The following is a 55,689-nucleotide window of genomic DNA, read 5'->3' as shown; positions in this document are numbered from 1 at the left end:
GCGAGATGGGCCTGATCCGCGTAGCCCGCCCGGGCCGCCGTCTCGGCGAGCGGCACGCCCGAGCGGGCGAGCGCGAGCGCGCGCTGAAGCCGCAGGATGCGGGCGAGCGTCTTGGGGCCGTACCCGAACGCGGTCAGCGAGCGCCGGTGCAGCTGCCGGGCGCCGAGGCCCACCGCCTCGGCCGTCGCCGCGACGCCCCGCCCGGCCGCGAGCGCGGCGGCGACGGCCCTGACCAGCCCATCCTCCGGAGGCGCCTCGGCGGCCAGGTCCAGCGCCAGGGCCTCCAGCGCGGCGGCCGGATCGGCGGCGGCGTCGATCCGCTCGGTCAGCCGGCGCACCTCGGCGGCGGGCCTCAGCACCGCCAGGTCGATCCGCTGGTCGCGCAGTTCGTGCGCCGGTACGCCGAGCAGCGCGGGAGCCGCCCCCGGCCGGAAGCGAACGCCCGCCCACCGGGCGCCCCGCCCGGCCCCGGGCCGGAACGCCCGGGTGTCCGGGCCCGCCACCATCAGCCGACCGCCGTTCCAGAGCAGATCCATGCACCCGTCCGGCAGCACCAGCCCGCCGACCCCCGCCTCCGCACCGCCCCCGACGGTCTTCGTCCACACCACCGCGCCGGGCAGCCGGGACGGCCGCTCCGCGTAGACGGCGGACTTCGAAGGCATACCCGAAGGCTACGCCCCGGGCCCGCCCCCGGCCGCAGGTGAAGCAGCGGTGGCCTCGCCGGGGCCGGCGCCCCTGCTCTTTACGCCGTAAAGACCCGCCCCCCACCGAGCCCGGGCAGCCGAAAGCCCCGGCCGCAGGTCGCGGTTCCGGGGCCTTCGGCAGCGCCGCAAGCTCAGCTCACCGGCTGGGCCGCCGGCTCGGCGTCGGCCTCCGCCGGCTCCGTGACCCCCGGGCCCGCCTTCGGCCCGCCCTTCATCAGGGCCAGCGTCAGCGCCGCAGCCGCCAGCACCGCCACGCCGCCCGCCGTGAAGGTGGTCGAGGTCGCCGTGTTGAACGCGTCGCGGGCCGCCGCCAGCATCCCGCCGTCGCCGTTGGCCGAGGCCAGGGCGAGGGCGTCGGTGATCGAGTGCCGGGCGCCGTCGGGGGCGTCGGCCGGCATCCGGCTGGTGTAGGTGCTGGAGAGGACGGTGCCGAGGACGGCGACGCCCAGGGCCGCACCGGCCTGCTGGATGGTGTCGTTGAGCGCCGAGCCGACGCCGGCGTGCTCGCCGGGGACGGCGCCCAGGAGGGCGTTGGCGGCGGCCGGCATCCCGAGCCCGGAGCCGATGCCGAGGACCAGCATCCCGAGGGCGACCTTGGTGAACCCGTCGCCGACGGACAGGGTGGCGAGCAGTCCGAAGCCGCCCGCGATGATCAGCATGCCGGTCGCGGTGAGCACCCGCGCCGACACCTTCTTGCCGAGCACCGCGCCGATGGCGTTGAAGGCGAGCGAGGCGATGGCGAGGGGGATGAAGGCGAGGCCGGTGTCGGTGGGAGTGAACTCCAGGACGAACTGCAGGTGCTGGGTGAGCACCAGCATCAGGCCGCCGTTGGCGAAGGTGAGCAGGACGAGCGAGAAGCTCGCGCCGGTGAAGACCCGGTTGCGGAACAGGTTGAGCGGGACCATCGGGGAGTCGGTGCGCACCTGGCGGACGGCGAAGCCGGCCAGCGCGGCCACGGCGACGGCGAAGGAGGCGATCGTGCCGGCGCTGGTGATGCCGTCGCGGGGCAGCACGATGATCGACCAGACCAGGGCGGTCATGCCGACCATGGAGAGCACCATGCCGGGCAGGTCGGGCTTGCGCCACGGGCCCTTGGACTCGGGCATCAGGACGAGCGCCGCGATGATCGCGACCACCGCGATCGGCACGTTGAGCAGGAAGACCGCGCCCCACCAGAAGTGCGCGATCAGCGCGCCGCCGAGCACCGGGCCGCCGACCAGGCCGAGCATGGCCACCGCGCTCCAGGCCGCGATGGCCTTCGGGCGCTCCTCGTCGTCGAAGACGGTGATCACGATGGAGAGGGTGCTCGGCATGACGAGCGCCCCGCCGACGCCCATGAGGACGCGCCCGGCGATGAGCTGGCCGGGGCTGGCGGCCTCGGCGGCGACCAGGGAGGCGGCGCCGAACAGCGCCAGTCCGATGATCATCACCTTCCGGCGGCCGAAGCGGTCGGAGAGGCTCCCGGAGGTGAGCAGGAGGCCCGCGAACACCAGGATGTAGGAGTCGATGATCCACTGGATGTCCTGGGCCCCGGCCTTGAGGTCCTCCGCGATCGGCGGGACGGACACCATGAGCACCATGTTGTCGATCACCAGCACCAGGGTGCTGAGGCAGAGCACGATCAGGATGAGCCAGCGCTGCGGTTGCCGTACCACCGCGCACCCCCTTCGAAGTCGGCGCCGCCCCTGGCGGCGCTCGGAAGTCGTCCAGGCCACACCGCCCTCCAGTACCTACCCCCGGGGTGCGGCGTGCGCCATGCCGAACACTGTACGGACAACCGAACGGTGTGCGCAAGGCAGTACACCGTTCACCTCTCCGCACGCCGTACGAATCGACCGAACACCGTACGCACAACCGCACAGCGTTCGGATCTGGGCCCTATGCTGGAGCCAGGAACCCCGAAGACCCCAGGACGCACGGACGGCCCGGGGGCTCAGCCGGAACAGGACGGAAGGAGAGCTGGATGACGGACGACTCGGAGGCGGACCGAAAGGCCCGAGGGAGCGCGGCCCCGGGAATCCCCAACCCCTGGGCCCGCCCGCAGCGCGCCCGGCGCGAGCAGCCGGTGCTCAGCCGCGGGCAGATCGTCCGGGAGGCGCTCACCCTGCTGGACGCCGACGGCATCGAGGCGCTGAGCATGCGCAAGCTCGGCGCCCGCCTCAACGCCGGAGCCACCTCCCTCTACACCCACGTCGCCAACAAGGACGAGCTGCTGGCCCTCGTCGTCGACGAGGTCTTCGGCGAGCTCCCCCTCCCGGACGCGACCGGCGCCGAGGACCCGGCCGTGTGGCGCAAGGCCGTCGAGGAGATCGCCGAGAACCTGCGCGCCTGCGTGCTGCGCCACCCGTGGATGGTCTCGGTGCTGGGCGACGTCGGCATGGTCTACTTCGGCCCCAGCTGGATGCGGCTCTCCGAGGCCATGCTGGCCCTGATGGACGAGGCCGGCTTCGAGGACGGCGACGCCAACGAGGCCATGAACGTCCTGGTCGGCTACATCATCGGCACCGCCACCGTGGAGGCCGCCTGGCTCAGCGCCCTCGCCAAGAGCGGCCGCGACGAGCACGAGTGGGTCGCCGAGATGATGCCCAACCTCATCGAGGCAACGAAGGAGTTCCCGCGCCTGCACCGGCTGTACACCACCCACGTGCCGGACGAGGTCGCGGAGGGCCGGGACTCCGGCTTCACCAGGAACGTCCGCCTGATCCTGGACGGGCTGGAATCCTCCCTCAACCGCACCTGGAAGCACTGACCGCACCGCCCGGGGAGAGGACCGGGCACGTCACCCCGTCGCCCGCACCCCGTCCAGCGACTCCCGGATGATGTCCGCGTGCCCGGTGTGCTGCGCCGTCTCCGCGATCAGGTGCAGCACCACCTGCCGCGCCGACCACCGCGCCCCCGGCTCGAACCAGGGCGCGGGCGGCAGCGGGTGCGCGAGGTCGAGGTCGGGCAGGCCGCGGAGGAGTTCGTCCGTCGCCCGCCCGACCTCCTCGTACGCCGCCAGCAGCCCCTCCAGCGTCTCGCCCTCGGCCATCCGGAACTGCCCGGCCCAGTCCTCCTCCCCGCCGCGCATCGCCTCCGCGCCGCCGGTGACGAACCGCGCCCAGCGCGCCTCGACGGACGCCACGTGCTTGATCAGCCCGCCGAGGGTCAGCTCGCTGACCGTGGTGCGCCGGGCCGCCTCCTCGTCGGTGAGGCCGTGCACGGTGCGCCGCAGCAGGAACCGCCGCCGGTCCAGCGACTCGACGAGCTCCTCGCGCTCCTGCGCCGAACCCATCGCGGGCCCCGCCCTCAGGCGTCCTCGGTCGGCGGGCGCCCGCCGACCGTCCGTCCGAGGTCGATCAGCCCGAAGGCCGCGCCCTGCGGGTCGCCGACCGCCGCGAACCGGCCGAACGGGCTGTCCATCGGCCCGAAGTAGACCTTGCCGCCGCGCGCCGTCAGCCGCCCGATCGCCGCGTCGGTGTCGTCCACCGCGAAGTACACGCTGACGTACGAGGGCGCCTCGGGCGGCAGGAAGTCGCCCACCGCGGCCATCCTGCCCAGCACGGGCCGCTCGCCCACCGTGAACATCCGGTAGTCGAAGTCCCCGCCCGCCATCTTCCGCACGCCGTACGGGAAGACGGCGGGGAAGAAGGCGTCGGCCCTGCCCGGCTCGCGCGTGATGACCTCGGCCCAGGCGTACGAGCCGGGCGCGTCCTGCTTCTCGAAGCCCTCGTGCACGCCGGCCTGCCAGACGCCGAACACCACCCCGCCCGGGTCCCGGGCGATGACGAGCGTGCCGAAGTCCCCGACCGCCATCGGCCCCATCACCACCTCGCCCCCGGCGGCGCGGATCCGCTCGGCGGTGGCGGCCGCGTCCGGCGAGGCCAGGTAGAGGCACCAGGCGGACTGCGCCTGCTCGCCGGGCATCGGCGGCACGATCGCGGCGACGGCCTTGCCGTCCGAATAGGCCTGCGTGTAGTTGCCGAACTCGGACGCGCTCTCGCCGAACGTCCAGCCCAGGACGTCCCCGTAGAACGCCTTGGCGCCCTCCAGGTCGGTGAACATCGCGTCGGCCCAGCAGGGTGTGCCCTCAGGTAGCGCGGTCATCTCTTCTGCCCTCGCGTGCGGCGGTACGCGCACGCCGGCGGGTGTGCGCGGCCCCCCGGTTGGCCAGCCTAGCCACGACGCGACGCACCCGCGCGGGATGACCCGCGCGGGTGCGCCACCGTCACCGCGGGGAGGCTCAGTGCAGCCCGGCCACCCCGCCGCCCACCGGCGGACGCAGCGAGGACGTCCCCAGCCCGGTCGGCCCCATCGGCACGGAAGGCAGCACAGGCACGGAAGGCAGCACAGGCACGGCAGGCACCCCAGGCTCAGCCGAAGCAGCGGAAGCAGCCGAAGCAGCAGCCGGAACAGCGGCCCCCGCCCCCCGCGCCGCCAGCACCCGCTCCGGCCCGAAGTGCCGCTCCAGGTCCTCCTCCCGGTACCGCCGGCACCCCTCGTGCCAGTTCAGCACCCCCGCCAGCCAGTCCTCCAGCTCCCGCACGTACCCGTCCAGCAGCCCCCGCGCCTCGGCGTCCAGCCCGAAGTCGTCGTACATCACCGGGAGTTCGTTCTTCGCCACGTGCCGGAACTGGTCGAGCCGCGAGTGCATCAGGTCGTCGACGATCCGCGCCGCCGCCGGGTAGTCGCAGTTGAAGAAGTTCTGCACCACCAGCACGGCGTTGTGCAGCTCCCCCTCGTACTCGACCTCCTTCCGGTACGAGAACACGTCGTTGATCATGCACCCGTAGTCCATCGCGGAGTTCTCCAGCGCCCGCATCGCCCCGTGCCGGTAGACCTCCGGCGGCACGGACTTCCCGTGGCCGAGCCGGCTCAGCGCCGTGGTCAGGTCGGAGCCGAAGGTGGCGCGGCGCATCTCCAGGTAGTCGACCGGGTCGGGAACCCGGTGCTGGATCTGGTTGGCGATCTCCCAGATCCAGCTGTCCGTCATAGAATCGACGGACTCCCGCAGCCGCTCCCGCGCCTCGACGGTCATCGGTGAGGCGGTGCGCTCCCAGATGTCGGCGAGGCCGCGCTCCAGCGCGTTCAGGGGCTCGGGCGCGGCGCTGCCGTCCACCGGCATGAACAGGCGCAGCCGCGCGGTGGCCTGCTTGGCACCGGCGAGGTCGCGGGTGCGGCCGAACACCATCGGGTAGTAGTCGTCGGCCCAGGTGCCCCAGGCCAACCAGGCCGAGGTGATGTCGAGTTGCTCCTCACTGGCGTCCGGGTGGATGCCGGCGGAGCACAGCGGCAGGTCGTAGTCCCGCATCGACTCGGCGTCCCAGATGCCGGGCCCGGGCAGTCCGGGCTGCTCGCCCAGCAGGCCCATCCGCCCGGCCCACTCGACCACCCGCTCCCGCGCGCCGTCCAGGTGCGGGCTGAGCCGGAGCTCGAACGGCAGCCTGAACTCGGGCAGTTGGCCGGGCCCGACCGGCCGGAAGGGCACGTGCCCGTGCGAGCGCGCCCGCCGCACCGCCGGCGCCACCCCGCCGGAGCGCCCGGCCGAGCTGTCACCCCGGGCCACGGTGGCCCCGCCGCGCAGCACGTCCAGCGCCGAGGTGCCGATCCCCCCGATCGCGTAGGCGTCCCACCAGTTGCCGCCCGCTCCGAGCCCCGGCAGCGCCCCGCCCGCGCCCGGAGCGACCCCTCCCTCCGAACCGGCCGCCGCCCCACCGCCGTTCATGTACCGGCTGGAGCGCATGTGCCACTCGTGCCCGCCCGCCTGCCAGTCCTGGAGGCCCTTGACGTACGCCAACACCCGCGCCCGGCCCTCGGGTTCGAGCCCGGTCTCGGCGAACAGCACCGGCAGCTCGGTGAAGACGGTGTTCTCGAACTGCTGCAGCCGCGAGGTGATCAGGTCGTTGACCGCCTCGGCGGCCTCCTGGGTGGTGCAGTTCAGGAAGGTCTCCAACACCAGGATGCCGTTGCTGAGTTCGCCCTCGTCCTCGACCTCCCGCTGGTACGAGAAGATGTCGTTGCGCAGGTGCACGCCGTCCGAGAAGGCGTCCATCAGCACCCGCAGCGCCCGCGACCCCGACACCTCCTTCGGCACCTCGGCCCCGGCCGCGTACTCGACCAGCTGCGCGGACCAGGGCGCGCCCCCGACCTTGCGGCGCATCTCGATGTACTCGACCGGGTTGGCGATCCGGCCGGCGTCGATGTTGGAGAGCTCCCACAGCGACTCGTTCAGCAGGTTGCGGGTGCTCTCCGCGAACCGCACCCGCCAGTCCTCGCCCATCGCCGGCACGGTGCGCCGCCACAGGTCGGCCAGCCCCGCCTCGACGGGGTTCCGCGGCTCGGGCGTCCCGGCGTCCGGGTCGGCCGGCATGAACAGCGGCAGCCGGTCCAGGTGCGCCTTGCCCGCCTCCCGGTCGTTGGTGCGCTTGTACATGTCGAGGAAGTGGTCGTCGAAGAAGAAGACCCACACGTACCAGTCGGTGACCAGCGACAGCGCCTCGGCGTCGCAGTCGGGGTGGGTGTAGGCGCAGAGCAGTCCGTAGTCGTGGGCGTCGAGGTCGGCCTGGTCCCAGATGCCCGATCCCTCCAGCATGCCCATCTCCCGTGCCCAGGCGCTGGAGTGGACCCTGGCCTCGTCCAGATGGGGATTGAGGCGTGCCGGGTGCGGCACGTAGAAGGACGGGAGTTCGAACGGCTGGGTCACGGCGGGCGGGCCTTTCTGGACGCGTCGATTGGACCAAGAATGACCCGCCGTCATCTCCCCGCATGGGCACAACCGAAACAGTCATATGAAATGACCAACTCGCCCACCAGTCCACTCGAACACCCGCCCGAGCGCCCCCTCCCCCCAAGATCGTCCGCACGACCCCCACAACCGCCCACCACCCCCGCCCACCGCCCCACCACAACCACCCGTCCAGCCCAGCGCACCCCCTCCTCCCCGCGCCCCGTACGAGCAGGTCACGCCGTCTTGACGGCCCCCGCGTCGACGAGGTGGTCGGTGCCCGTCGTACTGGCCGCCAGCGGCGAGGCCAGGTAGGCGACGAGGGCGGCGACCTCGGCGGGTTCGACCAGGCGGCCGGTGGCCATGCCGAGCATGCCCGGCAGGGCGTCGAGGAGCTGGGACTGCGAGAGACCGAACACCCCTGGTCGCCCTGCACCAGGTCACCGCCAACGTCCTGCGGGTGAAGATCGGTTGGGGCTTCGCGCTGAACGCCGTCCCGGAGGACGAGGAGACCGCCCGCATCCACGCCGACGTCCTCGCCCGCTGCGACGGGCTCTTCGCCCGCGCCCGCGAGGCCGGCGTCCTGCGCCCGGACACCGACCTCGGCTGGGCCCGCCGCGTCTACTACGCCCTGATCCACGAGGCCGCCACCGGCCCGGCCGCGACGCTCCCCGACACCCCCGGGTCCCGCGCCGCCCTCGTGGTCGACACCCTGCTCCGGGGCCTCGGCCCGGCCTGACCCGCCCCCGGCCCGTAAGCCCTCGGGCCGCGAACCCCCGACCCCCGAACCCCCGGCCCCCGAACCCTCAGGCCGCGAGCGCCAGCACCAGCGAGGCCACCACCGGCGCCATGTAGATCAGCGGGAACGGGACGTTCCCGTACGCCCGGGCCCGGAGCACCGTGAGCACCGCCCCCAGGAAGTAGAGGACGAGCCCGACCGCCGCCGCGTACCCGACGGCCGGCACCGCGAGCCCGACCAGCAGCCCCACCGCCCCGGCGGCCTTGGCGACCCCGAGCCAGACCCACCACGGGCGCGGAACGCCGTACTGGACCAACGGCCCCACCACGTACGAGGCCTTCGCGAAGACCGAGCAGGCGGAGAAGCCGACGTTCAGCGCGGCGAAGACGGTGACGACGACGTAGGCGACGGACATGGTGCTGCTCCCCATTCGACGGGCGCCGCCCCGGACCGTTCCGCGGCGGCTCGACACCCCTCTGACCCGGCGCGTCCCACCGGTGTGACAGCCCGGACGAAAACGAGGGCAAAAAATATTCCGCGCCACCCCCGTGCCGCCCCTCGCCACCCCCAACAACCGCTCCGCCAACGAACCATGCAGACCCCCCAAGGGTGGTGAACACCAAAACTCCCCGTCAAACGGGCGTGTTGATCGCGTCCGCCCCCACCCGGTCGACCAGACTGGGCGCCGATCCGACGTCAACTCCGAGGTAGGGACGCCCATGAACGTCACCGTCCGGCTCGCCCAGCAACCCGAGGCCGACGAACTGCTCGGACGCAGCGCGCTCGCCGTCCTCGTCGGCATGCTGCTGGACCAGCAGGTCCCGATGGAGTGGGCGTTCACCGGCCCGCTGACCATCGCCCAGCGCCTCGGCCACGACGACCTGGACGCGCACGAGATCGCCACCTACGGCCCGGAGGAGCTCGTCGCCCTGCTCTCCGCCAAGCCCGCCGTCCACCGCTACCCGGCCGCGATGGCCAAACGGGTCCAGCAGCTCTGCCAGTTCCTGGTCGCGCAGTACGACGGCGAGGCCGAGGCGCTCTGGAAGGACGTGCGCACGGGCAAGGAGCTGCTGAGCCGCCTCAACGCCCTTCCCGGCTTCGGCAAGCAGAAGTCGCAGATCTTCCTGGCCCTGCTCGGCAAGCAGTACGGCGTACGGCCGGAGGGCTGGCGCGAGGCCGCCGGCGCCTACGGCGAGGAGGGCGCGCACCGTTCCGTCGCGGACATCACCGGTCCCGAATCCCTCACCCTGGTCCGGGAGTTCAAGCAGGAGGTGAAGCGCGCCGCCAAGGAGGCGAAGGCCGCCGCCAAGCCCCGCACCGTCACCCGCGCATCGATCGCGGGCATCGCCGCCGCACGCTGACCGCCCGCAACCCCCGCAACCGACAAGGGCCCCGGCCGCGAACCGCGACCGGGGCCCTCCGCACGACGCCGGTCAGACCAGCGCGACGTCCCGCTCCGGAGCCTCGACGGCCTCCGCCGCGACCGCCTTGCGCCGGGGCAGCGCGAACATCAGCAGGAACACGCCCGCCAGCACCGCCGCGACCCACCACATCGCGTGCACGAACGCCCCGTTGAAGGCCTCCCCGACCGCCTGCGGCGCGACCGCGTCGTCCACCTGCCCGAAGAAGGCGACGGACACCAGCCCGAGCCCGAGCGCGTTCCCCACCTGCTGCACGGTGTTGATCAGCCCCGAGGCCGACCCGGCGTGTTCGCGCGGCACCTCCGCCAGCACCGCGTCCGTGATCGGCGCGACCACCAGCCCCATCCCGAGGCCCATCACGACCAGCGGCAGCGCCATCTGCCAGGGCGCGATGCCCGTCCCGTACCGGTGCGCCTCCGCGATGTAGAGCAGCACGCCGGCCACCATCACCAGCGCCCCCGCCTGCAGCACCTTCCGCCCGAACCGCGGCACCAGCTTCTGCACGGAGAGCCCGGCCGCGACGGAGACGGCGAAGGAGAACGGCAGGCCGGTGGTGCCGGCCTTGAGCGGGCTCCAGCCCAGGCCGATCTGCATGTACAGCGTCCAGATCAGGAAGAAGATCCCCAGCCCGATCCCGAAGGCGGTCTGCACCGCGATCCCGGCCGCGAAGGACTTCACCCGGAACAGCGACAGCTCCACCAGCGGCGAGCCGTCCCGCCGCGCCTTGACCCGCTCGTACGCCACGAACAGCGCGAACACGACCGCGCTCCCGCCCATCGACAGGTACCCCCACAGCGGCCAGCCGGCCTCGCGCCCGTGGGTGAGCGGGTAGATCAGCATCAGCAGGCCGAGGCTGGCCAGCACCATGCCCACCAGGTCCAGCCGGAGCGCCTTCTCCGCCCGGGACTCGTCGATGTAGCGGCGCCCGAGCAGGAACCCGGCGATGCCCACCGGCAGGTTGATCAGGAAGATCGGCCGCCAGGCCAGGCCGAACAGGTCCCACTCGGTCAGCAGCGCGCCGATCATCGGACCGGACACCGCGCCCAGCCCGACCACCGCGCCGAACATCCCGAACACCTTGCCGCGCTCCTCCGCCGGGAAGGTCGCGTGGATGATCGACAGCACCTGCGGCACCATCAGCGCCGCCGTCCCGCCCTGGAGCACCCGCATCGCGACCAGCATCTCCGGCCCCGAGGCCAGCCCGCACAGCGCGGAGGTCAGGGTGAAGCCTCCGATCCCGACCAGGAACACCTTCCGGCGCCCGTGGATGTCGCCCAGCCGCCCGCCCGTGATCAGGCCGACCGCGAAGGCCAGCGAGTACCCACCGGTCACCCACTGGACGGCGCTGAAGGAGGCGCCGGTGTCCTCCTGGATGCTCGGGATCGCGATGTTGACGATCGTCACGTCCACCAGGTCCATGAAGGAGGCGACCATCACGATCGCCAACGCGATCCACCTCCGCCGGTCCGCACCCGCGCTGTTCATCCCGTACTCCTCGTTCGTCGGCACGTCCCCGACGATATGCCGGAACTAGGACAGGTCCTGTCCTAGTTCACCCGGCATCATGGACGGCATGACCGACACGCCCGCCCGGCTGCTGAGCCTGCTCTCCCTCCTCCAGACCCCGCGCGAGTGGCCCGGCACCGAACTCGCCGAGCGCCTCGGCGTCAGCCCCCGCACCATCCGCCGCGACATCGACCGGCTGCGCGACCTCGGCTACCCCGTGCAGGCCACGGTGGGCGCCATCGGCGGCTACCGCCTGGTCGCCGGCACCGCGATGCCCCCGCTGCTGCTGGACGACGAGGAGGCGGTGGCCATCGCCGTCGGCCTGCGCGCCGCCGCCGGCCACGCCGTCGCCGGCCTGGAGGAGGCCTCCGTACGGGCCCTCGGCAAGCTGCTCCAGGTCCTGCCCTCACGGCTGCGCCACCGCGTCGGCACCCTCAACGCCGCCACCGTGCCGCTGCCCGGCGACGGCCCGACCGTCGACCCGGACGACCTGACGGTGATCGCCGGCGCCGTCACCAACCGGGAGCGGCTGCGCTTCGCCTACCGCTCGTACGACGGCACCGCCACCAGGCGCAACGTCGAGCCCGAGCGCCTCGTCTCCACCCGCCAGCGCTGGTACCTGGTCGGCTACGACCTCGACCGCGAGGACTGGCGGCTCTTCCGCGTCGACCGCCTCGACGAGCCCTTCCCCACCGGCGCCCGCTTCACCCCGCGCCCGCTCCCCGCCGAGGACGTCGCCACGTACGTGGCCGGCAAGCTGCGCCGCACGGTCCTGACCACGATCGTCGCCACCGTGCACGCCCCGGCCGAGGAACTGGAGCGCCGCCTCGGCCGGTTCGACGGAACCGTCGAGCCGATCGACGAACACCGCAGCCTGCTGCGCACCACCGACTCGGTCGAGTGGACGGCGATCCGGCTGCTCACCCTGGACCGCCCCTTCGAGGTGCACGAGCCCGAGCAGCTGCGCGAGCACCTGCGCGCCCTCGCCGACCGGGCCCGCAACGCCGCGGGTTAGGCGGACACCCGGTACCACGCGTCGTCGGCGCGGAACCACAGCACGCCGTCCCGCCCGTGGGCGCGCCCGTCGACCCGGCCGGCGACCTTCCGCCTCCCGGTCTCCTTCCACTTCTTGCCGACCAGCAGCTGCCGGGTCAACTCCCCACCACCGGACAGGAAGACGCCCTCACGGCCGCGCACCGCGAAACCGGCCGGCTGCCGGACCGGGCAGGGGATCGTGGAGGAGGACCCGTCCTCGGGGTCGATCCGCGTGAGGTGGCTGCCCGCGGAGCTCGGGTACCAGGCGAGCCAGGCGCACCGGCCCTCGGTCGCCCCGGCCAGGCCCTCCAGCGGATGGCCCGGCAGGTCCGCCGGGCTCCACACCACGTCGCCCTTCGCACTCACACCCCGGAGCCCGGCGACGGACATCGGGTGGTCGCCGTAGACGCCCTCGTCCCCGTAGGCCATCCAGATCCGGCCGCCGCGGTCGGTCACCAACGCCCGCGTGTCGTCGCCGAGCATCAACTCCCGTACGGGAGCGCCGTCCTGGCCGTACACGACGCCGTTGGGCAGCCAGCCGCCGCGCTTCTCCCCGGCCCGGAACCCGGCCAGCAGCACCCGCCCGCCGGGCAGCAGCGCCAGGTGGTCCGGCGACACCCCGACCCCGGCGAGCGGCACGCGCCACTCGCCCCGGGCGCCGCGCACCAGCACCTCGGCCCCGTACGGGAACCGCACCGCGGGCCAGGACCCGGCCGGCGCCGCGCACTCCCGCGGCACCAGCAGGACGGCCAACTCCCCCTCGGGGCCCACCGTCCAGACCACGGCCCTGCGGCCGGCCCGGCGGTCCTCCTCGGGCAGCCGCCAGACCTCGGCCAGGTCCTTCCCGGGGATCACCGTCAGACCCCGTACTCCGCCGTCAGCAGCGCCCGCCCCAGTGTGTGGAAGGTCAGGTTGAACCCGACCTGCGCCGGCGGGGCGTCGGCGGGGACGTCCAGCTTCTCCACGTCCAGCGCGTGCACCGCGAACACGTACCGGTGCGGGGCGCCGGGCGGCGGGGCCGCGCCGTCGTACCTGTTCCCCGGGAAGTCGTTGCGCCCGTGGAAGGAGGCCGCACCGGGCAGCGCCTCGTCCGAGGAGCCCGCGCCGCGCGGCAGTTCGACGGTGTCGGCGGGCAGGTTCAGCGCCAGCCAGTGCCACCAGCCGGAGCCGGTCGGCGCGTCCGGGTCGTAGCAGGTGACGGCGACGCTCCGGGTGCCCTCCGGCAGGCCCGACCAGGCCAGCTGCGGCGAGAGGTTGCCGCCCCCGTGGATGAACTCCCGGGCCAGCGTGCCGCCTTCGGTGATGTCCGAGCTGGTCAGCTCGAAGGACGGCACCTTCGGGAGGAACTCGTACGGCAGCGGCGGACGGACACTCATCGGGGGCCACCTCTCATCGCTCTCAACGTTTCGGCACCTGTCACTGTAATGGGGTGCACGCCCGATCCCGACGCCCCTAGAGTCGAAGGCATGGCCTCGGAAGACCGCAGCACCGCCGCGAGCACGCTCGACCCCGCCCAGATGATCGCCGACGCCCGCCGGGCGCTGTTCACCATGGTCGGCGTCCTCGCCGCGATCTGGCTGATCCAGCTGGTGAACTGGATGGACGACTACGACCTCGGCCGGCAGTTCGGCGTCCGGCCGCAGGAGCTGGGCAAGCTGCCGAACATCGTCACCGCGCCCTTCCTGCACTGGAACTGGGCGCACCTGGAGGCCAACTCCGGCCCGCTGTTCGTCTTCGGCTTCCTCGCCGCCTACCGCGGGGTGAAGAAGTTCCTCGGCCTCACCCTGCTGGTCGTCCTGACCAGCGAGCTGACGGCCTGGGTCTTCGACCCGCCGAACACCGTCGGCGCGGGCGCCAGCGGCGTGGTCTTCGGCTACTTCGGCTACGTGGTGCTGCGCGGGATCATCGACCGCAACCTGGTCGACACCCTGATCGGCGTCGTCCTCGGCGCCTCCTTCGCCTACATGGTCACCGGTGCCGTCCCCGGCGTCGCCCCGCACGGCATCAGCTGGGCCGCCCACCTCGGCGGGCTCCTCGGCGGCCTGGCCGGCGCCTGGGTCTTCCGCAACCGCGCCCCGCGCCCCGCCAGGGCCGCCGCCGCACCCAAGGCCACCAAGGCCCCCAAGACCCGAACGGCCGCCAAGCCCTCCCCCGGGTCCACCTCCACCAAGGCCCCGCAGCCCGCCACCAACCCCAACAGCCCCAACGCCGACCTGCTCAAGCAGCTCGACGACCTCGGTCTCTAGACAACAGCCGGTACGGACCACCCCACCCCGGCGGCTAGCGTGGTCGGCGCACCAGCCCCCAGCTCCGGAGCCGCGCCGTGGAGTCGTCCGTCCTCGCCTTCGCCACCGACCTGATCGACGAGGGAGCCGACACCTTCTTCGGCAACCTCACCGACCGCGCCGGGGTCGGCGGCGTCACCCTCGCCTCCGTCTACCACGAGGCCCGCGACGTCTTCCCGCACAACCCCTCCCGGGTGATCCGCTACCTGGAGCCGGGCGCCGCCTACTTCCGCCCCGACCCGGCCGCCTGGCGGGGCCGCCGGCTGTCCCCGGCGCCCTCCACCGCCATCGGCGAGCGCGACCCCTTCGCCGAGGCCGCCGAACAGGCCCGCCGCCGGGGCATGAGGCTGCACGCCTGGACGGTCTTCTGCCACAACGACCGCCTCGGCTTCGCCCACCCCGACTGCGCCCCGGCCAACGCCTTCGGCGACCGCCACCTCACCGACCTCTGCCCGGCGAACCCGGAGGTCCGCGAGTACGCGCTGACCCTGGTCACCGAACTCGCCCGCTACGGCGTGGACGCGATACGCGCCGAGTCCCTGCACTTCCACGGCCTGCGCCACGGCTACCACCACGAGCGCTACTTCGAGGAGCTCGGCCCCACCGCCGAGGCCCTCCTCGGCGTCTGCTTCTGCCCCCACTGCCGCATCGCCGCCACCCGCGCCGGCGTCCCGGCCGCCGAGGTCGCCGAGGCCGTACGGACGGAACTGCGCCACCGCCTCGCCGACGAGCACGCCGCCGCCCGACCGGCCGACCTGAGCACCCTCGCCGACGGCGCCTTCGCCGCGTACGTGGACGCCTCCGCCGCCACCGTCACCTCGCTCGCCGCCGACCTCTCCGAGCAGGCCCGCCGCCACGGCATGCGGCTGAGCTTCATGGACGGCGGCGGCCCCGGCAAGGGCTGGCTCTCCGGCATCGACCTGCCCGCCCTGGCCGAGGCCGCCGACCGGATCGAGACCCTCGGCTACGCGAAGACCCCGGAGGCCGTCCGCGAGAAGGTCGCCGCCTTCGCCCTGCACGGCGTCCGCCCCCAGGACATGGCCGTCATCCTGCGCCCGACGGCCTCCGACTGCGACGGCCCGGAGAACCTCGCCGCCAAGATCGCCACCCTGCGCGAACTGGGCGTCCCCGAGGTCGAGTTCTACCACTACGGCCTGATGCGGCTCTCCTCCCTCGACCGGATCGGCGCCGCGCTCTCCCGGTCAGCACTCTCCGGCTGAGCACTCTCCGGCTGAGCAGTCACCGCCTGAGCAGTCACCGCCGCTTCTTCGAGGTCCCGAACAGGCTCCGCGAGATCTCCTGCCCGAGCTGCTTGCCCGCCGAGCGCGCGAAGGACTTCACCGTCGGGTTGTTCAGCAGCGACCCGAACAGCCCGCCCGCCGCCGCCTGCTTCTCCTGCTTCTCCTGCCTCGGCTCGGGCGAAGACGCGGGCGAAGGCCCGGGCGAAGGCTCCGACTCCGGCACAGCCGCCCGCGCCGCCAGCTTCTCGTACGCCGACTCCCGGTCGATCGCGTCCCGGTAACGCACCGTCAGCGGCGAGGCGTCCACCGCCGCCTGCAGCGCGCCCGGCTCGATCGGCCCCATCAGCGACTGCGGCGCCCGCAGCCTCGTCGCCGCCACCGGCGTCGGTGCCCCCTTCTCGGAGAGCACCGTCACCACCGCCTCCCCGGTGCCCAGCGAGGTGAGCACCGCGCCGAGGTCGTACGAGGAGCGCGGGAAGGTCGAGACGGTGGCCTTGAGCGCCTTGGCGTCGTCGGGGGTGAAGGCCCGCAGCGCGTGCTGCACCCGGTTGCCCAGCTGGGCCAGCACGTCGGCCGGCACGTCCTTCGGGGTCTGGGTGACGAGGAAGATGCCGACGCCCTTGGAGCGGATCAGCCGCACGGTCTGGGTGATCGCCTCCAGGAAGGCCTTGGAGGCGCCCTTGAACAGCAGGTGGGCCTCGTCGAAGAAGAACACCAGCTTGGGCTTGTCGAGGTCCCCCACCTCGGGAAGCTCCTGGTAGAGGTCGGCGAGCAGCCACATCAGGAAGGTGGAGAACAGCCTCGGCCGGTCCTGCACGGCGGGCAGTTCCAGCACCGAGACCACCCCGCGCCCGTCGGCCGCCGTGCGCAGCAGGTCGGCGGTGTCGAAGGCGGGCTCGCCGAAGAACGCCCCGGCGCCCTCGTTCTCCAGCACGGTGAGCGCCCGCAGGATGACCCCGGCGGTGGCCGTGGAGAGGCCGCCGATGGTCTTCAGCTCCTCCTTGCCCTCGGGCGAGGTGAGGTGGGCGATGACGGCGGTGAGGTCCTTGAGGTCGTACAGCTCCAGCCCGCGTCGGTCGGCGTAGTGGAACACCAGGCTGAGCGAGGACTCCTGGGTCTCGTTCAGGTCGAGCACCTTGGCGAGCAGCAGCGGCCCGAACCCGGTGACGGTGGCCCGGACGGGGATGCCCGCGCCCATGCCGCCGAGCGCGTAGAACTCCGCCGGGCAGCCCTGCGGCGCCCAGCTCTGCCCGACCTCGGCGGCCCGGGAGGCCGTGCGGTCGCTCGGCGCGCCGGGCGCGGAGATGCCGGAGACGTCGCCCTTGACGTCGGCCAGGAACACCGGGACGCCCTGTGCGGAGAGCTGCTCGGCGATCAGCTGGAGCGTCTTGGTCTTGCCGGTGCCGGTGGCCCCGGCGACCAGCCCGTGCCGGTTGAGCACGGCCAGCGGGATGCGCACCTGCGCGTCGGCGTACGCGGTGCCGTCCAGCAGCACCGCGCCGAGGTCGAGCGCGGGCCCGGTGAACGCGTACCCGTCGGCGATCTCCCGGACGGTCTGCGGGGTGGGGGCGGAGGACATCGGTGCACTCTCCTGGGCGGGCGGACGGTCCTGGCGGGCGCCCGAACACCGAGACGGCCGGGCGATGTTCGCGACATTTCCCATCAAACAACCGCATTCGCCCGCCCGCAGCTCGCACCCGCGCGCGTGGCGCCGCCGCCGCTGCTGGGCCATCCGCCGTCCGAACGGTAGGCTTTCCGTGTGATCTTCAAGCGCATCGGCAATGGGCGGCCGTACCCGGATCACGGCCGGACGAGTACGCGCCAGTGGGCTGACGTCGCCCCGCGTCCGGTGCGGCTCGACCAGCTGGTGACCACCAAGGGCCAGCTCGACCTGGAAACCCTGCTGGCCGAGGACTCGACCTTCTACGGGGACCTCTTCGCCCACGTGGTGAAGTGGCACGGCGACCTCTACCTGGAGGACGGGCTGCACCGGGCCGTTCGGGCCGCGCTGCAGCAGCGCCAGGTGCTGCACGCCCGTGTCCTCGAAATGGAGTGACGGCCGCCCGCCAGGCCCCGTCCCGACTTCCGGACCGCCCGCACGCCTCCTGGCGCGGGGCGGTCCGCCCGTACCCCGGTACCCCCTTTCGGGTGCCGGGGTACTCCAGATGATGATCGTTTAGTACCTTCGCTGCCGGTCGGCACTACGCTGCTGACTACGGCCGCGACCAGGGAGTCCGCCCGCACCGGCGGACGCCCGCACCGGCCGTCCCGTCATCCCGAACCCCGCCCCGGCACGAGGGGGAGACATCCCGTGAGCATGTTGACCCCTCAAGGCCTCAAGGGGAAGCAGTACCGCGTCACCGGCAACTCCTACCCGCGCCTGGGCCGGCCCCCGAAGAGGAGCCGCAAGGTGATCGCGGCGCTGGCCGGCCTCCTGGCCCTGGCCCTGATCGGGCTCGGCGGCGTCCAGCTGTACGACATCTTCACCGGCAAGGACAAGAACTCCTCCGCCCAGGCCTGCGCGACCCCGTCGGGCAAGGCGCTGGCCGCCCCGGCGCCCTCCGCGACGCCCGGCGCCCCTGCCCCGGTCGACCCGCACGCCGTCCCGCAGCCCTCGGCCGTGACGGTGAACGTCTACAACGCCACCGCCAAGGGCGGCCTCGCGGGGCGCACCGCCGAGGAGCTCAAGAAGCGCGGGTTCCTCATCGGCAAGGTCGGCAACGCCCCGGCCGAGCTGGACAAGAAGGTGCCCGGCACCGCCCAGCTGATCGCCGGCCCGACCGGCGCCGGCGCGGCCACCCTGGTCGGCTCGCAGATCGCCGGCGCCGCCACCACGGCCGACGCCCGCACCGACGCCACCGTGGACTTCGTCATCGGGGACTCCTACAACGCCCTGCTGGACGAGACGGCGGCCGCCGCCGCGCTCAACCTGGCCACCAAGCCCTCCCCCACCCCGACGGCCGCCGGCAGCTGCTGACCGGCCCGGCCCCGGACGCACCCGAGCCCCCGACCGCACGCGGTCGGGGGCTCGTGCACGTCCTCGGGCGGCGGGGCTCAGCCCGCGGTGCCGTACAGCCGGTCGCCGGCGTCGCCGAGGCCCGGCACGATGTAGCCGTTCTCGTTGAGCCGCTCGTCCAGCGCGGCGGTGACCACGGTGACGGGCAGGCCGGCGAGGTCCCGCTCCAGCACCGCCACGCCCTCCGGCGCGGCCAGCAGCACCACGGCGGTGACGTCGGTGGCGCCGCGCTCGATCAGCATCTTGATCGCCGCGACCAGGGTGCCGCCGGTGGCCAGCATCGGGTCGAGCACGTAGACCTGGCGGCCGGAGAGGTCGTCCGGCATCCGGGTGGCGTACGTGGAGGCCTCCAGGGTCTCCTCGTTGCGCACCATGCCGAGGAAGCCGACCTCGGCGGTGGGCAGCAGCCGGGTCATGCCGTCCAGCATGCCGAGGCCGGCCCGCAGGATCGGCACCACCAGCGGGCGCGGGTAGCTGAGCCGGGTGCCGAGGGTGACCGCCACCGGGGTGGTGATCTCCACCTCGTCGGTGCGGACGTCCCTGGTGGCCTCGTACGCGAGGAGGGTCACCAGCTCGTCGGTCAGGCGACGGAAGGTCGGCGAGTCGGTGCGCTCGTCGCGCAGGGTGGAGAGCTTGTGGGCGACCAGGGGGTGGTCGACGACGTGGAGACGCATGTGTCGAGGTTAGCCCGCTCCCGGACGCCCGTACGACACGCCGTGCCAGGGCCGTCGCCTGGGCGGGTCACCGCGCCGTGACACGCCGTGACACGGCGCGGATGTCCGGACGGAACGGCCTCCTGTGGTATCAACCGGGCGGAACGGGGAATGTCTCGACCCATGACGAGCAACCCGAACCCCGGGGACGGCTCGGCGGACGAGCCCGTCGTCGGGGCGGGCCAACGCTTCGGCCCGCCCCAGGACCCTCCGGAGACCGAGGCGGAGCGCCGAAGGCGGCGGGCCCTCTTCCTGCGCGAACTCGCGGAGGCCCGCGAGCTGCGCGAGCGCGTCCAGCCCCGGCGGACCAAGGAGAGGCGGATGCGCGAGGCCATGCGGATGCGGACGTTCCGGATCTGACGCAGCCAATTCGGACGCTCCGGGCGAAGTTCGACCGCCTTCGGAGCGCCCCGGCGGCGCCGGGCGCCGCTTCCGACACGACCTGCGAAGACGCGCTGCCGAACACCCCCCGCAAGGGCGGGCTTTCTGTCACGATTCCGAGGGGACGGTCCGAACAAGCGGACCGCCTCTGGCGCGGGGGCGGCCAGGATTCACGCGTCGCCCGTACGCGCCGACAGCCGAGACCGATGATCTTGGGAGTGTCCCTGGTGGCGTACTTCGCTGCAGTGCTTGCTCGCACCGAGGACGGGTGGGATGTGAGCGAGGCCGAACTGGACAACGTCGAAACCCTGGCCGACCTGGCCGACCTGGCCCGCGCCAGTGCCCAGGACGACGACAGCGTCCTGATCTTCATCGAACAGGAGGACTCCTGGTTCGCCGTCGTCCGGGTGGACGGCGAGGAGGACCCCCGGATCTTCGTGTCGGACGGCGCCGCCGCCGCCCGCAGCTCCTACGGCTCCGTCCTCACCGACGAGCTGGTCGACCAGGCCGGCGAGAGCGAGTTCGGCGACCTGGACCACCTGCTGGACGAGGCCGAGGAGGCCGAGGAGGAGGACGACGAGGACGCGGACGCCCGCGGCGGCGTCCCGGTCGGCCCGCTCGGCGACTCCCACCTGCTCACCGAGTTCGGCCTGGCCTCCGAGGAGCTGCTCGCCCTCAGCGGCGAGGGCGCGGTCCCCGGCGACGCCCTGGAGGAGATCGCCGAGGCCCTCGGCTGCGGCGAGGTCCTGGAGGCGGTCCGTTAGCGGCCGGTGCCCCGTCCCGGCCCCGGGCCGGATGGCCGACACTGGATGCCATGCAGCCCGCCGCCACCCCGCCGACCACCCCCCTCGTCCCCCCTCTGCCCGCCCCCGTCCGCCCCGACCCGGTCCGCGACCGCTGGGCGGCGCCGATGCGCCTCGCCATCGCCGAGGCCGCCCTGGCGCCGGCCACCGGTGACGTCCCGGTCGGGGCGCTCGTCCTGGGCCCGGACGGCGACGTGATCGGCCGCGGCCACAACGAGCGCGAGGCGATCGGCGACCCGACGGCCCACGCCGAGGTGGTCGCCATCCGGCGGGCGGCGGAGAAGACCGGCGAGTGGCGGCTCAGCGGCTGCACCCTGGTCGTCACCCTGGAGCCCTGCACCATGTGCGCCGGCGCCATCGTCCTCTCCCGGATCGACCGCGTGGTCTACGGCGCCCTCGACGAGAAGGCCGGCGCGGCCGGCTCCCTCTTCGACGTGATGCGCGACCGCCGCCTCAACCACCGCCCCGAGGTCGTCCCCGGCGTCCTCGCCGAGGAGTGCGCCGACCAGCTGCGCGCCTTCTTCGACGGCCACCGCTGACACCGCCTCCGGCCACCCCGTTCCCAACGGATTTCGTGACCGTGCCACCCGTCCGGTAGAGTTCCCCTCGGTAGCGTGTCCGAGCGGCCAAAGGAGCACGCCTCGAAAGCGTGTGTGGGGGCAACTCCACCGTGGGTTCGAATCCCACCGCTACCGCCATTGAGCTGGAAGAACGAAGGGCCCCGACCGGGAACGGTCGGGGCCCTTTGTCGTTGCGGTCCCGGTCCCGGTCTCAGTTCCGGTCCCGGCTCCTGGCTCCCGAACGCGGAAAGGCTCCGTACCCCGGGCCGATGACCACCGGTGCCCGGTCCGTACGGAGCCTGGAGGGGGAGCGGTTCGGGGGGACTCACCGCTCCCCCTGGCGGAGGTCCCACAACCGGCGCCGCGTCGGGGGGAAGTCGCGGCGCCCGGTCCCACAGCGGGGATCTCCGGTCCACGTACCGGGATTCCTGCCAGATCCGCGGTACGCCATCCATCCTGCCGCCGCGGGCGGGCCCGGGCATCCGGAGAAAGGCCCCACTCGCGGGGACCTTCGTCCCGTCGGGCGAACGCGTCGCACACTTGATAGCCCGTCCGGTGGATAAGCTGCCGGGGTGCAGGGCCGCTCGGGGAGCCGATGACGGCGGCCCACCGGAAGGAAGGGACCTCGATGGCGCAGGCGAAGAAGATCGGCATCGTGCTCCTGCTCGTCTTCGTCCTCTACTCGATCATCACCTCGCCCTCGCGGTCGGCCGAGCTGGTCCAGCTGGGCTTCGAGGGGATCTCGAACGCGGCCAAGGCGGTCGGCACCTTCATGACGGGGTTGATCAAGTAGCGGGACGGCCCGCGGGCGGCCCCGGCGCACCGGCTACGGTGGGCGGGACCCTCTACAACCCCGTCCGCGAGGAGTGCCCGTCGTGATCCGGCACCTGGTCCTGTTCAAGCTCGACGAAGGCGTCGCCAAGGACGACGAGCGCGCGCTCGCCGGCGCCGAGGCGTTCGCCGGGCTCGGCCCGCTGATCCCCGAGCTGCGCGCGTGGGAGTGCGGCTGGAACACCACCGAGCGCGACATCGCGTACGACTACGCGATCAACAGCCTGGTCGAGGACCGCGACGCCCTCCAGGCGTACCTGACCCACCCGGCCCACCAGGCCGCGGCCGGCCTGTGGCGCGAATTCGCCACCTGGGTGATCGCCGACATCGAGGTCTGACCCCTCCGCACCTCCCGCTCCGTCCCCCGGACGGACCCCGGCGCCCCGTCCGACCTCCGGACGGGGCGCCTTGCTCCGTCCGGGAACGACCCTTGCCCCGCCCCGCCCCCACCCCCCGCTACGGCCGCCCGCCCCATCAACACACCTCCACCGGGTACTTGCCCGACCTGCGCCCGCCTTGTGATGCTATGACCGGTTTTGCCGGACATGGCGAGGTGGAGAACCAGCCGCGACACCCGATCCGCAGGGCCCGCCGTAGACGACTTTGGGAGGGGTGACGTGTCCGTGGACGAAGTGTTGGCTGCGATCATCAGCCCGGCCGGCGAACTCCGCCCGGACGGACTGCGCGGCCCCGGCCGCCCCACCGTGGACGTCCGGACGCTGACCCGGGTGCTGTTCGAGCGGCTCGCCGAACTGCCCCCCGGCACCCCCGAGCGGGAGCGGGTCCGGGCGGCCCTGATCGAGGTGAACATCCCGCTGGTGCGCTACGCGGCCACCCGCTTCCGCAGCCGCAGCGAGCCCATGGAGGACGTCGTCCAGGTCGGCACCATCGGCCTGATCAACGCCATCGACCGCTTCGACCCCACCCGCGGCGTCCAGTTCCCGACCTACGCGCTGCCGACCATCCTCGGCGAGATCAAGCGCTACTTCCGCGACAACGTCCGCACCATGCACGTCCCGCGCCGCCTCCAGGAGCTCTGGGTCCAGGTCAGCGGCGCCATGGAGGAGTTGACGGTGCTGCACGGCCGGACGCCCAAGGTGCCCGAGATCGCCGCCAGCCTGCGCATCCCCGAGGAGGACGTCCGGGCCTGCCTGGACGCCGGGCGCGCCTACAACGCGGCCTCCCTGGAGGCGGCCCAGGAGCACGAGGGCGGGCTCGCCCTGCTCGACCGCCTCGGCTACGAGGACTCCGCGCTGGCCGAGGTCGAGCACCGGGACATGGTCCGCCACCTGCTGGTCCAACTCCCCGAGCGGGAGCGGCGGATCGTGATGCTGCGGTTCTTCGCCAACCTGACCCAGTCGCAGATCAGCACCGAGTTGGGGATGTCGCAGATGCACGTCTCCCGGCTCCTGTCACGCATTCTGACGAGGCTTCGGACCGGAAACTCCTGGGAAGAGTGAGATTGCTGCGCGTTACCCGGGCGTGACGATTTGCGACGTTCGGGTTTGCCGTGCGCGGTGATCCGGTAAGGAGGGGATTGGGCCCGCACCGGGAACCTCCGGTCGTCGGCCCCCGTTCAACCGTCAGTCACGAGGGGGTGGGCGCATGTCCGGAGAGCTGGGCACTGCGGAGATCCACGCTGGTCAGGCCGAGGGCACCGCGATCGCCGGGAGCGGCGTGCCGCTCCAGCGGGTGCGCACCGACGAGCCGCCCGAGGCGCAGGCCCCACCCGGCGCCGCGCTGGACACCCGGACGCTCTCCCGCTCGCTGTTCCTGCGCCTGGCCGCGCTGGAGCCCGGCAGCGCCGAGCACACGTACGTCCGCGACACCCTGATCGAGCTCAACCTGCCGCTGGTCCGGTACGCCTCGGCGCGCTTCCGCAGCCGCAACGAGCCGATGGAGGACATCGTCCAGGTCGGCACCATCGGCCTGATCAAGGCGATCGACCGGTTCGACCCGGAGCGCGGGGTGGAGTTCCCCACCTTCGCGATGCCGACGGTGGTCGGCGAGATCAAGCGCTTCTTCCGGGACACCAGTTGGTCGGTGCGGGTCCCGCGACGGCTCCAGGAGCTGAGGCTCGCGCTCACCAAGGCCGGGGACGACCTCTCCCAGCGGCTGGACCGCTCCCCCACCGTCGCCGAGTTGGCGGTCTGCCTGGGCGTCAGCGAGGAGGACGTCGTCGAGGGCCTCGCGGTGGGCAACGCGTACACCGCCAGCTCGCTCGACTCCAGCCCCGGCGAGGAGGACGGCGACGGCCCGCTGGCCGACCGGCTCGGGTACGAGGACCTCGCGCTGGAGGGCGTCGAGTACCGGGAGTCGCTCAAGCCGCTGCTGGCCAAGCTGCCGCCGCGCGAGCGCCGGATCATCATGCTGAGGTTCTTCGGCAACCTCACCCAGTCGCAGATCGGCGAGGAGATCGGGATCTCCCAGATGCACGTCTCGCGGCTGCTCACCCGCACGCTGACCCAGCTCCGCGAGGGCCTCGTCAACGAGGGCTGAATCCCGTCGGCGGCGGGCGCGGGGTTACCGGATCCGTTGCATTGTGAATTCACGCTGTCACATGGCACCGGAGGGCGGGGGCTCCGGTTTTTCATTTTCAATTCATTATTTGCATCACCGGTCCTCCACCGGTCACAATCAGCGCCTTCATGGCTTTGCCATGAACGTTGGTAACAGGTTCGCTGCACTCTCGCCCAATTGGTCACTCCTGTACCCGGGCCTCGACCAGGATGGGCGCCGGGCAGCCTGCTGCCCGCGAACAGCGACAGGGGGCGGACGGCTGCGGAGCAGCCCGGCGTCCGACCCCAAGGGGAGGCACAACATGGGTCGAGCGACCCGAAGAGTCGCCGCGTGTGCGGCGGCAGTTCTGCTGGCCGGTGGGCTCCAGACCACCCTGGCCCACGCGGACACCACACCGCCGAGGATCGACCTCGCCGTCCTGGTGATCGACGACGGCGGCCCGGCGGTCGCGTCCATCGCCGCCGAGTTGAAGAGCCAGGGCACTCCGTACACGGTCGTCAAGCTCAGCGACACCGGCCGGCCGGTGATCAACGCGGCCTTCCTGAGCGACACCCTGAACGGCCTGCCCCGGGGCAAGTTCCAGGGCATTGTCATGCCCAATGAGAACCCCTTCCCGGCCGGTTCCGCCGAGATGACCGCGATCGCGACGTACGAGGCGGCATTCAATGTCCGCCAGATCGACGCGTACACGTGGGCCAACCCGGCGGTCGGTCTGAACTACGCGGCGAATCCCGGTTACGTCGGCACCCTCGACGGCACCCAGGCCTCCACCACGGCCGCCGGCACCTCCGGCCCGTTCGGGTACCTCAAGGGCAGCGTGCCCTTCGAGGACAACGACCCGAACGTCAGCGAGAGCTACGGCTACCTGGCCACCCCGCTCGCCTCCCTGCCGGCCGGAGCCTCGTTCACCCCGCTCGTCGACGCGGCGATACCCAACTCGACCAGCCGCGGTTCGCTGGTCGGCGAGTACACCCACGACGGCCGCAAGGAACTGGTCGTCACCTTCGTCTACAACCAGTACCAGCAGCAGTTCCGGCTGCTGGCGCGCGGCATGGTCGACTGGATCACCCAGGGCGTCCACCTCGGCTACGACCGCAACTACTTCGCGACGCACGTCGACGACGTCTTCCTGGCCGACGACCGCTGGAGCACCACGCTCAAGTGCACCCCGGGCGACGTCACCTGCCCGCCGGGCACCCCCGGGACGTCCAACCCGATCCGGATGACGCAGGCCGACGCGCAGTTCCTCAAGCAGTGGCAGACCACCAACAACTTCACGTTGGACATGGTCTTCAACGGCGGCGGCAGCGAGGACTGGAAGACGGACCACCAGGTCACGGTGGACCCGACCGTCAACCAGATGATCGCCGACCAGACCAGCTACCGGTGGGTCAACCACACCTACACCCACCCGTACCTGGGCTGCGTCCAGGACGTCACCGTGGTGCCGTGGCGCTGCTCCAAGGACGCCTCGGGCAACACCGTCTGGGTCGACTACAACACCATCTACTCCCAGATCAAGAACAACTTCGACTGGGCCACCCGCAACGGCCTCAACGTCGACCCGCAGGCCCTCGTCACCGGTGAGCACTCCGGTCTGCTGACCGCCCCGCAGGAGACCAGCGACAACCCGAACCTGGCCCCGGCGCTGGCCGCCAACGGGATCAAGTTCACCGGCAGCGACGCCTCCCGCGAGCCCGCCCAGCGGGCCGTCGGCTCGTCCACGCTGACCGTGCCGCGGTACCCGATGAACGTCTTCTACAACGCCGGCACGGCGGTGGAGGAGGCCGACGAGTACAACTGGATCTACACCAGCAAGGCCAACGGCGGCAGCGGGGTCTGCGAGAACAACCCCAACTCCACCTGCCTGCCGCAGCCGCTGAACACCACCACCGGCTACCAGTCGTACATCGTGCCGCTGGAGGCCCGGATCGACCTCGGCCACGTGCTGAGCAACGACCCGCGCCCGCACTTCGTGCACCAGTCGAACCTCTCCGAGGACCGCATCCTGTACCCGGTGCTGGAGAAGATCCTCGGCACCTACCGCTCGCTCTACGCCGACAACACCCCGATCGTGAACCTCGGCGAGCGGGCGATCGGCCAGGAGTTCCAGAAGCGCGGCGCCTGGAACGCGGCCGTCGCGGCCGGCCAGGTCACCGGCTACCGGATCGGGAACACCGTCACGGTCAACGCGCCGTCGGGCGTTCAGGTTCAGGCCACCATGCCGACCGGAACTGCTCAGCAGCTGGTCATCGGAACGGCCGCCTTCGGTTCCGCTTACGCCGGTACGCTCTCTGGCTGGGTGGCCCCCGGCCCCCTGCAGACCAGCGTCACCCTGCAGCTGCCCTCGGCCGCCGCTCCCGCCGCTCCGGCCAAGGTCGCCCCGAGCGTCGCCGCCAAGTCCGTCCCGGCTCCGGCCCCGGCGGACAAGAAGGTCGTCCCGCAGGGCGTCGCCACTCCCGTCCCGGTGGGCCCGAGCGACACCGCTCGCGGTGCCACCCCGTCCCTGGTGCCCGGCAGCGGAACCCCGGTGCCCGGCAAGGGCGTCGCCAAGGGCGACGACGCCCGCGACGCGCGCGGCAAGGCCTCCGGGGGGACGGCTCCGCGCGGCACCACCACCGGCCACTCCGGCAACCGGTAACCGGTAACCCGAAACACCCGATGACGGGGCCGGACCGGGCGACCGGCCCGGCCCCGCCACGGCTCCCGTTCCGGCCATCCAGGCCGGGCACACGACGCAAGAACAGGAGGGGGGACAGGACATGCGCGTCACCCTGCTCACCGAGGGGACGTACCCGCACCAGCACGGCGGCGTGAGCGTCTGGTGCGACCAGCTCGTCCAGGGCATGCCCGACGTCGACTTCGACGTCATCGCCGTCACCGGCACCGGCCAGGAGTCCCTGGCCTGGGAACTGCCCGCCAACGTACGGTCGGTCACCACCGCCCCGCTGTGGGGCCCGGCCTCCGAGGCCAGAGCGCCGCGCGGCAAGGAGATGCGGCTCTTCCTCAACGCGTACGAGCGCTTCCTGCACTCCATCCTCGACCCGGTCTACACCACCCACTTCGGCACCGAGCTGTACGGCTTCGCCGACCTCGCCCGCCGCGGGCTGCTCAGCCCGGCGCTGCGCAGCGAGCGCGCCCTGCGCACCCTGCAGCAGGTCTGGACCCGCGACTACCTGCCGACCGCCGCCTCCCGGCCCACCCTGCACGACGCGCTCAACGCCACCGACCTGCTGGAGCACGCCCTGCGGCCGCTCTCGGTCGAACCGCCCACCGGCGGCGTCGCCCACGCGGCCAGCGGCGGCCTCGCCACCCTGCCCGGGCTGATCGCCGCCCAGCAGTACGGCGTCCCGTTCCTGCTCACCGAGCACGGCATCTACCTGCGCGAGCGCTACCTCGGCTACCGCACCGGCCCGTACCGCTGGCCCGTCAAGGCGCTGCTGCTGGGCTTCTACCGGATGCTCGCCGAGGAGAGCTACCGCCAGGCCGCGCTGGTCACCCCCGGCAACCGGTACAACCGGCGCTGGGAGGAGCGCGGCGGCACGCCGTCCGCGCACATCCGCACCGTCTACAACGGGGTGGATCCGGCGGCCTTCCCGCCGGCCGGGCCCGAGCCCGAGACGCCGACCCTCAGCTGGGCCGGGCGGGTCGACCCGATCAAGGACCTGGAGACGCTGATCCGGGCCTTCGCCATCGTCCGGCGCGAGATCCCCGAGGCGCGGCTGCGGCTCTTCGGGGGCACGCCCAAGGGCGGCGAGGCGTACCGGGACGGCTGCATAGCCCTGGCCGCCGAACTCGGCGTGGCCGAGGCGGTGGCCTTCGAGGGCCGCGTCGCCGACATCACCGACGCCTACGCGGCCGGGAACGTGGTCATGCTCTCCAGCATCAGCGAGGGCTTCCCGTTCACCCTGATCGAGGCGATGTCCTGCGGCCGCGCGACCGTCTCCACCGACGTGGGCGGCGTGCGCGAGGCCGTCGGGGACACCGGCCTGGTCGTCCCGCCGCGCGAGCCCGAGCCGATGGCCGCCGCCGCGATCGAGCTGCTGCGCGACCCCGCGCGCCGCGCGCGGCTCGGCGAGGGGGCCCGGCTGCGGGTCATCGAGCAGTTCACGCTGCGCCAGAACATCGACGGCTTCCGCGGCATCTACACCGAACTCCTGGGCACCGCCCGCTGGATGCCCGGCGGCATGGTCACCGTCACCGACCAGGCCCCCGCCCCGGACTGGGAGCGCCCGCTGGCCGCCGTCCAGTCCGCTCCCAGCGAGGTGGGCGCATGAGTGAGCGAAGCGAGCTCATCATCAAGAGGTGCGTGTTCCGCGAAGCGGCCGCCGAGCGCAGCGAGGTGGGCGCATGAGTGAGCGCAGCGAGCTCATCATCAAGAGGTGCGTGTTCCGCGAAGCGGCCGCCGAGCGCAGCGAGGTGGGCGCATGAGTGAGCGCAGCGAGCTCATCATCAAGAGGTGCGTGTTCCGCGAAGCGGCCGCCGAGCGCAGCGAGGTGGGCGCATGAGCGGCCCGCTCCGGTTGGTGCAGGACGAGGGCGGCGCCGAGCGCACCATGCAGCTGCGCACCCTGCCGCGGGGGCGCCGCCGCCCGACCCTCCCCGCCGAGCCCGCTCCGGAGGAGCAACTCGGCCTCTCCGCCGACCCGTTGGACGAGCTCGCCGAGCGCCTGAACGACATCTGCGCCGACGCCGTCCACCCGTACGAGATCGCGGCCATCCTGGAGTCGGACGGCCTCTCGGACGAGCAGGCCGCCCTGCTCTACGGCCGCCCCGACGCCTTCACCGTCGCCGAGGAGCTGTTCGAGAAGGTCCAGCGCCGCTACCCCGGCCCGAGCTCCGAGTTCGCCAACCCCTGGCGGGCCGACCCCTGGCGCTGCGTCGTCCGCGGCCTGGTGTTCGCCCTGCCCGGGCTCGGCTACCTGCTCGGCGCCAACCTGTTCGCCACCACCCGGATGCGCTTCGGCCTGCCCTCCGGCATGCTCGCGCTCTCCGTCGCCACGCTCGTCAGCTGGGCCTTCAACCAGGCGCTGGCGCACCGCTCGTACCGCTGGCTGAGCCGGATGCGCCGCCGCGAGGCCGCCGCCTGCCTGGCCGTCGGCGCGCCGCTGGGCGCCGCCCTCGCGGCCTCCGCCGCGTACGTGGTCGGCGGCCCGCTGGGCTCGCTCTGCTTCGCCGCCGGGCAGTCCGCGTACCTGGCCGCCGCCACCGTGCTGCTGGTGCTGGGCCGGGAGAAGTTCCTGCTGCTCGCCCTGGCCCCGGCCTCGGTCGGCGCGGGCGTGGTGCTCGCCGCCGACGTGCCGCAGGCCGTACGGACGGTGGTGCTGCTGGCCTCGGTGGCGCTGGCGGTCGGGCTGTCCGCCCGGGAACTGCTGCGCTGCCGGCGCCAGGGCGAGAAGGACGCGCCCGCGCTGCGGCTGCCGCTCCACCAGGAGCTGCCGCACCTGCTGTTCGGCCTGGCCTGCGGCGCGCTGACGCTGATCGCCGGCCTCGGCGGGACCATCCACCAGGCCGTTCAGGCGAGCAAGCACACGGCCCACACCGCCGCCGCCCACGTCGCCGCGCACCCCGCTGCGCACGACGCGGCCCACCAGGTCGCCCACCAGGCGAAGGCCGCCCTCACCGGCCCGGCCATGATCGCCCTGACGCTCAGCCTGGGCCTCGCCGAGTGGCTCCTGTTCCGCTACCGGGCCCTGGCCGTGGCCGCGCTGCGCACCAGCCACACCAGCGGGCAGTTCGGCCGCCGCACCGGCGGCATCCTGCTCGGCTGCCTGTTCATCTACCTCACCACCGTGGCCGCGCTGGACGCCGCCGCGACCGTGCTGTGGCCCGGCGCCCCCGCGCTCGGCGTCCCGCAGCTCGGCGCGATGCTGCTCCTGGGCGGCTCGCTCTGGCTGGCGCTGCTGCTGAACGCCTTCGGGTTCAGCTGGAGCACCGCCCTCATCTGTCTGGCAGCCGCCGTCGCCGAGTGCGTCGGGCTGCTGGCCGGTGCGGACCCGATCGCCCTGCAGCTCCTGGGCTGCGGAGCGGCCGCACTCCTCCTCACCGCCATCGCCGGGCCCGCGCTCGGCCGCACCACCCAGCACCGCTGATCGACAACCGATCGACAACCGCGGCCGACCGCCCGAGGGCGGCGGACCGTCCCGCACATCGAGAAAGCGAACCCCGCATGAGCAGCAGCGTCGCGGTCACCGGAGCCGAGGGCTTCATCGGCTCCCACCTCGTCGAGACCCTGGTCGCCGACGGTCACCACGTCCGCGCGATGGTGCAGTACAACTCCTTCTCCTCCTTCGGCTGGCTGGAGACCCTCTCCCCCGAGGTCCTGGACTCCGTCGAGATCGTCCTCGGCGACGTCCGCGACCCGGGCTCCGTCAACGGCCTGGTCAAGGGCACCGAGGCCGTCTACCACCTGGCCGCCCTGATCGCGATCCCCTACTCCTACCGCGCCCCGCACTCCTACGTGGACACCAACGTCACCGGCACCCTGAACGTGCTGGAGGCCGTGCGCCACCTGGAGATCCCGCGTCTGGTGCACACCTCCACGAGCGAGACCTACGGCACCGCGCAGACCGTGCCGATCACCGAGGACCACCCGATCAACACCCAGTCCCCGTACGCCGCCTCCAAGGCCGGCGGGGACCGGCTGGCCGACAGCTACCACGCCAGCTTCGAGACCCCGGTCGTCACCCTGCGCCCGTTCAACACCTTCGGCCCGCGCCAGTCGATGCGCGCCGTCATCCCGACCGTGATCGCCCAGGTCGCCGCCGGCCAGACCGAGATCACCCTCGGCGACCTGCGCCCGACCCGCGACTTCACGTTCGTCAAGGACACCGCCAACGCCTTCCGCACGGTGGGCACCGCGCCCGCCGAGTCGGTGGTCGGCCGCACCTTCAACGCCGGCACCGGCGGCGAGATCTCCGTCGGGGACCTCGTCACCCTGGTCGGCAAGCTCATGGGCGTGGACCTGGTCGTCAAGGAGGACGAGCAGCGCATCCGCCCGACCAACTCCGAGGTCATGCGGCTCGTCGCCGACGCGACCCGGCTGCGCGAGGCCACCGGCTGGGCGCCGAACTTCAGCCTGGAGCAGGGCCTCGAGGAGACCATCGAGTTCTTCCGCGACCCGGCGAACCTGGCGCGCTACAAGACCGACATCTACAACGTCTGACGCGTCGTAGCGATCATGCCCGTCCTGGTATCCGAGGAACGCGTCCAGCACATCCTTTCCGTGGGGGAAACACCATGCACGCAGTGATCCTGGCCGGTGGCAAGGGCGTTCGCCTGCGCCCGTACACCACCGCGCTCCCCAAGCCCCTCGTCCCGATCGGCGACCAGCACGCGATCCTGGAGATCGTGATGCGCCAGCTCGCCGCCTCGGGCTTCAAGACCGTGACCCTGGCCATCGGCCACCTGGGCCACATCATCCGCGCGTACGTCGGCAACGGCTCCCAGTGGGGCCTGCGGGTCGGCTACGCCGTGGAGGACAGCCCGCTCGGCACCATGGGCCCGCTGCTCACCATGCAGGACCGCCTGCCCGAGCACTTCCTGGTCATGAACGGCGACATCCTCACCGACCTGGACTTCGCCGAGGTGCTCCGCCACCACGAGTCGTCCGGCGCCCCGCTGACCATCGCCACCTACGCCCGCCAGGTCCGGATCGACTTCGGCGTCCTCACCACCGACGCCGGCACGATCACCGGGTTCCAGGAGAAGCCCAGCATCGACTACCGCGTCTCGATGGGCGTGTACGGCGTCTCGCGCGCGGCCCTGGCCACGTACACCCCCGGCCTGCCGCTGGGCTTCGACGAGCTGGTGCTCGACCTGCTGGCCGCCGACACCCCGCCGGCCTCCTACGACTTCGACGGCTACTGGCTCGACATCGGCCGCCCGGACGACTACGACCGGGCCAACGCCGAGTTCTCGACCATCCGCCCGGTCCTGATGCCCTTCGAGTCGGCCGACGCCCCGACCGTCGCGGAGCTGCCGATCCCGGCCGCCCGCACCGCCCCGGACGACGCCCCCCAGGCGGCCGCCGCGGGCACCTCGGGCATCTCGGGCATCTCGGGCTCCGAGAGCGACGGACGGGCCGCGTGAAGATCCTGCTCCTCGGCGGCGACGGCTTCCTGGGCCGTCACGCCACCGCCGTCCTGCGGTCCCTGCCCGGTGCCACCGTGCTGACCGCGGGCCGGCGGCCCACCCACGACCTCCGGCTGGACCTGGCCACCGCCCAGGCGGGCCCGCTCGGCGAGGAACTCGCCGCGCTGGCCCCCGACGCCGTGGTCAACTTCGCCGGCGCGGTGGCCGGCAGCGCGGTCAAGCTCGCCGAGGTGAACGCCCGCGGCCCTGCGGTGCTCTGCGAGGCGCTCGCCCTGGGCGCTCCCGAGTCCCGTCTGGTGCACATCGGTTCGGCCGGAGAGTACGGCGTCTGCGCCGAGGGCGAGTCGCTGGCCGAGGAGGCCGACGCCCGTCCGGTCGGCGTCTACGGCGCCACCAAGCTGGCCGGCTCCCTCGCGGTGGCCGGCTCCGCCCTGGACGCCGTGGTGCTGCGGGTCTTCAACCCGGTCGGCCCGGGGGCCCCGGCGGGCTCCCTGCCCGGCCGGCTGGCCGCCGAGCTGCGCCGGGCGGCCCCCGAGGGCGCCGACGGCGTCGTGACGGTCGGGGACCTCTCCGCCTACCGCGACTTCGTCGACGCCCGGGACATCGCCGAAGCGGTCGGCCTGGCCGTCGCCGCCGAGGGCCCGCTCCCCCGGGTGCTCAACCTCGCCTCCGGGCGGGCGCGGCAGGTCCGGGCGATCGCGGACGGCCTGGTCGCCGCCGCCGGCTTCACCGGCCGGATCGACGAGACCGGCGCCGGCTCCGAGCGCTCGGCCGGCGTCTCCTGGCAGCAGGCCGACGTCTCGGCCGCCGCCCGGGCCCTCGGCTGGCACCCGACCACGGAACTCGCGGACACCCTGCGGGACCTGTGGCTCGACACCGCCGAGCCCGCCGGCACCCCGGCGGTGGCATGACGCCCGCCGCCTCCCAGGACGGCCGCCTGCTGGTGCCGCTGTACGTCCACCCCGCGGTGGACCCGGCGGCCTGGCAGGCGGTCGCCGCCGCCGACCCCTCCCGGATCGCCGCGGTGGTGCTCAACCTCGCGGACGGCCCCGGCGAGACCCCGGACGGCGTCTTCTCCGAGGCCGTCGAGCAACTCCGCGCCGCCGGGCTCCCGTTGGTCGGGTACACGGACACCGACTACGGCCGCAGGCCCCACGCGGCGGTGGTCGCGGACATCCTCACGTATCGTCAGCGCCATGGCATCTCCGGCGCCTACCTCGACCAGGTCGCGGCCCACCCCGGCGCGCTGGCGCACTACCGCCGCCTCGCGACGGCGGCCAGGGCCGCCGGCTGCCACACCGTGGTGTTCGGCCACGGCGACCACCCGGATCCGGGCTACGCCGACGTCGGCCTGGCCGACCTGCTGGTCACCTTCGAGGGCGACTGGACGGCGTACCGCTCGATGACCCTGCCGCTGTGGACGGGCCGTCACGCCGCCGCCCGCTTCTGCCACTTGGTCTACGACGTCCCGGCCGACGACGCCCAGGATGCCACCGCACTGATCGCCGCCCGCCGCGCCGGCGTCGGCTGCGCCGTACCCGGCGCCGGGGAGAACCCCTGGTGCACCCTGCCGTACGGCCTGACCGCCGCCGAACTGACCTGACCCGACTCGGAGTTCGACAACCGTGAACCGCCGCCTCCGGCTGATCCCCGCCGCCATAGCGCTCGCCACCGCCACCGCGCTGCTCGCCACCTCCTGCAGCAGCTCGGGCTCGGACGACGACAAGGACTCGGCCGACGCCCCGCCGAGCAACCCGCCCGCGGCCACCGCCCCGAGCACCTCCGGCACCACCGCCCCGGGCACCCCCGCCGGCACCACCCCGCCGGCCACCCCGGCCACCCCGGGCGCCACGACCGCCCCCGGCACCACCCCGCCACCGGCCACCGGCACCCGCTGGCAGCCCACCCCCGGCCTCGCCTGGCAGTGGCAGCTCGGCAGCGGCCCCGTCGACCAGTCCGTGGACGTACCGGTCTACGACATCGACGGCTTCGAGAACGACGCCACGGTGGTCGCCGCCCTGCACGCCAAGGGCCGCAAGGTGATCTGCTACATCAACGCCGGTTCCTGGGAGGACTTCCGCCCCGACTCCGCCGCCTTCGCCAAGACCCTCCAGGGCTCGGACACCGGCTGGAAGGGCGAGAAGTGGTTCGACATCCGCAAGCTCGACCAGCTGAAGCCGCTGATGGGCGCCCGGTTCGACATGTGCAAGAACAAGGGCTTCGACGCCATCGAGCCGGACACCATCGAGGCCTACAACCAGAACAGCGGCTTCCCGCTGACCCCGGACGACCAGCTCGCGTACAACCGCATGCTCGCCAAGCTCGCGCACGACCGCGGCCTGGCCATCGGCCTCAAGAACGACCTCGACCAGATCCCGGCGCTGCTGGGGGACTTCGACTTCGCGGTCAACGAGGAGTGCTCGCAGTTCGACGAGTGCGACCGCGTCTCGCCGTTCATCAAGGCCAACAAGGCGGTCTTCCACGTCGAGTACAAGCTCGACACCAACCAGTTCTGCGCCAAGACCAAGTCCCTGGGCTTCAGTTCGATGCAGAAGCAGCTCGATCTGAACTCCTGGCGCAAGCCCTGCTGAACCTCCGCACTCCCACCGCGCGGGTGACCCTCGTCCGGGTCACCCGCGCGAGGGTCACTTGACCGCCAGCCAGACGACGGCGCCCAGAACCACCAGGGCCACGACGGCGATCAGCGCGATCTTGCCGTTGCGGTTGCCGCCGCTGCGGCCGTAGGTGGAGACGGAACCCGGAGCCTGGGGTGCCGGAGTCTCGTCGACGAACGCCCGGAACATCTGAGTGCTGCCGGCGGGGTCGTAGTCGTTGTCAGCCATGGCACGGACTCTAACGAATCCGCCCACCTCAGGCACACCCCGGACCCCTCCCCGCCCGCCGGGGCGCCGCGCCGTGCGGCGGCGGCGCGACGGCGGTGCGACGAGCGCGTGAAGTCCGCGCGACGGACGGAATGCGCCGCCCCTCGATCGGGTTGACTTCGGTCATGACCGCAGCCTTCCGCCGGGTGAGCCTCGGCGCCTCAGACCTGTCCGTCTCCCCGCTGTCCCTCGGCGGCAACGTCTTCGGCTGGACGGCCGACGAGCAGCAGTCCTTCGCCGTGCTCGACGCCTACACGGCCGCCGGCGGCAACTTCGTCGACACGGCGGACGTCTACTCGGCGTGGGCCCCGGGCAACACCGGCGGCGAGTCCGAGACCGTCATCGGCGAGTGGCTGCGCCGCCGGGGCCGTCGCGACGACGTGGTGATCGCCACCAAGGTCGGCATGCACCCCGAGGCCAAGGGTCTGGGCGCCGCCACCATCAAGGCCTCCGCCGAGGGTTCGCTGCGCCGCCTCGGCGTCGACCACATCGACCTGTACTACACCCACCGCGACGACGAGACCCCGGTCGAGGAGTTCGTCACCGCGCTGGACGAGCTGGTCCGCGCGGGCAAGGTCCGCGCTGTCGCCGCCTCCAACATCTCCGCCGAGCGCCTCGCCGAAGCCCTGGCCTTCTCCGAGCGCGAGGGCCTGGCCGCGTACGTGGCCGTCCAGCCGCACTACAACCTGGTCTCGCGCGCCACCTTCGAGGGCCCGCTGGCCGAGGTCGTCGCCCGGCACGGCCTGGCGACCGTCCCGTACTACGCGCTCGCCTCCGGCTTCCTGACCGGCAAGTACCGCCCGGGCGGCCCGGACGTCACCAGCGCCCGCGCCGAGGGCGCAGCCCGCTACCTGGCCGAGCCGCGCGGCCCCAAGGTGCTGGAGGCCCTGGACTCCGTGGCCGCCGACCACGACGTCGAGCTCGCCACCGTCGCCCTGGCCTGGCTCACCGCCCGCCCGACCGTCGCCGCCCCGATCGCCAGCGCCCGCACCGTCGAGCAGCTCCCCCCGCTGCTGGCCGCCGCCGCCCTGGAGCTCACCCCGGCCCAGACCGCCCTGCTGGACGAGGCCTCGGCCTAGAACGCGCCCGGGCCCCGGCGGGAGCTGTTCCCGCCGGGGCCCGGTCCGTGTCGTACGGGGCTACGGCCGCCCGAAGTGGGTCGGGTAGTAGCCCGAGTTGAGCGTCGATATCCGGACGGTCTTTCCCGGCCGCGGCGCCTCGACGAACTTGCCGCCGCCCAGGTAGATCCCCACGTGGTGGATCCCCGAGGCCCGGCCGCTGTCCGACCAGAACACCAGGTCGCCCCGGCGCAGTTGGCCCGCGCTGATCGGCGTGGTGGCCGCGTACTGGTCGTCGGCCACCCGCGGCAGGCCTATCCCGCTGCGCCGGTAGGCCTGCTGGACCAGCCCCGAGCAGTCGTAGCCGGACGGTCCGTCACCGCCCCAGACGTACGGCTTGCCCAGCTGGGCGAGCGCGTAGCTGATCGCCGCCTCGGTGTTCCCCGAGGAGCTCGCACCGCCGTCGGACGGCTGGGAGGGGGTCTGCGGCGCGGAGTCCCCGCCGCCGGACTGCCCGGTGCGGTTCAGGTAGACGTCGTAGTGGCTCGTCCAGCGCCACTCCCCGGCGCCGTTCTTGAACCAGTACTTCGACCCGTCCCAGCCCTGCCGGGTCCCCCAGGAGGAGGCCGACCCGTTGGACGCCGACTGGCCGCCGGAGGCGCTCGACCCGCCGGAGCCGCCGGAGCGGGAGGCGTACACGCTGCTGTGGCTCGTCCAACGCCACTCGCCCGCGCCGTTCTTGAACCAGTACTTCGACCCGTCCCAGCCCTGCGTCCCGGGCGCGGCGTGCGCGGCCCCGGCACCGGCCGTCAGGCCGACCACCCCGGCGCCCGCCAGGACGGTGGTCGCCAGACAGGTCCCCCGCACGGCGCGGTGTATTCGGCTGCCACCGGCCGGCGCCCCGGATCCGGCGGTCCGCGGACGGGCCGCGCAGTTCGGGCAGCCGCAGCCCGCGATCGCGGGGATGCTGCCGAGGCTCTCCTCGAAGCCGATCAGCCCCGCGTCCACCGCCTGCTCGACGTCGGGTTCGGCGTACGCGCCGGTGGCTATCCTCATGCGGGTCGTCCTTCCTTCCTCCCGGCCCGAGCGGCCGGAGGCGGTACCGAAGCGGCCACTCCGGCCGGGGCGACGAAGGCGACCAGCAGCTGTTCCATCAGCGCGCTGCGGGCGGCCTCGTCCAGTTCGTGGGCGGTGGCCCGCTCCAGCCGGCGCACGGCCAGCGCGGCGGCCTCCACCGCGTCGTCGACCAGCACCGTGCGCAGCCCGGCGTCCAGGTCGGCGAGCCGGCGGCGGCGCATCGACTCGGCGACCTCGGGCGCGTAGTCCAGCGCCAGCGGCTGCACCGAGTACACCTCCAGGCCGGCCGGGGCGGCCTCGGCGGCCAGGGCCCGGGTCATCTCGTCGGCGAACCACTGCCCGTCGCGCAGGGCGGGCCCGGGGGCCGCGTTGCTGTCGCAGGGCAGGGTGGAGGCCGTCCGGGTCAGCACCGCCTGGACCTGCTCGCGCAGGTAGCCCTCGTGGTCCTCGATCGCCAGCAGCGCCCGCGCGGTGTCCTTGACCCGCCAGACGATCAGCAGCCGGACGACGATCGGGGTGCCGGTGCGGTCGACCACCTTCACCGGCTCGCTGCGCCAGTGGCGCAGCCGCACGTCCACCCGGCGGCGGCGCAGCAGCGGGTTGACCCAGACCAGGCCGGTGCGGCGGACCGTCCCCCGGTAGCGGCCCCAGCGGGTCAGCACCCGGGTCTCGCCACCGGCGTTGGCCAGCAGGCCGGCCAGCACGAACACCACCAGCAGGCCCGCCCCGGCGGTCGCGGCGATCGAGGCGGCGTCCACCTCGGCGCGCCCGCTCTCCTTCGCGGCGGTGCCGCGCAGATCGGGCAGGACGTCCCAGTGCGGGAGCACCCCGGTGCGCAGCAGCACGTAGACCACGCCGGCCAGGCCGAGCAGCACCAGGAACAGGGCGATCCAGCCGGGCACGGCCCGGGCGCCGTGCTCGCGCAGCGCCTGGTCGGCACGCGGGGGGCGGCGGGAGGTGGCAGCCGACCGGGCGCCGGCCGGGACGGCCTCGGGCAGCTCGACGGTCTCCGGCGCCACCGACTCCAGGGGGTCGCGCAGGTCGGCGGGCCCAGCCGGGGAGGGGCTCGGCACCATGGCCAGCGGCGCGGTCGCCGGGCCCGTGTCGACCGGTCCGGCGGGCTTGGCGGTCTTGGTCATCCGGACGGCCGTGGCCTTGACGAGGGGGCTGGAGCCCGAGGCGGAACGTTCCGGCAGAGCGGGCGGAAGCGTCTTGGGCAGGTGGTCGGGTCGCTGCGAAGAATCGCGGGTGACGTCCATGCACGGGTCCTCAGGGTCGGTGTGTCGCGCAACGGGCGGCCCGGATCTGACGGGCAGTGCCAGAGTCAGGCTAAGTTCATACGTCATCAAATGCGACATTTGAGCTGAGGTGTGTCGACATTTGCTGACGAATCGTCCAAAGCTGACCTGACGCGCAGGCACATGAACGGATGGTCGGGACGGTGGGAACGGATCAGGCGCAGGTCAGCGCCTTCTGGCACCGGGGCCCCGGGAGATCACCCGGCGAGTGATCAGCCCGATCCCGGCGAGCACCAGCAGGATTCCGGCGAGCAGACCCCGCCGGCCCGGCTCCTCGGGCGGCGCGGCCACGGCCCGCCCCTCGACGGGCGGCGCCGCCTGCGGCCTCGGCGATCCGCCCTCGGTCTCCTCCTCCACGGCGGCCACGGCCGACGACGGCGCGTCACCCGGCGTGGGCAGGGCCCGCGCGCTCGGGCTCGCACTCGGGCTCGCACTCGTACTCGCCGACGCCGATGGCGAGGCCGCGACCTGCGCGGATGCGATCGGGGCCGGGCTCGGAGTCGGAGTCACCACCGCAGCGACCGGGAGCACGGGGACGGAGATCGGCAACACCCCCGGCGCCACCGGCCGCAGGGACGGCCCCGCGGCCTCGGGCGACGCGGAGGCGCTCGAACTCGCCACCGCCGAGGGCGAGGGAGCCGCACTCGGAACGGGCACCGGCACGGCCGGTACGGGGATCGGCATCACCCCTGGCAGCAGAGGCACCGTCGCGGGCACCTCCGGCGTCGCCGAAGCCGAGGCGCTCAGGCTCGGGCCCGCACTCGACGCGACCGCCGCCGAGGCGGACACCGTCGGACTCGGACTCGGGCTCGGGCTCGGGCTCGGCGAGGCCGGCCCCGTCACCGCCGCCGGACTCGACGCCGAGGCAGCCGGCGAAGCCACCGCACTCGCCGACGCCGAACCCGACGCCGAACCCGAAGCCGTAGCTGCCGCCGTAGCCGTAGCCGTCCCCGCAGCCGACGGGCTCGGCGAAGCCGAAGCCGAAGCCGAGGCCGTAGCCGCCCCACCCCCCGCCGCGACGCGCACCGCCACCGGCTCCCCCGAGGTCGCGTTCCCCGCCCGGTCCGTCACCGTGACGACGAGCCACTGCGCCCCGTCCGCCAGGTCCCGGTTCGCGGTGCAGCTCCAACTGCCGTCCAGCGCCGCCGTGGCCCCGCACAGCACCGTCCTCTCCCCCGCGTCCGCACTGCCCGTCCGGGCCGTGACCTGCACGTTCACCCCGGGCTCCGCACGCCCGGCGAGCTTCGGGCGGCTGCTGCGGAGGGTCTCCCCCGAGGCCGGGGAGGTGAGGACGGGCCTGTCCGGCGGAACGGTGTCGACGACCAGGCTGACCGTCTTCCCCGGCGTCCGGTTCCCCGCCGCGTCGACGGCGACCGGGGTGAGCTGGTGCTGCCCGTCCGGCAGGTTCTCGACCGGAAGGCAGGCCCACTGCCCGTCCGCCCGGACCCCGGTGGTGCACACGTCGCTGTCGGAGTAGCGGTCCGAGACGGAGACGGCGCTGCCGGGCTCGCCGGTGCCGGTGAGCAGCAGCCCCGGGTCGTTGGTGTACTCGGGCAGGGTGAGCACGGGCGCGCTCGGCGGCGCCGTCTTGACGCTGACGCGGACGGGCTCGCCGCGCAGCACCACGCCGCCGACCGTGGTCTCGACCGGGGTGAGGCTGTGCACGCCGCCGCTCAGCGCCGCGTCGGGGCGGCAGGTCCAGTCGCCGCCGCGCCCGACCCGGGCCCGGCAGAGCGCCGCGTCGCCGTCCCGGACCTCGACGGTGGCGCCGGGGATGGCCGCCTCGCCGCGGATCTGCGGGCGGGTGTCGGCGAGCACGTCGCCGTCGACGGGGTCGGCGATCTCGGGCCGCGCGGCGCCCACCGTCAGCCTGACCTTCTGGTCGGAGACCTGCCCGGAGTCGGCGAAGCCTCCGGAGCCGACGAGTTGGCCGGTGTCCCGGGCGATCCGCAGCCGGGCCCAGGTGTCGCCGCTGGCGGCGCCGGACGGGACGGTCCACTCCAGGGTCGCGGTGTCGGCGCCGGCGGGGACCTCGACCTGCACCCGCTCGGCCGGGTCGAAGCGGCCCTTGTGGCCGAAGTCGATCCATCCGGCCAGGGTCGCGGGCTGGTCCCCGACGGCGACGGGCACGGTGAGCCGGTAGTAGCGGCCGATGGCGGCCTCGGCGGGGAAGCTGATCGAGGGGTCGGCGCCCTGGTACTCGCCGCGGCCGGGCTGGAGCCTGGGCGGCGGCGGGCTGACGGCGGGCCGGTCGAACGGGCTGCGCCGGGCGGCCCCGTGGTCGACCTGGACCATCGGCTCGTCGCCGGACGCGGCACCGGCCGTGGCCGCCGGGCGGGCGCTGCGGCCGGAGCCGGTGGCGTCCCGCCCGAGGAAGAGGTCGGAGACGACGTGCGAGGCGTTGCCGTAGTCCTGCGGGGCGGTGCCCAGGTCCTCGTCGACGGTGACGGTGTAGGCCTGGTGCAGGACGGGCGCGGCGGTGGTGCTCCCCGACCGGGCGGTGCCGCGCTGCTCGACGCGGAACTCCGCGCTGCGGATCGTCCCGGCGAGTTCGACGCTGCCCTCGGCGGCGGAGCCGTCCGCGCCGTCGGCGGCGCCGTCCGCACCGGACGGGGCCAGGCCGGCCGCGCCGACCGTCCAGCCGGACCAGGGGGTGCGGCCCACCAGGACGGGGGCGGCGGGCGAGCCGCCGGTGAGGGTGAGGCGGGCGGCGGTGGAGGTGGCGCCGGTCTTCCCGGTGGCGAGCGCGGCGAGCCCGCTCAGGTGCAGCCGGGGATTGCGGACGGGCCGGGAGAAGGTCAGCCGGAGCGTTCCGACCTGGTGCCAGGAACCGTCGGCGGACGCCTGTCCGTCGGCGACGGCGAATACCTGCGCGGGATCTCCGGGACGCATTCCGTCGGCGTACGGCGTGACCGAACGCCCCCCTCCGGCGCGGTCGGCCAATTCCCCGGAGGAGGCGGTGATCCCGGTGCCCGGGGCGCCGGCGAATTCCAGCTGGACGGAAAGGCCGGAGGGCAGCACGGCCCGGTGCTCGCCGGACCACGCGTCGGGGGACTGTTCGGCCCCCGCGAGCGGGGCGTTCCAGCCGGTCAGCAGCCCCGCCGTGAGGACGGCCAGGGCGGCGGCTGTGCGGGGGGACGGTCGGCTCATCCGGCTCTCCTTCACGGTCGGCTGCCGGGGCGACGGGCAGTCTGGGCACAAGATCGGACAAAACGGAATCACGATCCTGGGCCGGTCATACCGCGACACCTGCTGTTTCGGCCGGGTCCCACCCGTTTGGCAGGCATCGGGACGGCGAGACGGGATGTACCCGAAACGGATGCATTTCATCCATTAGGCGGCAATCGATCCTGCGCACGGCGCACGGAAATCCCCTGCGGGAAAGGGGAATTCAGAACAATCCGCCGGAACCCAGCCTCCGGTATCCATCCATCCACCGGGAATGCCAGTTCGACCGCCCGAGCGGGGCCCGCAACGCGAGAAGCCCCCGGCCTGTGGCCGGGGGCTTCTCGATGGTGCGCTCAGCAGGATTCGAACCTGCAACCTCTTGATCCGTAGTCAAGTGCTCTATCCGTTGAGCTATGAGCGCAAGGAACGGGCGAACCCGATCTTGCGGAAGGTGTGGTGCGCTCAGCAGGATTCGAACCTGCAACCTCTTGATCCGTAGTCAAGTGCTCTATCCGTTGAGCTATGAGCGCTCGCCCCGGTGAACGTTGCCCCCGGGGCGGTGCGAGGACAACATTACATGACCTGCGACGTGGGACGAAATCGATTGCTCCGGCCCCGGGACGCGACGGCCGGAGGGCCGTCCGGCGACCGGCTCCCGACATGCGAAGAGCCCCGCCGACGTGATCGTCGACGGGGCTCCCGTGCTGCGGAGGCTGAGGGATTTGAACCCTCGATGGGCTTTAAGACCCAAACCGCATTAGCAGTGCGGCGCCATAGACCGGACTAGGCGAAGCCTCCCCACAAGGAGCACGCCCGCTCGCGCGGACCCGTTCCGTGTGTCAGTGATGATGCCACAACCGTGGGGCCCGGCACCAACCACCGCCCACGTTACTAGGCGGGTCGTCCCCGCCGCAAAGAAGAATGAGATACTGCCGTCTCCGGAGGAGCTGCCCCGAGCCGAGGAGACCTGTCGACGTGAGCAGCAGGCCGATCCGAGGCGCTGCTCGCCTCGCCGCCATACTCGACGCCCTGCCCGACGCGTTGCTGCTGGTGAACAGCAACGGCACCGTCGTGGACGCCAACAGCGCGGCCGTCCAGGCGCTGCAGGCGCCGGGCACCTCACTGGTCGGCATGGGCGTGCTGGGCCTGCTGCCCGAGTTCGACCCGAGCCGCATCCCCGGCTCGATGCGCCCGGCGACCCGCGAGGACGACCCCCTGGACCGCCCGGTCCGGATGACCGCCCACCGCACCGACGGCACCACCTTCCCCGTCGAGGTCTCCGGCAACGACTTCGCCGACGACGGCGGCCGCGGCTCCGCGCTCTCGCCCTCGGGCTCGTACGACCCCTACCGCGAGGGCTCCCGCTCCCCCTCCTCCTCCGACCTGCTCCTGCTGCTGGTCCGCGACCTCTCCGGCCGGGTCGGCGTCGAGGCCGAGCTGCGGCGCCAGCACAAGCAGACCGAGATGATCCTGCGGGCCGCCGCCGAGGGCGTGCTGGGCGTGGACCTCGAAGGGCGCTGCGTGCTGGTCAACCCGGCCGCCGCGCACATCCTGGAGTACCGGGCCAGCGAGCTGGGCGGGCGCGAGCTGCACCCGCTGATCCAGCACTCCCGGCCGGACGGCACCCCGCTGGCGCTGGAGGAGTCCGCGCTGCTGGACACCCTGACCTCCGGGCGCAAGCACCGGGTGCGCGGCACCGTGCTGTGGCGCAAGGACGGCCGGCCCGTCACCGTCGACCTCACCACCGCCCCCGTCCGGGACGGCGACCAGCTGGTCGGCGCGGTGATGACCTTCACCGACCGCAGCCGCGAACTCGCCCTCGTCGCCCGCAACGAGCACCTCACCGCCGTCCTGGAGAGCGAACTCGGTGGCGCACTCAGCGCGTTGAACCAGAGACTGGAGACGCTCGCCGCCGACCCGGCCGGGCAGCTGTGGCCCGAGGCCAACTGGACGCTGCGCCGCCTCGCCGACGAGTGCCGCCGTTTCGGGAAGCTGATCGACGACGTGCTGGAGCACCAGCGCGCCGAGGCCGGCGCCGCCCCGGCCGAGGGCAGGGACGGCAAGGACCTCAAGGACACCAAGGACACGGACGCCCGGGACGTCAGCGGCTCCAAGGGCGGCCGCAAGCCCGCCGAGGAGCACGTCCCGGTCGGCCTGGACGAGGTCGTCCGTCGGGCCGTCGAGGAGGCCGGGGAGCTGACCGGCCCGGGCCGGGTGCGGTTCTCGGTGCACGCCGCCGCCGTCGAGGTGATCGCCGACGAGCGCCGACTGGCCCAGGCGCTGGCGCACCTGGTCGCCGACGTCAGCGGCGTCGGCCTCCTGCTGGACCCCCCGGCCCCCGCCTCCCCCGGCCTCGCCGTGCCCGGGCTGACCGGCGCGCCCGCGCCGCGTCCGGCTCCCGAGCCGCCGACCGTCGTCCTGGCCGCCGCCCAGCGCGGCGACGTCGCCCGGGTGGAGATCCGCGGGCCCGGCCGCGGCGGCAGCGCCGTCCACCTGCCGATAGCCCGCGCGGTCGTCGAGCGCCACGGCGGCGTCCTCCAGCCGCACGAACTGCCCGGCAGGGCCGGCACCACGTACGTCGTCGAGCTGCCGCTGGACCCGGCCGCCGCCAAGGCCGCCGCCGAGCGCGCCGCCTCCGAGGGCCGCTCGGACCGGCCCAAGGAGGGCGACAGCGCCGTCCTGCCCGAACTGCCCGGCATCCCGCAGCTGCCCAGCAGCGAGGACCCGGCCGAGCCCGCCGCCGAGGCCGAGCGCCCGGCGCGCGAGACCCCCGAGCCGGAGCGCGCGGGCACCGAGGAGCCCCCCGCCGAGCGGCGCGGCCGCCGTGGCCGCCCGGCCGCTGCCGAGGACCAGCCCTCCGCCCCCGCCGAGCGCGACGCCACCGGACAGTGGGTCAGCAACGGCGCCGCCCCCGCGTACGGGCGCCAGGGCCTGACCGGCCCGGACGGCACCCTGACCGACCCCTGGGGCAAGGACGACGGCCGCTCCGGCCCCGCCTACGCCGTGCCCGTCGAGAACGGCCGCCCCGCCGCGCCCCGGACGAACGGCCGCGAGCCGCTCGCGCTCGGCCCCGGCACGGCCGTGGCCGAGGCCCCCGCGCCGCCCGCCGACCCGGCCGGGGACGCCGAGGCCAAGCCCCGGCGCCGCCGCGGACTGCCCTCCACCGAGGACTCCTCGGGCGCCCTCGCCCTGCCCGGGCTGCCCGACACCCCGGTCTACCCCGGCCTGGAGCACGCCCTGCCCGCCGGCCCGGCCCCCGCGCCGGTGGAGCCCGCCGCCGTGCCCACCGGCCGTCGGCGCCGCCTCGCCGTGCCGCCCGGCCCCGGCCAGGAGCCGTCGACGGCGCTGGAGCCGGCCCGCCCCGCCCTGCCCGCCGCCGAGGAGCCCGCCGCTCCCCGCCCGGTCGGCAGCGGACTGGCCGAGCTGGCCCCGCCGCGCCCGGCCGGCCCGCAGGCGCTGCCCGCCGCGCCCGCGCACCCGCCCGTCCCCGTCGAGGCCCGGACGGCCCCGCGGCCGATGGCCGAGCTGCCCGCCGCCCCCGAGCGCGGCGGCGCGGACCAGCCGCAGGCCGGGGCGGACGGCGAGCGCCGGCTGCTGGTGTGGCCCGAGCCCGACCCGAACACCCGCCAGGCGCTCCAGGCGCGCGGCTACCGGCCGGTGATCGTCCGCTCCCGCGAGGAGGTGGACGCCCAGGTCGGCGCCGAGCCGGCCGCGCTGTTCGTCGACCCGCTGACCGGCCCGATCACCCGCACCGCGCTGCAGTCGCTGCGCACGGCGGCGCTCAACCGGCGCATCCCGGTGCTGGTCACCGCCGGCCTCGGCCAGGCCACCCGCGACGCCGCGTACGGCGCGGACCCGGCCGTGCTGCTGCGCGCCCTGGCCCCGCGCGACGGCGAGCACCACGCTCCCCGGGTGCTGCTGGTCGAGGGCGACCCGGACATCGCCGCCGCGATGATCGCCAGCCTGGAGCGGCGCGGCATGCACGTCGAGCACGCGACGGACGAGAACGACGCGGTGGCCCGCGCCAGCAGCGTGCAGCCCAACCTGGTGGTGATGGACCTGCTGCAGATCCGCCGCCGCCGGGTCGGCCTGCTGGACTGGCTGCGCGCCAACGACCGGCTGCACCGCACCCCGCTGGTGGTCTACACCTCGGTCGACCTCGACCCGCGCGAGCTGCCCCGGCTGCGCACCGGCGAGACGGTGCTCTTCCTGGCCGAGCGCTCGACCAGCGAGGACGTGCAGTCGCGGATCGTCGACCTGCTCGGGCGGATCGGCGCGATGGGCGAGGCGGGCGTCGCCGCCGCGGGCTGAGAAGCGCCGAGGCCCCCGGTTCCACGTGGAACCGGGGGCCTCCTCGTCCCTGCGGGGCGGCTACTCCTTGCCGAGCACCGTCACGTCCAGCTCCTGGGCCGCGTAGCTCGCGCGGATCACCTTCTTGTCGAACTTGCCGACCGAGGTCTTCGGCACCGACTCGACGATCGACCAGCGCTCCGGCAGCTGCCAGGAGGCGATCCGCTCGGCCAGGAAGGCGCGCAGCTCCCTGAGCCCGGCCGTCGCGCCCGGGCGCAGCACCACGGTGGCCAGCGGGCGCTCGCCCCACTTCTCGTCCGGGACGGCGACCACGGCGGCCTCGGCCACCTCGGGGTGGGCCATCAGGGCGTTCTCCAGTTCGACGGAGGAGATCCACTCCCCGCCGGACTTGATGACGTCCTTGGCCCGGTCGGTGAGGGTCAGGTAGCCGTCGGCCGTGATGGTGCCGACGTCCCCGGTGCGCAGCCAGCCGTCCTCGGAGAACTTGTCCTCCGGCCGGAGCGGATCCTGCCCGGCGCCGCCGTAGTAGGCCCCGGCTATCCAGGGGCCGCGCACCTCCAACTCGCCGGCGGCGACGCCGTCGTGGGGCATCCGCTCGCCGTTCGGGCCGATCAGCCGGGCCTCGACGGAGGCGGGGAAGATGCCCTGGGTGATCCGGTAGGGCCACTCCTGCTCGGGGGTCAGGCCGCCCGGGGGCTGGGCGAAGGAGCCGAGCGGGGAGGTCTCGGTCATGCCCCAGGCGTGCAGGACCCGTATGCCGTGGCGCTCCTCGAAGCCCTTCATCAGCGAGGGCGGGCAGGCGCTGCCGCCGATGACCACCATGCGCAGGCTGGAGGTGTCGTAGTCGCCCGCGTCCAGCTCGTCCAGCAGCCCGCTCCAGATGGTGGGGACGGCGGCGCTGACGGTCGGCCGGACGGCGGCGATCATCTCGGCCATCGGCTTGGGCTGGAGGAAGCGGTCCGGCATGAGCAGGTTGGCGCCGGACATGAAGGCGGCGTGCGGGATGCCCCAGGCGTTCACGTGGAACATCGGCACCACCGGGAGCGCGGTGTCGCGCGGGGTGAAGGCGAAGTTGTCGCCGGTGTTGACCTGGAGGCAGTGCAGGTAGACCGAGCGGTGGCTGTAGAGCACGCCCTTGGGCTCGCCGGTGGTGCCGGAGGTGTAGCAGAGGGCGGCGGCCTGCCGTTCGTCGATGTCGGTGCGCCACGGGAACGCGTCGGGCCGGCCGGCCAGCAGTTCCTCGTAGTCGTGCACGGTGCCGGGGAACGCGGCCAGCACCGAACGGTCGCCGGGGCCGTTGACCACGATGTGCCTGAGCGTCGGCGCGAGGTCGCCGAGGACGGCGGCGAGCAGCGGCAGGACGCTGCCGTCGACGATGATCACGCGGTCGGCGGCGTGGTTGACGATGAAGGAGAGCTGCTGGGAGGGCAGCCGCAGGTTGAGCGTGTGCAGCACCGCGCCCATCGACGGGACGGCGAGGTACGCCTCCAGGTGCTCGGCGTTGTTCCACATCAGGGTGGCCACCCGGTCGTCGTCGACGACGCCGAGCTCGTCGCGCAGCGCGTACGCAAGCCGGGCGGCCCGGGCCCCCACCTCGGCGTACGTGCGGACGACCGGCCCGGTGCCGTTCCAGGTGGTGACGGTCGAGCGGGCGTGGATCGTGGACCCGTGCTCCAGGATTCGGGCGACGGTGAGCGGGACGTCCTGCATCGTGCTGAACACGGGTCCTCCTTGACCTGGCGGCACTGGCGGCTGCTCCTGCGGACACACCTACCGGGCGGTAATGCGCGCCGACGTGCCCGATTGTGCCGCTCCGCCCGTCCCGTGTCAGCCCTGCGGCCCCGTTGAACGGATCACGGATTCGTCCCGCTTTCGCCCGCCCGTCCGGGGGCGCGGCGCCGGTCAGTCGGCCGTGGGGCCGTCGACGTGGTTGCGGTCGATGGTGAGGGTCGCCCCGGCGTACGTCTCCTCGACGTTTCCACGGTACTGGTGGACGCGCTGGTGGAAGACCCAGAGGTCGGGGTCGAGGCGGCCGGAGCCGTCGGTGTCGGCGCGGTCGTCCCAGCGGGCGTACCAGAGGGAGTCGGGCAGGGGGGAGCTGCCGGCGCGGGCGGCGGCGGAGAGGTCGGCGATGCCGGAGTCGAGACTGGAGTAGAAGCCCGAGCGGTAGCCCGCGGAGTGCAGGGCCTGGGTCCAGCCGAGGGTGAACTCCACGACGGCCTGGCCGCAGGCCGGATCGCGCATCGGGTAGGACTCGATGTCCAGGTAGACCGGGCTGCCCCCGTCGAAGCCGAGCGCGCGCATCGCGTGGACGGCCTCGCCCGCCTCGTCCCGGCCCTGCCGGGCGGCCTTGGCCGGGTCGATCCGCTTGGGCTTGTGCGTCGGGTCGGCGCAGGGCGCCTGGAGGCCGACGTGCACGGGGAGGAAGCGCCAGCCCATGGCGCGGGCCTGGCGGACCCAGTCGGCGGTGAGCCGGGGCTGGGCGCAGCCGCGCTGGGCGCCGCTGACGTAGACGCCGAGCGCCCCGTACGGGGAGGCGCCGCGCCAGGCCCGCAGGGTGTCGAGGGCGGGGGCGGTGCAGGCGTCGAAGGCGGCGCCGGACCAGCCCTCGCGGGCCTTGGGCGGCCCGGCCCGGTCGGGCAGGTTGACCGCGCGGATGCGGGGGACGACGGCGGCGGCCGGGGCGGAGGCCGCGGCGCTCTCGCCCGTCCCGTCGGTGGCCAGCAGGAGCACGAGGGAGGCGGCGAGCAGGGCCGCGGGGCGGAGATAGCGCACCGGCCATTGATACTGACGGACCATCGGACGATCGACGCAGCCACGCCGCGGGGCCCCGGGCGGACCACCCATTCGGGCGCACCCGTCCGCTTCCGTCCCGATTCCGGTAACGAGCTTGCCCGTTCGTCACTCCTTACGGCAAACTCATTACCATGCCCACCTCCCGCCCCAGCGAAACCATCGCCCCGACGCCGGCCGCCGCCGTCGCCGAGGCGCTTGCCATGCCGCCCGCCCCCAAGGGCGAGCCCGCCGGCGAGCGGGGCAGCTGGCGACGAGGCGGGGAGCCCGGCACCGCGGCCCCACCGGACGCGCGCCCCGGCCGACCCACCGGCCGGAGGTTCGGCAAGGCCCTGCGGCGCCCGGAGAGGATCCCGGCGCCGCTTCTCTGTCTGACCGCGATGTTCCTCGTGCAGACCGGCATCGCGCTGTCCAAGCCGCTGTTCGGCCCGCTCGGCGTCAGCGGCACGACCTTCCTTCGGCTCGGCTTCGCCGCCGTCGTCCTGCTCGCCGTCACCCGGCCGAAGCTGCGCGGCAAGCGCCCGCGCGACCTCGCCGCGGCCACCCTGCTCGGCATGGCCTCCGCCGGGATGACCCTGCTCTTCGCGGGCGCGATCGACCGGCTGCCCATGGGCACCGCCGCGACCATCGAGTTCCTCGGCCCGCTGGCCGTCGCCCTGTTCTTCGCCCGGCGGGCCAGCCACCTGCTCTGGGCGCTGCTCGCCGCGGCCGGGGTCGCGCTGCTGACCCTGCTCGGCGAGGGCGAGGGCGGCGGCGGGCTCGACCCGGTCGGCCTGCTCTTCGCCTTCGGCGCGGCGGCCTGCTACGCCGCGTACATCCTGTTCACCGACAAGGTCGGCGCCGTCTTCGAGGGCTTCCAGGGGCTCGCGGTGTCGATGACCGCCGGAGCGCTGACGCTCGCGCCCTTCGGGTTCGGGCAGGCCTGGGACGGGCTGACCGCGCCCGGCGCCTCGCCGCTGGTGCTGCTCGCCTCCGTCGCCGGGGTGTCGCTGCTGCTGCCGGTCATCCCGTACGCGCTGGAGATGACGGCGCTGCGGCGGATGCCGCAGCGGGTGTTCAGCGTGCTCGTCAGTCTGGAGCCGGCGGTCAGCGCGCTGGTCGGGCTGGTGGTGCTCGGGCAGTTGCTCGGAGCGCCGCAGCTGGCGGGGATCGGGTGCGTGGTGGTGGCCAGCGTGGGGGCCACGCTGACCGGGCGGCGGTAGCTCGGGCCGTCCCTACGGCCAGAGCAGGGCGCGCGTCCACTCCGGGGTGCGGACCGGGCCGGTGCGGGTGTAGCGCAGCCGGACGTGGCGGCGGTGGGCCTCGCCCTGCCAGAACTCCACCTCGTGCGCCCACAGGGTGTAGACGGCGTGCCCGGGCGCGACCACGTCCGGGGTCGCCTCCAGTGCGCGGTAGGCGGCGGCCAGCGCCTCGTCGTACTCGTCGAGGGCCGCCATCTCCTCGCTCTGCCGCCCGACCAGCGAGGCGGCCCGGGCGGCGGGCGAGCGGGTGGCGAACTCGGCGGCGGCGACCAGGTCGGCCGCGCGCTCGACGCTGCCGCGCACCCGCACCTGGCGGCCCAGCTGCGGCCAGTAGACGGACAGCGCGGCGGCCGGGTGGTGGGCGAGCTGGCGGCCCTTGGGGCTGTCGGCGGTGATGGAGAAGTTCCAGCCGGTGCCGGCCGCGTCCACGTCGCGCAGCACCAGCACCCGGGCGTCGGGCATGCCGTCCGCGTCGACGGTGGAGAGGGTGAAGGCCTGCGGGTCGAGCACCCCGGCGTCCAGGGCGGTGGCGAGCCACTCGACGAACAGCCGGCCGGGCTCGGCGGGGGCCGCCTCGATGTCGAAGGACGGCAGCGGGCGGGCCATCGGCGGACGGCCGAGCAGCAGCTCGGGGACGGAGCGCGGGCCGGACGGGCGCTCGGACTGCTGGGAGTGCTGGGGCTGCTGGGCCCGCTCGCCCGACGCGGGCCGGGCCCCGCCGGGGCCGGTCAGGCCCTCCTCTTCCGCCGCCATCGCGCGCCCTTCCCTCCGGTTGCCGCGGTCGCCTCCCCCGGCCGGGCCGACTGCCGGCCCGGGCGCGTGGTGCGCTGTTGGAGCGCAACCGTACCGCCGTGGGCCGACGGCCCCGGGCGCGGGCCCTCGATGGCCGCTCCCCCGCTGGTGGGCGGCGGTTTCCGGTCGCTCGGGCGGCCCCGCGTCCGGGCCCGGACGCACTCGTGGGCGGTGCCGATGGCGGCACCGCCCACGAGGCCGGTTTTCGCGGCGACCCTTTCCGCTCGGCCGGTCATGCGCTCGTCGTCGTCCGTCGCGTCCATCGACTCCGTTCGTCGATGCCGTCCGTCCGACGCGTTCCGCGCCCGGGCGGTCGTGCCACCCGGAGACTGCTTCGAGCCCCTCCGCGGATGCTCAGCCCACCCGCGGTCTCCCACCTCCGGCGCCCCCGCCGTCGGTGGTGCCCTCGGCGGTCAGCGGAAGATCGGCGCGAAGATGACGTTGATGTTCTTGTTGCCCTGGCCGGCCAGGACGTTGCCCGAGTTGTCCTTCACCGCGACGGTGTTGTTCTGGTTCGACGCGCCGGCGCCGGTGGCCGTCTGCTGGGTGGAGACGTAGTTGCCGTCCAGCCCGCCGAAGACGTTGCCGGTGCCGACGTTGGACACCACGCCGGCGTTGGAACCGGCCGCGGCGCCCGCGCTGTTGTCGGCGGCGGCGGCACCGGCGCCCGCCAGCAGCAGGCCGGCCGCGAGGGGCGCGGCGAGCAGGAGCCCGGTCATCCGACGGGTGTGGATACGAGCCATGGGAAGCCTCCAAGAAGCTGCTTCATCGTGATTTCGTGATTTCGCGATTGTCGTGCAATTCCGAGCGTGATGTGCGGGGGTTCGCCGGCCAGACGAACACCTGCGGCTGCGACGCCGAGGGACAGACTTCCGCAACAAATCGACAAAGCACTAGCCACGGGGGCAGTTTTCGCCCGTTCGCGTGATATCCACCCCAGCGGTGAATAACGGCGACAGAACCGGACAGCGCGCCGACACACCGCCTACGAGCTGGGACTTCGCCCGAACGGCGGCCCCTTCGGGACCTCCCGGCGAGGGCGCCTCCGGGGTCGAGCGCACCGACGAGCGCACAACAGGGGCGCGGCTCGTCCGTAAATGCGCCCCCGAAAAGTTCGCTCACCCTTCCATGTCGACTTTCCGGCCATTCTTGGACGATCGGAAAATTAGGCGGAAGGAAAATCAGACCATCTTGCCCGGGTTCAGAATTCCCAGCGGGTCGAAGACCGCCTTCACCTGCCGCTGCAGGTCCAGCCCCACCGGGCCCAGCTCCCGCGCCAGCCAGTCCCGCTTGAGCAGCCCCACCCCGTGCTCCCCGGTGATCGTCCCGCCCAGCTCCAGGCCGAGCGCCATGATCTCGTCGAAGGAGAGCTGGGCCCGCGCCGTCTGCTCCTCGTCCGAGGCGTCGAAGATCACGATCGGGTGGGTGTTGCCGTCCCCGGCGTGGCTGACCACGCCGATGGTCAGCCCGTGCCGCTCGGCGATCGCCCCGACCCCGTTCAGCATCTCGGCCAGCCGCGAGCGCGGCACGGCCACGTCGTCGATCATCGTCGTCCCGAGCCGGTCCAGCGCGGGCAGCGCCAGGCGTCGGGCCTCCAGCAGCAGGTCCGACTCCGCCTGGTCCTCGGCCGGCACCACCTCCGTCGCCCCGGCCTCCCGGCACAGCCCCGCCGTCCGCGCCAGCTCCGCCACCCGGTCCGGCCCGTCGAAGGCCACCAGCAGCAGCGCCCGCGTCGACTCCGGCAGGCCCATCCGCCCCAGCTCGTTGACGGCCCGCACGGTGGTCGCGTCCATCAGCTCCATCAACGACGGGGTCAGGCCCCGCGCCATCACCTCGCACACCGCCGCGCCCGCGGCGTCCGCGCTCGGGAACTCCGCCGCCAGCGCCAACTGCGGGGCGGGCGCGGGCCGCAGCGCCAGCACCGCGCGGACGACGACGCCCAGGGTGCCCTCCGAACCGACGAACAGCCGGGTCAGGTCGTACCCGGCCACGCCCTTGGCCGTGCGGCGGCCGGTGGACAGCAGGCGGCCGTCCGCCAGCACCACGTCCAGGCCGAGCACGTACTCGCTGGTCACCCCGTACTTCACGCAGCAGAGCCCGCCCGCGCCCGTACCGATGTTGCCGCCGATCGTGCAGGACTCCCAGCTCGACGGGTCCGGCGGGTACGCCAGGCCCGACTTCGCGGCGGCCCGCGAGAGTTCGGCGTTCACCACGCCCGGCTCGACCACGGCGATCCGGTTCACCGGGTCCAGCTCCAGGATCCGGTTCATCTTCACCATCGACAGCACCACGCACCCGTCGACGGCGTTCGCCGCCCCCGAGAGCCCCGTGCGGGCGCCCTGCGGCACCACCGGCACCCGCAGCTCCGTCGCCGTCCGCAGCACGTGCTGGACCTGCTCCACCGTCTCCGGGAACACCACCACCGCGGGCTCCCCGGCCGCACAGAACCCGGCCATGTCCCGCCGGTACGCGGCCGTCACGTCCGGATCCACCACCACGGCCCCACCCGGCAGCCCGAGCCCCAGCCGCTCCACCAGCTCACCCATCGCCGCCTCCGCTCCACCGCCCACCCCTACACCCCGGCACTCTGCCCCCACCCCCAACCCCGGGCAAGTGCACGTGCCGGGCACCGCGGCGAGCGCGCACGGCGGCGGCGCCCCGCCCCTGGGCAACCGGTCGGCTCCGCCCGACGGACGCGGGCGGAGCCGACGCAACGAGCACGACGGCGACCCCACACCCAACAAGGCCGGACCCGCCCCCACCCCACCCCGGTCCTGCCCCGGGGCCGGGGTGGGGTGGGGTGGGACCAGGGCCGAGGCGGGGCCGAGGTCGGACTGGGTGAGGCCGGGCCGCCACCGCCGCCGAAGGCGGGCGAGGCGGGGCGGGGCGAGGCAGTGCGGAGCCGCGGGAGCAGAGGGGCGCGGGCAGCCGTCCCCCGGCGACGGGCGGAGCCGGACGGGCATCGAAGCCGCGCCGCCCCGCAGCAGCTCGGCGGGCACGGCGGTGCTCCCGCCCGGCGCCCCGAGGCCGATTCCCCGGGCTGCCTTTCGCCTGCTCCACCGCGCCCCACCCGGCGCCATCCGGGCCATGTCACCCCCGCATCAGCACAGTTGACCCTCGCAGCGAGCCCGCCGCCGCAAGAGCCGCAGCCGAGGTGGCCAAGGCGCAGACGAGCGTGGGCACTTGGGGCCCGCAAGCATCCGCGAGGGCCCCCAGTACCGGATTGGCGAGAATCAGCGCCGTGCTCTGCACCAGCGTCAACAGCCCCTGCACGCGCGAGAGATGGGAATCCGCAGCACTGCCGAGGACAAGGGGCCCGAGGTGCGAGGCGAAGAGCCCCGACCCGAGCCCGATCAGCACGGCCGCCCCCGTAGCCGTCGCCGCACCCGGCGCGAGGGCCAGCAGGGCCGTCCCGGCCGAGGCGACAGCGAGGCCCGCCGTCGCCCCGAGTCCGGGGCGGGACAGCCCGCCGCGCCAGGCGACCAGGCCCGCCACCGCCAGCATCCCCGCCGCCTGGGCGCCGCCGAGGAGGCCGGCCGTGCCCGCGCTCCACCCCCGGGTGCGGGCCAGCAGCGGGCCGAGCAGCGAGACCACGGGCAGCAGCCCCCCGGCCGCCGCCCCGGTGAGCAGCAGCGCCGCCCGCAGCAGCCGGTCCCGCAGGGCGAGGCGGAGGGCGCCGGCCGCCGCCCGCAGCAGCCCGGTCGGGGCGCCCGCGGCGGGCCGCCCGCCCGCCGCCGGCCGTACGCGCAGCACGACCAGCAGGACGACCCCGAAGCTCGCCGCGTCCGCCAGGGCAGTACCGGCGAGTCCGCCGGAGGCGACCAGCAGCCCGCCGAGCGGCGCCCCGAGCAGCACCGATACCTGGCCGCCCGCCTGCCTCAACGCCAGTGCCCTGGGCAGGAGTTCGGCCGGTACGAGCCGCCGCGGCATCGAGCCGCTCGCCGGGAGGTGGAACGCGTCGACCGCCCCGATCACGGCCCCCGAGGCGACGAGCAGCCACAGCGGCGTGCCGAGGCGGACGGCCGCGACCGCGAGGAGCAGCGTGGCGGCCAGCATCACCGCGTCCCCGGCGAGCAGCACCGGCCGGGCGCCGTACCGGTCCGCCACCGCCCCGCCGAACAGCACCAGCAGCGTCCGCGGCACGGTGATCGCCGTCAGCACCAGGCCGGCCGCCCCTCCCCCGTACCCGGAGGCGGCCCAGCCGAGGGCGAAGTACAGCGCGGCGTCGCCCAGCAGCCCGGTCTGGACCCCGGCGAGCCAGAGCAGGTACGGGCGGGGCAGGGAGGGAACGGTGGTCACGCCGGGCGACGCTAGGGCCCTCGACCCGGTCGAGGGCAAGCACGCCGCCCGGCGCCACCCGCCGGAAGCCGCCCGTCAGAAGCGGCCCGTCAGGCGCGGACCACCGGCTCCTGCAGCTCGACGACCCACTTGGACGTGTCCTCCGGCGTCTCCAGGTACCGCTCCCGCGCGTACCCCGCCGAGCGGTAGCCGGCCGCCTCGATGAAGCGGGCCAGCGCC

General features: G+C 73.8%; 48 protein-coding genes, 4 tRNA genes and 1 pseudogene (2 of these 53 cut by a window edge). 27 read left to right on the top strand and 26 right to left on the bottom strand.

What is annotated here, in order from left to right; translation table 11 throughout:
* Both ACIRRS_RS13840 and ACIRRS_RS13835 read right to left on the bottom strand, forming a co-directional pair.
* Nucleotides 1-662, bottom strand: partial view of a helix-turn-helix domain-containing protein gene (locus ACIRRS_RS13840; protein ID WP_402969480.1) — the 5' portion only. The gene continues 55 nt to the left of window position 1, outside the view; the window shows 662 of its 717 coding nt (coding positions 1-662); its start codon is at nt 660-662; its stop codon lies off the left edge, out of view.
* A 173-nt stretch (nt 663-835) separates the two neighbouring features.
* Nucleotides 836-2,359, bottom strand: a complete 1,524-nt coding sequence (locus ACIRRS_RS13835) for an MFS transporter (RefSeq protein ID WP_402969477.1) — start codon at nt 2,357-2,359, stop codon at nt 836-838.
* 308 nt (nt 2,360-2,667) lie between these two features.
* Here ACIRRS_RS13835 and ACIRRS_RS13830 point away from each other — a divergent pair, with 308 nt between their 5' ends.
* Complete coding sequence (locus ACIRRS_RS13830) at nt 2,668-3,453, top strand: TetR/AcrR family transcriptional regulator (protein ID WP_402969474.1); 786 nt, start codon at nt 2,668-2,670, stop codon at nt 3,451-3,453.
* A gap of 30 nt (nt 3,454-3,483) precedes the next feature.
* On the opposite strand, the gene ACIRRS_RS13825 is transcribed toward ACIRRS_RS13830, so the two are convergent.
* The 4 genes from ACIRRS_RS13825 to ACIRRS_RS13810 form a co-directional block, all read right to left on the bottom strand.
* Nucleotides 3,484-3,978, bottom strand: a complete 495-nt coding sequence (locus tag ACIRRS_RS13825) for a DinB family protein (protein WP_402969471.1) — start codon at nt 3,976-3,978, stop codon at nt 3,484-3,486.
* 14 nt (nt 3,979-3,992) lie between these two features.
* Complete coding sequence (locus ACIRRS_RS13820; protein WP_402969468.1) at nt 3,993-4,790, bottom strand: VOC family protein; 798 nt, start codon at nt 4,788-4,790, stop codon at nt 3,993-3,995.
* A 136-nt stretch (nt 4,791-4,926) separates the two neighbouring features.
* A complete protein-coding gene (locus tag ACIRRS_RS13815; protein WP_402969465.1) occupies nt 4,927-7,386 on the bottom strand; it encodes a germacradienol/geosmin synthase in 2,460 nt (819 codons plus the stop codon).
* A gap of 257 nt (nt 7,387-7,643) precedes the next feature.
* Nucleotides 7,644-7,826 carry an SDR family oxidoreductase gene (locus tag ACIRRS_RS13810; RefSeq protein ID WP_402969462.1) on the bottom strand — a complete coding sequence of 61 codons (183 nt, stop codon included), beginning with the start codon at nt 7,824-7,826 and terminating at the stop codon, nt 7,644-7,646.
* Between the two features lie 41 nt (nt 7,827-7,867).
* Between ACIRRS_RS13810 and ACIRRS_RS13805 the strand changes: the two genes are divergently transcribed.
* On the top strand, nt 7,868-8,146 hold the full coding sequence (locus tag ACIRRS_RS13805) for a hypothetical protein (RefSeq protein ID WP_402969459.1): 279 nt from the start codon (nt 7,868-7,870) through the stop codon (nt 8,144-8,146).
* Between the two features lie 67 nt (nt 8,147-8,213).
* Here the strand turns inward: ACIRRS_RS13805 and ACIRRS_RS13800 are convergent, their stop codons facing one another.
* Nucleotides 8,214-8,561 carry a DoxX family protein gene (locus ACIRRS_RS13800; protein WP_402969456.1) on the bottom strand — a complete coding sequence of 116 codons (348 nt, stop codon included), beginning with the start codon at nt 8,559-8,561 and terminating at the stop codon, nt 8,214-8,216.
* Nucleotides 8,562-8,865: 304 nt separating this feature from the next.
* Here ACIRRS_RS13800 and ACIRRS_RS13795 point away from each other — a divergent pair, with 304 nt between their 5' ends.
* A complete protein-coding gene (locus ACIRRS_RS13795) occupies nt 8,866-9,507 on the top strand; it encodes an HhH-GPD-type base excision DNA repair protein (protein WP_402969453.1) in 642 nt (213 codons plus the stop codon).
* 72 nt (nt 9,508-9,579) lie between these two features.
* Here ACIRRS_RS13795 and ACIRRS_RS13790 read toward each other — a convergent pair whose 3' ends face one another.
* Entirely contained in the window at nt 9,580-11,052 is a 1,473-nt protein-coding gene (locus ACIRRS_RS13790; RefSeq protein ID WP_402969694.1) for an MFS transporter, read from the bottom strand.
* An 88-nt stretch (nt 11,053-11,140) separates the two neighbouring features.
* On the opposite strand from ACIRRS_RS13790, the gene ACIRRS_RS13785 reads away from it, so the two are divergent.
* On the top strand, nt 11,141-12,088 hold the full coding sequence (locus ACIRRS_RS13785) for a helix-turn-helix transcriptional regulator (protein ID WP_402969450.1): 948 nt from the start codon (nt 11,141-11,143) through the stop codon (nt 12,086-12,088).
* On the opposite strand, the gene ACIRRS_RS13780 is transcribed toward ACIRRS_RS13785, so the two are convergent.
* Nucleotides 12,085-12,963, bottom strand: a complete 879-nt coding sequence (locus ACIRRS_RS13780; RefSeq protein WP_402969447.1) for a hypothetical protein — start codon at nt 12,961-12,963, stop codon at nt 12,085-12,087. The two genes, ACIRRS_RS13785 and ACIRRS_RS13780, sit on opposite strands and share 4 nt — an antisense overlap.
* Nucleotides 12,964-12,965: 2 nt before the next feature.
* Nucleotides 12,966-13,484 carry a YbhB/YbcL family Raf kinase inhibitor-like protein gene (locus ACIRRS_RS13775; protein WP_402969444.1) on the bottom strand — a complete coding sequence of 173 codons (519 nt, stop codon included), beginning with the start codon at nt 13,482-13,484 and terminating at the stop codon, nt 12,966-12,968.
* A gap of 90 nt (nt 13,485-13,574) precedes the next feature.
* On the opposite strand from ACIRRS_RS13775, the gene ACIRRS_RS13770 reads away from it, so the two are divergent.
* Both ACIRRS_RS13770 and ACIRRS_RS13765 read left to right on the top strand, forming a co-directional pair.
* A complete protein-coding gene (locus ACIRRS_RS13770; protein ID WP_402969441.1) occupies nt 13,575-14,354 on the top strand; it encodes a rhomboid family intramembrane serine protease in 780 nt (259 codons plus the stop codon).
* Between the two features lie 77 nt (nt 14,355-14,431).
* Entirely contained in the window at nt 14,432-15,613 is a 1,182-nt protein-coding gene (locus tag ACIRRS_RS13765; RefSeq protein ID WP_402969438.1) for a hypothetical protein, read from the top strand.
* A 34-nt stretch (nt 15,614-15,647) separates the two neighbouring features.
* Here ACIRRS_RS13765 and ACIRRS_RS13760 read toward each other — a convergent pair whose 3' ends face one another.
* Nucleotides 15,648-17,213 (bottom strand): helicase HerA-like domain-containing protein, encoded by a 1,566-nt coding sequence (locus tag ACIRRS_RS13760; protein ID WP_402969435.1) that lies wholly within the window; start codon nt 17,211-17,213, stop codon nt 15,648-15,650.
* Between the two features lie 180 nt (nt 17,214-17,393).
* Between ACIRRS_RS13760 and ACIRRS_RS13755 the strand changes: the two genes are divergently transcribed.
* Both ACIRRS_RS13755 and ACIRRS_RS13750 read left to right on the top strand, forming a co-directional pair.
* Nucleotides 17,394-17,690, top strand: coding sequence for a type II toxin-antitoxin system VapB family antitoxin (locus tag ACIRRS_RS13755; protein WP_030061387.1), 297 nt, complete (start codon nt 17,394-17,396; stop codon nt 17,688-17,690).
* A gap of 261 nt (nt 17,691-17,951) precedes the next feature.
* The gene (locus ACIRRS_RS13750) at nt 17,952-18,611 is read left to right on the top strand and encodes a LytR C-terminal domain-containing protein (RefSeq protein WP_402969691.1); all 660 of its coding nucleotides are present in this window, start codon (nt 17,952-17,954) and stop codon (nt 18,609-18,611) included.
* Nucleotides 18,612-18,688: 77 nt separating this feature from the next.
* Here ACIRRS_RS13750 and upp read toward each other — a convergent pair whose 3' ends face one another.
* The gene (upp, locus tag ACIRRS_RS13745) at nt 18,689-19,324 is read right to left on the bottom strand and encodes a uracil phosphoribosyltransferase (RefSeq protein WP_402969432.1); all 636 of its coding nucleotides are present in this window, start codon (nt 19,322-19,324) and stop codon (nt 18,689-18,691) included.
* 162 nt (nt 19,325-19,486) lie between these two features.
* On the opposite strand from upp, the gene ACIRRS_RS13740 reads away from it, so the two are divergent.
* The 16 genes and pseudogenes from ACIRRS_RS13740 (at nt 19,487) to ACIRRS_RS13665 (ending at nt 35,142) form a co-directional block, all read left to right on the top strand.
* On the top strand, nt 19,487-19,723 hold the full coding sequence (locus ACIRRS_RS13740) for a hypothetical protein (protein WP_402969429.1): 237 nt from the start codon (nt 19,487-19,489) through the stop codon (nt 19,721-19,723).
* Between the two features lie 227 nt (nt 19,724-19,950).
* The gene (locus ACIRRS_RS13735; protein WP_402969426.1) at nt 19,951-20,508 is read left to right on the top strand and encodes a tRNA adenosine deaminase-associated protein; all 558 of its coding nucleotides are present in this window, start codon (nt 19,951-19,953) and stop codon (nt 20,506-20,508) included.
* Nucleotides 20,509-20,558: 50 nt separating this feature from the next.
* Nucleotides 20,559-21,086 (top strand): tRNA adenosine(34) deaminase TadA, encoded by a 528-nt coding sequence (gene tadA, locus ACIRRS_RS13730; RefSeq protein WP_402969423.1) that lies wholly within the window; start codon nt 20,559-20,561, stop codon nt 21,084-21,086.
* A 69-nt stretch (nt 21,087-21,155) separates the two neighbouring features.
* Nucleotides 21,156-21,245 (top strand) — tRNA-Ser (locus ACIRRS_RS13725).
* A gap of 490 nt (nt 21,246-21,735) precedes the next feature.
* On the top strand, nt 21,736-21,900 hold the full coding sequence (locus tag ACIRRS_RS13720; RefSeq protein WP_316522556.1) for a hypothetical protein: 165 nt from the start codon (nt 21,736-21,738) through the stop codon (nt 21,898-21,900).
* An 82-nt stretch (nt 21,901-21,982) separates the two neighbouring features.
* Complete coding sequence (locus ACIRRS_RS13715; protein ID WP_402969420.1) at nt 21,983-22,276, top strand: Dabb family protein; 294 nt, start codon at nt 21,983-21,985, stop codon at nt 22,274-22,276.
* Between the two features lie 207 nt (nt 22,277-22,483).
* The gene (locus ACIRRS_RS13710; RefSeq protein WP_402969418.1) at nt 22,484-23,398 is read left to right on the top strand and encodes an RNA polymerase sigma factor SigF; all 915 of its coding nucleotides are present in this window, start codon (nt 22,484-22,486) and stop codon (nt 23,396-23,398) included.
* A gap of 145 nt (nt 23,399-23,543) precedes the next feature.
* Nucleotides 23,544-24,437 carry an RNA polymerase sigma factor SigF gene (locus ACIRRS_RS13705; protein WP_402969415.1) on the top strand — a complete coding sequence of 298 codons (894 nt, stop codon included), beginning with the start codon at nt 23,544-23,546 and terminating at the stop codon, nt 24,435-24,437.
* A gap of 322 nt (nt 24,438-24,759) precedes the next feature.
* Nucleotides 24,760-27,099 (top strand): hypothetical protein, encoded by a 2,340-nt coding sequence (locus tag ACIRRS_RS13700; protein ID WP_402969412.1) that lies wholly within the window; start codon nt 24,760-24,762, stop codon nt 27,097-27,099.
* A 121-nt stretch (nt 27,100-27,220) separates the two neighbouring features.
* Nucleotides 27,221-28,735 carry a GT4 family glycosyltransferase PelF gene (gene pelF, locus ACIRRS_RS13695; protein ID WP_402969409.1) on the top strand — a complete coding sequence of 505 codons (1,515 nt, stop codon included), beginning with the start codon at nt 27,221-27,223 and terminating at the stop codon, nt 28,733-28,735.
* A gap of 227 nt (nt 28,736-28,962) precedes the next feature.
* On the top strand, nt 28,963-30,549 hold the full coding sequence (locus ACIRRS_RS13690; protein WP_402969406.1) for a hypothetical protein: 1,587 nt from the start codon (nt 28,963-28,965) through the stop codon (nt 30,547-30,549).
* 77 nt (nt 30,550-30,626) lie between these two features.
* Nucleotides 30,627-31,622 carry an SDR family NAD(P)-dependent oxidoreductase gene (locus ACIRRS_RS13685; RefSeq protein ID WP_402969403.1) on the top strand — a complete coding sequence of 332 codons (996 nt, stop codon included), beginning with the start codon at nt 30,627-30,629 and terminating at the stop codon, nt 31,620-31,622.
* 74 nt (nt 31,623-31,696) lie between these two features.
* Nucleotides 31,697-32,398 (top strand): annotated as a pseudogene (locus ACIRRS_RS13680) (NDP-sugar synthase); the annotation flags it as partial.
* Between the two features lie 146 nt (nt 32,399-32,544).
* Complete coding sequence (locus tag ACIRRS_RS13675) at nt 32,545-33,462, top strand: NAD-dependent epimerase/dehydratase family protein (RefSeq protein ID WP_402969401.1); 918 nt, start codon at nt 32,545-32,547, stop codon at nt 33,460-33,462.
* Complete coding sequence (locus tag ACIRRS_RS13670; protein WP_402969398.1) at nt 33,459-34,154, top strand: spherulation-specific family 4 protein; 696 nt, start codon at nt 33,459-33,461, stop codon at nt 34,152-34,154. Before ACIRRS_RS13675 ends, ACIRRS_RS13670 begins: the two co-directional genes overlap by 4 nt.
* Before the next feature lie 22 nt (nt 34,155-34,176).
* A complete protein-coding gene (locus ACIRRS_RS13665) occupies nt 34,177-35,142 on the top strand; it encodes an endo alpha-1,4 polygalactosaminidase (protein ID WP_402969395.1) in 966 nt (321 codons plus the stop codon).
* A gap of 54 nt (nt 35,143-35,196) precedes the next feature.
* Here ACIRRS_RS13665 and ACIRRS_RS13660 read toward each other — a convergent pair whose 3' ends face one another.
* Complete coding sequence (locus ACIRRS_RS13660; RefSeq protein WP_402969393.1) at nt 35,197-35,394, bottom strand: hypothetical protein; 198 nt, start codon at nt 35,392-35,394, stop codon at nt 35,197-35,199.
* Between the two features lie 164 nt (nt 35,395-35,558).
* Here ACIRRS_RS13660 and ACIRRS_RS13655 point away from each other — a divergent pair, with 164 nt between their 5' ends.
* A complete protein-coding gene (locus tag ACIRRS_RS13655) occupies nt 35,559-36,512 on the top strand; it encodes an aldo/keto reductase (RefSeq protein WP_402969390.1) in 954 nt (317 codons plus the stop codon).
* 60 nt (nt 36,513-36,572) lie between these two features.
* On the opposite strand, the gene ACIRRS_RS13650 is transcribed toward ACIRRS_RS13655, so the two are convergent.
* From ACIRRS_RS13650 to ACIRRS_RS13625, 6 genes are all read right to left on the bottom strand, one after another.
* Entirely contained in the window at nt 36,573-37,547 is a 975-nt protein-coding gene (locus tag ACIRRS_RS13650) for a C40 family peptidase (protein ID WP_402969388.1), read from the bottom strand.
* The gene (locus ACIRRS_RS13645) at nt 37,544-38,827 is read right to left on the bottom strand and encodes an SPFH domain-containing protein (RefSeq protein ID WP_402969385.1); all 1,284 of its coding nucleotides are present in this window, start codon (nt 38,825-38,827) and stop codon (nt 37,544-37,546) included. Before ACIRRS_RS13645 ends, ACIRRS_RS13650 begins: the two co-directional genes overlap by 4 nt.
* A gap of 204 nt (nt 38,828-39,031) precedes the next feature.
* Entirely contained in the window at nt 39,032-42,016 is a 2,985-nt protein-coding gene (locus tag ACIRRS_RS13640; protein ID WP_402969382.1) for an Ig-like domain-containing protein, read from the bottom strand.
* Nucleotides 42,017-42,379: 363 nt separating this feature from the next.
* Nucleotides 42,380-42,455 (bottom strand) — tRNA-Arg (locus ACIRRS_RS13635).
* 33 nt (nt 42,456-42,488) lie between these two features.
* Nucleotides 42,489-42,564 (bottom strand) — tRNA-Arg (locus tag ACIRRS_RS13630).
* Nucleotides 42,565-42,741: 177 nt separating this feature from the next.
* Nucleotides 42,742-42,832 (bottom strand) — tRNA-Ser (locus ACIRRS_RS13625).
* 177 nt (nt 42,833-43,009) lie between these two features.
* Between ACIRRS_RS13625 and ACIRRS_RS13620 the strand changes: the two genes are divergently transcribed.
* Entirely contained in the window at nt 43,010-46,345 is a 3,336-nt protein-coding gene (locus ACIRRS_RS13620; protein WP_402969379.1) for a PAS domain-containing protein, read from the top strand.
* Nucleotides 46,346-46,405: 60 nt separating this feature from the next.
* Here the strand turns inward: ACIRRS_RS13620 and ACIRRS_RS13615 are convergent, their stop codons facing one another.
* Both ACIRRS_RS13615 and ACIRRS_RS13610 read right to left on the bottom strand, forming a co-directional pair.
* Entirely contained in the window at nt 46,406-48,067 is a 1,662-nt protein-coding gene (locus ACIRRS_RS13615; RefSeq protein WP_402969376.1) for a long-chain fatty acid--CoA ligase, read from the bottom strand.
* 180 nt (nt 48,068-48,247) lie between these two features.
* Nucleotides 48,248-49,120, bottom strand: a complete 873-nt coding sequence (locus ACIRRS_RS13610) for a DUF1906 domain-containing protein (RefSeq protein WP_402969373.1) — start codon at nt 49,118-49,120, stop codon at nt 48,248-48,250.
* A gap of 152 nt (nt 49,121-49,272) precedes the next feature.
* Here ACIRRS_RS13610 and ACIRRS_RS13605 point away from each other — a divergent pair, with 152 nt between their 5' ends.
* The gene (locus tag ACIRRS_RS13605; protein ID WP_402969370.1) at nt 49,273-50,340 is read left to right on the top strand and encodes an EamA family transporter; all 1,068 of its coding nucleotides are present in this window, start codon (nt 49,273-49,275) and stop codon (nt 50,338-50,340) included.
* A gap of 12 nt (nt 50,341-50,352) precedes the next feature.
* Here the strand turns inward: ACIRRS_RS13605 and ACIRRS_RS13600 are convergent, their stop codons facing one another.
* The 5 genes from ACIRRS_RS13600 to ACIRRS_RS13580 all read right to left on the bottom strand — a co-directional run.
* The gene (locus ACIRRS_RS13600) at nt 50,353-51,132 is read right to left on the bottom strand and encodes a pyridoxal 5'-phosphate synthase (RefSeq protein WP_402969367.1); all 780 of its coding nucleotides are present in this window, start codon (nt 51,130-51,132) and stop codon (nt 50,353-50,355) included.
* Nucleotides 51,133-51,584: 452 nt separating this feature from the next.
* The gene (locus ACIRRS_RS13595) at nt 51,585-51,914 is read right to left on the bottom strand and encodes a hypothetical protein (protein ID WP_402969364.1); all 330 of its coding nucleotides are present in this window, start codon (nt 51,912-51,914) and stop codon (nt 51,585-51,587) included.
* A gap of 438 nt (nt 51,915-52,352) precedes the next feature.
* Nucleotides 52,353-53,717 carry an FAD-binding oxidoreductase gene (locus ACIRRS_RS13590; protein WP_402969361.1) on the bottom strand — a complete coding sequence of 455 codons (1,365 nt, stop codon included), beginning with the start codon at nt 53,715-53,717 and terminating at the stop codon, nt 52,353-52,355.
* Nucleotides 53,718-54,261: 544 nt separating this feature from the next.
* Entirely contained in the window at nt 54,262-55,470 is a 1,209-nt protein-coding gene (locus ACIRRS_RS13585; RefSeq protein WP_402969358.1) for an MFS transporter, read from the bottom strand.
* Nucleotides 55,471-55,559: 89 nt separating this feature from the next.
* A protein-coding gene (locus tag ACIRRS_RS13580; RefSeq protein WP_402969355.1) for a MerR family transcriptional regulator crosses the window boundary here: on the bottom strand, nt 55,560-55,689 show its end. It continues 698 nt past the right edge of the window; the window shows 130 of its 828 coding nt (coding positions 699-828); its start codon lies off the right edge, out of view — the gene reads right to left on this strand; it ends in the stop codon at nt 55,560-55,562.

Origin of the sequence: Kitasatospora sp. NPDC101183, from assembly GCF_044767945.1 — a bacterium.
GTDB lineage: Bacteria > Actinomycetota > Actinomycetes > Streptomycetales > Streptomycetaceae > Kitasatospora.
Note: the sequence above shows the minus strand (reverse complement) of the source record. Positions and strands in the feature narration are given on the sequence as shown.

What these genes read in the sequence shown, in the direction of transcription:
- ACIRRS_RS13830 (WP_402969474.1), top strand. Translation starts at nt 2,668, where the DNA reads ATGACGGACGACTCGGAGGCGGACCGAAAGGCCCGAGGGAGCGCGGCC.
- ACIRRS_RS13825 (WP_402969471.1), bottom strand. Translation starts at nt 3,978, where the DNA reads ATGGGTTCGGCGCAGGAGCGCGAGGAGCTCGTCGAGTCGCTGGACCGG.
- ACIRRS_RS13820 (WP_402969468.1), bottom strand. Translation starts at nt 4,790, where the DNA reads ATGACCGCGCTACCTGAGGGCACACCCTGCTGGGCCGACGCGATGTTC.
- ACIRRS_RS13800 (WP_402969456.1), bottom strand. Translation starts at nt 8,561, where the DNA reads ATGTCCGTCGCCTACGTCGTCGTCACCGTCTTCGCCGCGCTGAACGTC.
- ACIRRS_RS13795 (WP_402969453.1), top strand. Translation starts at nt 8,866, where the DNA reads ATGAACGTCACCGTCCGGCTCGCCCAGCAACCCGAGGCCGACGAACTG.
- ACIRRS_RS13790 (WP_402969694.1), bottom strand. Translation starts at nt 11,052, where the DNA reads ATGAACAGCGCGGGTGCGGACCGGCGGAGGTGGATCGCGTTGGCGATC.
- ACIRRS_RS13785 (WP_402969450.1), top strand. Translation starts at nt 11,141, where the DNA reads ATGACCGACACGCCCGCCCGGCTGCTGAGCCTGCTCTCCCTCCTCCAG.
- ACIRRS_RS13775 (WP_402969444.1), bottom strand. Translation starts at nt 13,484, where the DNA reads ATGAGTGTCCGTCCGCCGCTGCCGTACGAGTTCCTCCCGAAGGTGCCG.
- ACIRRS_RS13770 (WP_402969441.1), top strand. Translation starts at nt 13,575, where the DNA reads ATGGCCTCGGAAGACCGCAGCACCGCCGCGAGCACGCTCGACCCCGCC.
- ACIRRS_RS13760 (WP_402969435.1), bottom strand. Translation starts at nt 17,213, where the DNA reads ATGTCCTCCGCCCCCACCCCGCAGACCGTCCGGGAGATCGCCGACGGG.
- ACIRRS_RS13750 (WP_402969691.1), top strand. Translation starts at nt 17,952, where the DNA reads ATGTTGACCCCTCAAGGCCTCAAGGGGAAGCAGTACCGCGTCACCGGC.
- upp (WP_402969432.1), bottom strand. Translation starts at nt 19,324, where the DNA reads ATGCGTCTCCACGTCGTCGACCACCCCCTGGTCGCCCACAAGCTCTCC.
- ACIRRS_RS13740 (WP_402969429.1), top strand. Translation starts at nt 19,487, where the DNA reads ATGACGAGCAACCCGAACCCCGGGGACGGCTCGGCGGACGAGCCCGTC.
- ACIRRS_RS13735 (WP_402969426.1), top strand. Translation starts at nt 19,951, where the DNA reads ATGATCTTGGGAGTGTCCCTGGTGGCGTACTTCGCTGCAGTGCTTGCT.
- tadA (WP_402969423.1), top strand. Translation starts at nt 20,559, where the DNA reads ATGCAGCCCGCCGCCACCCCGCCGACCACCCCCCTCGTCCCCCCTCTG.
- ACIRRS_RS13720 (WP_316522556.1), top strand. Translation starts at nt 21,736, where the DNA reads ATGGCGCAGGCGAAGAAGATCGGCATCGTGCTCCTGCTCGTCTTCGTC.
- ACIRRS_RS13710 (WP_402969418.1), top strand. Translation starts at nt 22,484, where the DNA reads ATGGCGAGGTGGAGAACCAGCCGCGACACCCGATCCGCAGGGCCCGCC.
- ACIRRS_RS13705 (WP_402969415.1), top strand. Translation starts at nt 23,544, where the DNA reads ATGTCCGGAGAGCTGGGCACTGCGGAGATCCACGCTGGTCAGGCCGAG.
- ACIRRS_RS13700 (WP_402969412.1), top strand. Translation starts at nt 24,760, where the DNA reads ATGGGTCGAGCGACCCGAAGAGTCGCCGCGTGTGCGGCGGCAGTTCTG.
- pelF (WP_402969409.1), top strand. Translation starts at nt 27,221, where the DNA reads ATGCGCGTCACCCTGCTCACCGAGGGGACGTACCCGCACCAGCACGGC.
- ACIRRS_RS13690 (WP_402969406.1), top strand. Translation starts at nt 28,963, where the DNA reads ATGAGCGGCCCGCTCCGGTTGGTGCAGGACGAGGGCGGCGCCGAGCGC.
- ACIRRS_RS13685 (WP_402969403.1), top strand. Translation starts at nt 30,627, where the DNA reads ATGAGCAGCAGCGTCGCGGTCACCGGAGCCGAGGGCTTCATCGGCTCC.
- ACIRRS_RS13670 (WP_402969398.1), top strand. Translation starts at nt 33,459, where the DNA reads ATGACGCCCGCCGCCTCCCAGGACGGCCGCCTGCTGGTGCCGCTGTAC.
- ACIRRS_RS13660 (WP_402969393.1), bottom strand. Translation starts at nt 35,394, where the DNA reads ATGGCTGACAACGACTACGACCCCGCCGGCAGCACTCAGATGTTCCGG.
- ACIRRS_RS13655 (WP_402969390.1), top strand. Translation starts at nt 35,559, where the DNA reads ATGACCGCAGCCTTCCGCCGGGTGAGCCTCGGCGCCTCAGACCTGTCC.
- ACIRRS_RS13650 (WP_402969388.1), bottom strand. Translation starts at nt 37,547, where the DNA reads ATGAGGATAGCCACCGGCGCGTACGCCGAACCCGACGTCGAGCAGGCG.
- ACIRRS_RS13645 (WP_402969385.1), bottom strand. Translation starts at nt 38,827, where the DNA reads ATGGACGTCACCCGCGATTCTTCGCAGCGACCCGACCACCTGCCCAAG.
- ACIRRS_RS13640 (WP_402969382.1), bottom strand. Translation starts at nt 42,016, where the DNA reads ATGAGCCGACCGTCCCCCCGCACAGCCGCCGCCCTGGCCGTCCTCACG.
- ACIRRS_RS13605 (WP_402969370.1), top strand. Translation starts at nt 49,273, where the DNA reads ATGCCCACCTCCCGCCCCAGCGAAACCATCGCCCCGACGCCGGCCGCC.
- ACIRRS_RS13600 (WP_402969367.1), bottom strand. Translation starts at nt 51,132, where the DNA reads ATGGCGGCGGAAGAGGAGGGCCTGACCGGCCCCGGCGGGGCCCGGCCC.
- ACIRRS_RS13595 (WP_402969364.1), bottom strand. Translation starts at nt 51,914, where the DNA reads ATGGCTCGTATCCACACCCGTCGGATGACCGGGCTCCTGCTCGCCGCG.
- ACIRRS_RS13590 (WP_402969361.1), bottom strand. Translation starts at nt 53,717, where the DNA reads ATGGGTGAGCTGGTGGAGCGGCTGGGGCTCGGGCTGCCGGGTGGGGCC.